The organism is Caldimonas mangrovi (assembly GCF_023721835.1).
In the GTDB taxonomy this organism is placed as follows: domain Bacteria; phylum Pseudomonadota; class Gammaproteobacteria; order Burkholderiales; family Burkholderiaceae_C; genus Caldimonas; species Caldimonas mangrovi.
The window spans coordinates 168,898-225,185 of sequence record NZ_JAMKFE010000006.1 but is presented as its reverse complement, the minus strand read 5'-3'; the positions used below and the strand labels follow the sequence as shown (position 1 = coordinate 225,185).

53 protein-coding genes, 1 tRNA gene, 1 other RNA gene and 1 riboswitch (2 of these 56 only partly in view) are annotated in these 56,288 nt (G+C 65.9%); of the genes, 25 read left to right on the top strand and 30 right to left on the bottom strand.

Features of this window, described 5'->3' with window-relative positions:
- The 16 genes from M8A51_RS12375 to M8A51_RS12300 all read right to left on the bottom strand — a co-directional run.
- A protein-coding gene (locus M8A51_RS12375; RefSeq protein ID WP_251778767.1) for an XrtA/PEP-CTERM system-associated ATPase crosses the window boundary here: on the bottom strand, positions 1–1,731 show its 5' portion. Its footprint begins 402 nt before the window's first position; 1,731 of the gene's 2,133 nt are visible here — the first part of the coding sequence; the start codon lies at positions 1,729–1,731; the stop codon falls past the left edge of the window.
- Positions 1,732–1,738: 7 nt separating this feature from the next.
- Positions 1,739–3,301: a TIGR03016 family PEP-CTERM system-associated outer membrane protein gene (locus M8A51_RS12370; protein WP_251778766.1), complete on the bottom strand. Its 1,563-nt coding sequence runs from the start codon at positions 3,299–3,301 to the stop codon at positions 1,739–1,741.
- Complete coding sequence (locus tag M8A51_RS12365) at positions 3,288–4,229, bottom strand: XrtA-associated tyrosine autokinase (RefSeq protein ID WP_251778765.1); 942 nt, start codon at positions 4,227–4,229, stop codon at positions 3,288–3,290. The genes M8A51_RS12370 and M8A51_RS12365 overlap by 14 nt, the downstream gene beginning before the upstream one ends.
- 14 nt (positions 4,230–4,243) lie before the next feature.
- On the bottom strand, positions 4,244–5,755 hold the full coding sequence (locus tag M8A51_RS12360) for an XrtA system polysaccharide chain length determinant (protein ID WP_251778875.1): 1,512 nt from the start codon (positions 5,753–5,755) through the stop codon (positions 4,244–4,246).
- 236 nt (positions 5,756–5,991) lie between these two features.
- Entirely contained in the window at positions 5,992–6,627 is a 636-nt protein-coding gene (locus M8A51_RS12355) for an XrtA/PEP-CTERM system exopolysaccharide export protein (RefSeq protein WP_251778764.1), read from the bottom strand.
- Positions 6,628–6,689: 62 nt separating this feature from the next.
- Positions 6,690–8,096 carry a TIGR03013 family XrtA/PEP-CTERM system glycosyltransferase gene (locus M8A51_RS12350; RefSeq protein WP_251778763.1) on the bottom strand — a complete coding sequence of 469 codons (1,407 nt, stop codon included), beginning with the start codon at positions 8,094–8,096 and terminating at the stop codon, positions 6,690–6,692.
- A 307-nt stretch (positions 8,097–8,403) separates the two neighbouring features.
- A tRNA-Val gene (locus M8A51_RS12345) sits at positions 8,404–8,478 on the bottom strand.
- Positions 8,479–8,535: 57 nt separating this feature from the next.
- Positions 8,536–9,243 (bottom strand): DNA polymerase III subunit epsilon, encoded by a 708-nt coding sequence (gene dnaQ, locus M8A51_RS12340; protein ID WP_251778762.1) that lies wholly within the window; start codon positions 9,241–9,243, stop codon positions 8,536–8,538.
- A 31-nt stretch (positions 9,244–9,274) separates the two neighbouring features.
- On the bottom strand, positions 9,275–9,613 hold the full coding sequence (fdx, locus tag M8A51_RS12335) for an ISC system 2Fe-2S type ferredoxin (protein ID WP_251778761.1): 339 nt from the start codon (positions 9,611–9,613) through the stop codon (positions 9,275–9,277).
- Positions 9,614–9,642: 29 nt separating this feature from the next.
- Positions 9,643–11,499, bottom strand: coding sequence for a Fe-S protein assembly chaperone HscA (gene hscA, locus M8A51_RS12330; RefSeq protein WP_251778760.1), 1,857 nt, complete (start codon positions 11,497–11,499; stop codon positions 9,643–9,645).
- 24 nt (positions 11,500–11,523) lie between these two features.
- A complete protein-coding gene (gene hscB / locus M8A51_RS12325; protein ID WP_251778874.1) occupies positions 11,524–12,042 on the bottom strand; it encodes a Fe-S protein assembly co-chaperone HscB in 519 nt (172 codons plus the stop codon).
- Between the two features lie 43 nt (positions 12,043–12,085).
- On the bottom strand, positions 12,086–12,409 hold the full coding sequence (iscA, locus tag M8A51_RS12320; protein WP_251778873.1) for an iron-sulfur cluster assembly protein IscA: 324 nt from the start codon (positions 12,407–12,409) through the stop codon (positions 12,086–12,088).
- Positions 12,410–12,426: 17 nt separating this feature from the next.
- On the bottom strand, positions 12,427–12,813 hold the full coding sequence (gene iscU, locus M8A51_RS12315) for a Fe-S cluster assembly scaffold IscU (protein WP_251778759.1): 387 nt from the start codon (positions 12,811–12,813) through the stop codon (positions 12,427–12,429).
- 20 nt (positions 12,814–12,833) lie between these two features.
- A complete protein-coding gene (locus tag M8A51_RS12310; RefSeq protein WP_251778758.1) occupies positions 12,834–14,054 on the bottom strand; it encodes an IscS subfamily cysteine desulfurase in 1,221 nt (406 codons plus the stop codon).
- A gap of 78 nt (positions 14,055–14,132) precedes the next feature.
- Complete coding sequence (iscR, locus tag M8A51_RS12305; RefSeq protein WP_104358133.1) at positions 14,133–14,663, bottom strand: Fe-S cluster assembly transcriptional regulator IscR; 531 nt, start codon at positions 14,661–14,663, stop codon at positions 14,133–14,135.
- 137 nt (positions 14,664–14,800) lie between these two features.
- Positions 14,801–15,313, bottom strand: a complete 513-nt coding sequence (locus M8A51_RS12300) for a low molecular weight protein-tyrosine-phosphatase (protein WP_251778872.1) — start codon at positions 15,311–15,313, stop codon at positions 14,801–14,803.
- Positions 15,314–15,396: 83 nt separating this feature from the next.
- Between M8A51_RS12300 and M8A51_RS12295 the strand changes: the two genes are divergently transcribed.
- Positions 15,397–16,650, top strand: a complete 1,254-nt coding sequence (locus M8A51_RS12295) for an ROK family protein (RefSeq protein ID WP_251778757.1) — start codon at positions 15,397–15,399, stop codon at positions 16,648–16,650.
- Positions 16,651–16,660: 10 nt separating this feature from the next.
- Here M8A51_RS12295 and uvrB read toward each other — a convergent pair whose 3' ends face one another.
- Complete coding sequence (uvrB, locus tag M8A51_RS12290; protein WP_251778756.1) at positions 16,661–18,748, bottom strand: excinuclease ABC subunit UvrB; 2,088 nt, start codon at positions 18,746–18,748, stop codon at positions 16,661–16,663.
- Positions 18,749–18,863: 115 nt separating this feature from the next.
- Between uvrB and M8A51_RS12285 the strand changes: the two genes are divergently transcribed.
- The 4 genes from M8A51_RS12285 (at position 18,864) to nth (ending at position 22,932) form a co-directional block, all read left to right on the top strand.
- The gene (locus M8A51_RS12285) at positions 18,864–20,063 is read left to right on the top strand and encodes an amino acid aminotransferase (RefSeq protein WP_251778755.1); all 1,200 of its coding nucleotides are present in this window, start codon (positions 18,864–18,866) and stop codon (positions 20,061–20,063) included.
- Between the two features lie 236 nt (positions 20,064–20,299).
- Entirely contained in the window at positions 20,300–21,541 is a 1,242-nt protein-coding gene (locus M8A51_RS12280; protein ID WP_251778754.1) for a polyhydroxyalkanoate depolymerase, read from the top strand.
- Positions 21,542–21,603: 62 nt separating this feature from the next.
- Positions 21,604–22,272: an electron transport complex subunit RsxB gene (gene rsxB, locus M8A51_RS12275; RefSeq protein ID WP_251778753.1), complete on the top strand. Its 669-nt coding sequence runs from the start codon at positions 21,604–21,606 to the stop codon at positions 22,270–22,272.
- Positions 22,273–22,290: 18 nt separating this feature from the next.
- Positions 22,291–22,932: an endonuclease III gene (nth, locus tag M8A51_RS12270; protein WP_251778752.1), complete on the top strand. Its 642-nt coding sequence runs from the start codon at positions 22,291–22,293 to the stop codon at positions 22,930–22,932.
- Here the strand turns inward: nth and M8A51_RS12265 are convergent.
- From M8A51_RS12265 to cobU, 4 genes are read right to left on the bottom strand one after another with little or no spacing between them, the layout of a single operon-like run.
- Positions 22,904–23,467 (bottom strand): histidine phosphatase family protein, encoded by a 564-nt coding sequence (locus tag M8A51_RS12265; RefSeq protein WP_251778751.1) that lies wholly within the window; start codon positions 23,465–23,467, stop codon positions 22,904–22,906. The two genes, nth and M8A51_RS12265, sit on opposite strands and share 29 nt — an antisense overlap.
- A complete protein-coding gene (locus tag M8A51_RS12260; RefSeq protein ID WP_251778750.1) occupies positions 23,455–24,252 on the bottom strand; it encodes an adenosylcobinamide-GDP ribazoletransferase in 798 nt (265 codons plus the stop codon). Before M8A51_RS12260 ends, M8A51_RS12265 begins: the two co-directional genes overlap by 13 nt.
- A complete protein-coding gene (gene cobT / locus M8A51_RS12255; RefSeq protein ID WP_251778749.1) occupies positions 24,249–25,340 on the bottom strand; it encodes a nicotinate-nucleotide--dimethylbenzimidazole phosphoribosyltransferase in 1,092 nt (363 codons plus the stop codon). The genes M8A51_RS12260 and cobT overlap by 4 nt, the downstream gene beginning before the upstream one ends.
- On the bottom strand, positions 25,337–25,906 hold the full coding sequence (gene cobU, locus M8A51_RS12250) for a bifunctional adenosylcobinamide kinase/adenosylcobinamide-phosphate guanylyltransferase (RefSeq protein ID WP_251778748.1): 570 nt from the start codon (positions 25,904–25,906) through the stop codon (positions 25,337–25,339). Before cobU ends, cobT begins: the two co-directional genes overlap by 4 nt.
- 67 nt (positions 25,907–25,973) lie before the next feature.
- Positions 25,974–26,196, bottom strand: a riboswitch (cobalamin riboswitch).
- A 37-nt stretch (positions 26,197–26,233) separates the two neighbouring features.
- Here cobU and M8A51_RS12245 point away from each other — a divergent pair.
- From M8A51_RS12245 to M8A51_RS12225, 5 genes are all read left to right on the top strand, one after another.
- Entirely contained in the window at positions 26,234–26,461 is a 228-nt protein-coding gene (locus M8A51_RS12245; RefSeq protein ID WP_251778747.1) for a DUF904 domain-containing protein, read from the top strand.
- Positions 26,458–26,781 carry a cell division protein ZapA gene (locus M8A51_RS12240; protein ID WP_251778746.1) on the top strand — a complete coding sequence of 108 codons (324 nt, stop codon included), beginning with the start codon at positions 26,458–26,460 and terminating at the stop codon, positions 26,779–26,781. The genes M8A51_RS12245 and M8A51_RS12240 overlap by 4 nt, the downstream gene beginning before the upstream one ends.
- 25 nt (positions 26,782–26,806) lie before the next feature.
- A non-coding RNA gene (gene ssrS / locus M8A51_RS12235) (6S RNA) lies at positions 26,807–26,991 on the top strand.
- A 34-nt stretch (positions 26,992–27,025) separates the two neighbouring features.
- Positions 27,026–27,475: an EVE domain-containing protein gene (locus M8A51_RS12230; protein WP_407062227.1), complete on the top strand. Its 450-nt coding sequence runs from the start codon at positions 27,026–27,028 to the stop codon at positions 27,473–27,475.
- A complete protein-coding gene (locus M8A51_RS12225) occupies positions 27,472–28,290 on the top strand; it encodes a sulfite exporter TauE/SafE family protein (protein ID WP_407062226.1) in 819 nt (272 codons plus the stop codon). Before M8A51_RS12230 ends, M8A51_RS12225 begins: the two co-directional genes overlap by 4 nt.
- Here M8A51_RS12225 and M8A51_RS12220 read toward each other — a convergent pair.
- Complete coding sequence (locus tag M8A51_RS12220; protein WP_251778743.1) at positions 28,266–29,309, bottom strand: GGDEF domain-containing protein; 1,044 nt, start codon at positions 29,307–29,309, stop codon at positions 28,266–28,268. The genes M8A51_RS12225 and M8A51_RS12220 overlap by 25 nt on opposite strands.
- A gap of 259 nt (positions 29,310–29,568) precedes the next feature.
- Positions 29,569–30,843, bottom strand: a complete 1,275-nt coding sequence (locus M8A51_RS12215) for a type IV pili methyl-accepting chemotaxis transducer N-terminal domain-containing protein (RefSeq protein WP_251778742.1) — start codon at positions 30,841–30,843, stop codon at positions 29,569–29,571.
- Positions 30,844–31,075: 232 nt separating this feature from the next.
- On the opposite strand from M8A51_RS12215, the gene M8A51_RS12210 reads away from it, so the two are divergent.
- Positions 31,076–32,341, top strand: a complete 1,266-nt coding sequence (locus M8A51_RS12210) for an MFS transporter (RefSeq protein WP_251778741.1) — start codon at positions 31,076–31,078, stop codon at positions 32,339–32,341.
- 55 nt (positions 32,342–32,396) lie between these two features.
- Here the strand turns inward: M8A51_RS12210 and M8A51_RS12205 are convergent, their stop codons facing one another.
- Entirely contained in the window at positions 32,397–34,127 is a 1,731-nt protein-coding gene (locus M8A51_RS12205) for a bifunctional protein-serine/threonine kinase/phosphatase (protein WP_251778740.1), read from the bottom strand.
- A 164-nt stretch (positions 34,128–34,291) separates the two neighbouring features.
- On the opposite strand from M8A51_RS12205, the gene nirB reads away from it, so the two are divergent.
- The 5 genes from nirB (at position 34,292) to cobA (ending at position 41,868) form a co-directional block, all read left to right on the top strand.
- Positions 34,292–36,736: a nitrite reductase large subunit NirB gene (gene nirB / locus M8A51_RS12200; RefSeq protein ID WP_251778739.1), complete on the top strand. Its 2,445-nt coding sequence runs from the start codon at positions 34,292–34,294 to the stop codon at positions 36,734–36,736.
- Positions 36,737–36,774: 38 nt separating this feature from the next.
- Positions 36,775–37,131 (top strand): nitrite reductase small subunit NirD, encoded by a 357-nt coding sequence (nirD, locus tag M8A51_RS12195; protein WP_251778738.1) that lies wholly within the window; start codon positions 36,775–36,777, stop codon positions 37,129–37,131.
- A 23-nt stretch (positions 37,132–37,154) separates the two neighbouring features.
- A complete protein-coding gene (locus M8A51_RS12190) occupies positions 37,155–39,959 on the top strand; it encodes a nitrate reductase (RefSeq protein WP_251778737.1) in 2,805 nt (934 codons plus the stop codon).
- A 174-nt stretch (positions 39,960–40,133) separates the two neighbouring features.
- Complete coding sequence (gene ybiB / locus M8A51_RS12185) at positions 40,134–41,093, top strand: DNA-binding protein YbiB (protein ID WP_251778736.1); 960 nt, start codon at positions 40,134–40,136, stop codon at positions 41,091–41,093.
- Positions 41,077–41,868, top strand: coding sequence for a uroporphyrinogen-III C-methyltransferase (gene cobA / locus M8A51_RS12180; protein WP_251778735.1), 792 nt, complete (start codon positions 41,077–41,079; stop codon positions 41,866–41,868). The genes ybiB and cobA overlap by 17 nt, the downstream gene beginning before the upstream one ends.
- Here the strand turns inward: cobA and rhtB are convergent.
- The gene (gene rhtB, locus M8A51_RS12175; protein WP_251778734.1) at positions 41,849–42,475 is read right to left on the bottom strand and encodes a homoserine/homoserine lactone efflux protein; all 627 of its coding nucleotides are present in this window, start codon (positions 42,473–42,475) and stop codon (positions 41,849–41,851) included. The two genes, cobA and rhtB, sit on opposite strands and share 20 nt — an antisense overlap.
- A gap of 24 nt (positions 42,476–42,499) precedes the next feature.
- Positions 42,500–43,663 carry an MFS transporter gene (locus M8A51_RS12170; RefSeq protein ID WP_251778733.1) on the bottom strand — a complete coding sequence of 388 codons (1,164 nt, stop codon included), beginning with the start codon at positions 43,661–43,663 and terminating at the stop codon, positions 42,500–42,502.
- 149 nt (positions 43,664–43,812) lie between these two features.
- Here M8A51_RS12170 and M8A51_RS12165 point away from each other — a divergent pair, with 149 nt between their 5' ends.
- The 7 genes from M8A51_RS12165 to M8A51_RS12135 all read left to right on the top strand — a co-directional run bounded on the left by M8A51_RS12165 (position 43,813) and on the right by M8A51_RS12135 (position 50,217).
- Positions 43,813–44,937, top strand: a complete 1,125-nt coding sequence (locus M8A51_RS12165; RefSeq protein ID WP_251778732.1) for a sterol desaturase family protein — start codon at positions 43,813–43,815, stop codon at positions 44,935–44,937.
- Positions 44,938–44,972: 35 nt separating this feature from the next.
- A complete protein-coding gene (locus M8A51_RS12160; protein WP_251778731.1) occupies positions 44,973–46,193 on the top strand; it encodes a BaiN/RdsA family NAD(P)/FAD-dependent oxidoreductase in 1,221 nt (406 codons plus the stop codon).
- 143 nt (positions 46,194–46,336) lie between these two features.
- Positions 46,337–46,549 (top strand): 30S ribosomal protein S21, encoded by a 213-nt coding sequence (gene rpsU / locus M8A51_RS12155; protein WP_012346814.1) that lies wholly within the window; start codon positions 46,337–46,339, stop codon positions 46,547–46,549.
- A 205-nt stretch (positions 46,550–46,754) separates the two neighbouring features.
- Positions 46,755–47,210: a GatB/YqeY domain-containing protein gene (locus tag M8A51_RS12150; protein ID WP_251778730.1), complete on the top strand. Its 456-nt coding sequence runs from the start codon at positions 46,755–46,757 to the stop codon at positions 47,208–47,210.
- A gap of 13 nt (positions 47,211–47,223) precedes the next feature.
- A complete protein-coding gene (locus tag M8A51_RS12145; RefSeq protein WP_251778729.1) occupies positions 47,224–47,568 on the top strand; it encodes a TIGR01244 family sulfur transferase in 345 nt (114 codons plus the stop codon).
- A gap of 298 nt (positions 47,569–47,866) precedes the next feature.
- Positions 47,867–48,472 carry a TRAP transporter small permease subunit gene (locus M8A51_RS12140; RefSeq protein WP_251778728.1) on the top strand — a complete coding sequence of 202 codons (606 nt, stop codon included), beginning with the start codon at positions 47,867–47,869 and terminating at the stop codon, positions 48,470–48,472.
- Positions 48,469–50,217, top strand: a complete 1,749-nt coding sequence (locus tag M8A51_RS12135; RefSeq protein WP_251778727.1) for a TRAP transporter large permease — start codon at positions 48,469–48,471, stop codon at positions 50,215–50,217. Before M8A51_RS12140 ends, M8A51_RS12135 begins: the two co-directional genes overlap by 4 nt.
- Positions 50,218–50,382: 165 nt before the next feature.
- Here the strand turns inward: M8A51_RS12135 and M8A51_RS12130 are convergent, their stop codons facing one another.
- From M8A51_RS12130 to pmbA, 3 genes are all read right to left on the bottom strand, one after another.
- Complete coding sequence (locus M8A51_RS12130) at positions 50,383–51,465, bottom strand: TRAP transporter substrate-binding protein (RefSeq protein ID WP_251778726.1); 1,083 nt, start codon at positions 51,463–51,465, stop codon at positions 50,383–50,385.
- A 253-nt stretch (positions 51,466–51,718) separates the two neighbouring features.
- The gene (locus tag M8A51_RS12125) at positions 51,719–52,801 is read right to left on the bottom strand and encodes a TRAP transporter substrate-binding protein (RefSeq protein WP_251778725.1); all 1,083 of its coding nucleotides are present in this window, start codon (positions 52,799–52,801) and stop codon (positions 51,719–51,721) included.
- Positions 52,802–52,970: 169 nt separating this feature from the next.
- Positions 52,971–54,353 (bottom strand): metalloprotease PmbA, encoded by a 1,383-nt coding sequence (gene pmbA / locus M8A51_RS12120; RefSeq protein ID WP_251778724.1) that lies wholly within the window; start codon positions 54,351–54,353, stop codon positions 52,971–52,973.
- 85 nt (positions 54,354–54,438) lie between these two features.
- Between pmbA and yjgA the strand changes: the two genes are divergently transcribed.
- The gene (gene yjgA / locus M8A51_RS12115; RefSeq protein ID WP_251778723.1) at positions 54,439–54,975 is read left to right on the top strand and encodes a ribosome biogenesis factor YjgA; all 537 of its coding nucleotides are present in this window, start codon (positions 54,439–54,441) and stop codon (positions 54,973–54,975) included.
- Positions 54,968–55,567 carry a molybdopterin adenylyltransferase gene (mog, locus tag M8A51_RS12110; protein ID WP_251778722.1) on the top strand — a complete coding sequence of 200 codons (600 nt, stop codon included), beginning with the start codon at positions 54,968–54,970 and terminating at the stop codon, positions 55,565–55,567. The genes yjgA and mog overlap by 8 nt, the downstream gene beginning before the upstream one ends.
- Here mog and cysE read toward each other — a convergent pair.
- Positions 55,560–56,288: the 3' portion of a serine O-acetyltransferase gene (gene cysE / locus M8A51_RS12105; protein ID WP_251778721.1), read on the bottom strand. The gene runs 27 nt beyond the window's last position; 729 of the gene's 756 nt are visible here — the last part of the coding sequence; the start codon falls outside the window, past its right edge; the stop codon is at positions 55,560–55,562. The two genes, mog and cysE, sit on opposite strands and share 8 nt — an antisense overlap.

Here is a 56,288-nt window from a genome sequence, read left to right as displayed (position 1 = left end):
GGCGCCGGCGGCCTTCAACGCTGCAAGCGTGGCGGAATCGGCTGTCCACAACACCGGAATCTCACCCTTGAGGACCGCGAGGATCTGCAGCACCTCGCGCAGCGTCTTCTCGGCCTCCGCCCCGGTGGCGCACCGTATCGTCGCCAGCGCATACCCTTGCGGCTGCTTCAGGCATTCGTCCGGCACTCCGGCACCGGCCAGCGCTTCCTCAGGCGTCAGGGCTCGCTGCAAGGCCGCATGCAGCAGGTTCTCCATGAGGCTGCCGACGCAGTGCACGCGCGTCGAGGCAATACCCTCGCGATACAACGTGTAGTGCGCGGTGAGTTTGCTCGTGTAGAGCACATCGGCCATGCGGTCCAGCAGTACCGCGTTCAGCTCAACGGCCGGTCCGCGCTGTGCGCCGCGCACGCCGGCGTCCATGCGCAGCAAGGGCACGCCACGTTTGAGTGCTACCAGGCTGCAGGCCAGCACGGCATCGGTCGCGCCCAAAGCGAGCACGGCCCGCGGCTGCAGTTCGTCGAGCAGCGCGTCAAAACGCAACTGGGCGGTGGCGGCCTGTTGCGCGTAACCGTCCGAAGCAGCGCCGAGGTGGATCTCGATGCCGGGCAACGGCAACGCGCCGTCGAGTTCCTTGCCGGTGGCCACCGCGTCCTCGGTACCGGGATTGACCGAGACGACCACGGGCAGGTCGCGCTGGTCGCGCAGCACCTGCGCCATCGCACCCGCCTTCAGGTACGCCATCGGCCCGTCGACGAGACACACGAGAGGCGCATGCAGAGGGCCGGCCTGGCCATGGTTGTAGCGAACCACATCCGACGCCGCTGTCACCGCTTCGGGAAGACGTGCCGCGCCGCGCTCGACCGGCTCGGCCGCCTCGCGCTCCCGGGGCCGCGTCATCGGAGGAGCGATGGTCGATTCGCCGACCTCGCCACGCAGTTCACGGGCGGTCTGCTCGACCTGCGTGGCCGAGATGACCTCTTCGCCCCCGAGGAAGCAGGCCAGCAGCAGGCGGTTGCACAGCAGGTTGACCCGCCGCGGAATGCCGCCGGTCCAGCGGTGGATGGCATCGAACGCTTCGGGTTCGAAGTGCGGGACGTCCTTCCAGCCGACACGGCGCATGCGGTGCTCGATGTAGGCGCGAGTCTCCATGTCGTCGAGCGGCCCGAGGTGGCACGACGCGATGACGCGCTGGCGGAACTGCTCCATCGACTTCGACTCGAGCAGCGCCCGCAGCTCGGGTTGACCGACGAGGAAGCTCTGCAGCAATGCCTGCTTGCCGAGCTGGAAATTCGACAGCATGCGCAACTCTTCGATCGCCTCCAGACTGAGGTTCTGCGCCTCGTCGACGATCAGCAACGCACGCCGGTTCTTCGCCGCCAGCGCGGTCAGGAAACCCTCGAGCGTGGCGATCAGATGCGCCTTGCTGGTGCCGAGCGGCGGAATGCCGAACGCGGTAATGATGGAACGCAACAGGTCGCCGGACTCCAGCTGCGTGCTGACCACCTGGGCAGCGACCACTTGCTCCGGGTTCAGCCCCTCCAGCAACGTGCGCACCAGCGTCGTCTTGCCGGCGCCGATCTCGCCGGTGACGACAATGAAGCCCTCGCCCTGATAAACGCCGAACTTGAGATAAGCCAGCGCATTGCTGTGCCCACGGCTGTCGAAGTAGAAGGCCGGGTCAGGGTTGAGCTGGAACGGCGGGCCGCTGAGCCCGAAGTGCGATTCGTACATCTTGGGATCAGAAACGATGGTTCACGGCGGCGAATGCAGCAGATTCCCGAGCCGAGGCGGAGACGTTGGAGTCCAGCAACTGGCGTCTTGCGCCCAAGGTCACGGACGTATCGGGTGACAGTGCATGCTGCAGGCTCAGACGCGCGGACTTCTCGCGGGTGAAGTCGCCGTTCCGGTGGCCCAGGCCTTCCACGCGAGACGCGCGCAAGGCCAGGCTCAGCGAGGTCTGGAGTGTGAGTCGGCGCGTCAGGTCGATCGACACTCCGAGTTGTTCATTGTCGGATGCGAAGCTCGCGTCGGGGCCCAGCGGATCGTCGGAGCGGGCCAACTGGCGGTACCGCCGTGCGTGCACGGCCAGCGCGAGCGTCGTTCGACGACCGAGCAGTGCGACGCTCAGGCTGGTCCCCTGCTGCAGCTGCGCATAGTCGGCGAAAACCTCCACCGGGCCGCTGAGGGTCTCGGGTAAACCGAGATCGTTGATGATGGTGCGCACCAACGCTTCACGCGCCACGGGGTCCGGATAGCGGGTGGTCAGGATGGCGTCCAGCAGCTCAGACGTCGTACCACCGCCTGGCGACAGGATTTGCGAACTCGGTTGGGCCGTCGGCTCGCGGAACGAGCGCAGGTTGATCGAGAGAAACGGAGTGCGGTGAGTGAACTGGGCGGTCCAGCCCGTGCCGAAGAAGCGGTGCTCTACCGCGGCGCTCAAGTCGGTCCGCTCGGTCGGCTGCCAGCTGGCACGCACGCCATACAGCGTATCGGTATGCCTGCGCAGCGCGAACTCGCTGCGTTCTCTGCCGGCAATGACGCCGAGCACGAGTTGCGGATCTACCGCATAGTTCGCCACCGCGCGCAACGTGTCGAGCGTCAGGACCGACTCGGCGTCGCCGGCGTAGCGCGTGTCCTGCCGCAGGTACTCGATGTTGCCGCCGAAAGGCAGCGGTTGCTGCTCCAGACGCACGGTCTGCTGCTGTTCGTAGGCATCCCGCCGAGGGTCATCTGCCGACTGACGGCCGTTTCGGCGTGTCCAGGCGTGGTCGCTGCGAGCCGTGAAGGACAGTTCCGGAGCAAACCGGTGCTCGACGTACGGCGACAGCTTCAGTCGGCGCGTCGTGATCTGGTTGAACGAGGAGGCGCCGTCCGGACGCGCGGCGTACGGATTCGAGGCAGTCTGGTCGACTGCCGCCGACGCATCGAGGTAAACCCAGCGCTCGACCAGCGTGGATTGCATGCCGAGCAACGCCTGCGGCAAGACGCGATCCGGCTGCGTGCCGCGCAGATAGCGCAGTGCACTGGCACCGACCTCGCCCTGCACGCTGACGCGGCCGCCGCGCGTGTTCAGACGCAGACGCGGCTCGACGCTCAGCAGGGTGTCGCCGCGCGACTCTCGAGCATCGGTGTACCCGCTGTTGTCGGTGGCGGTCAGCGTCGCGGTGATTTCCGCTTCCGCGAGCGAGGCCGGTTGTTGCAACTGCTGAGCATGGACGACCGACAACGACGCTGCGGCAGCCAGACAGGCCAGCGGTTTCAGCGAGCGAAGCGGCGACGACCGAGCTTCAGTAGTAGCCATAGCGGTTGGCCCCAGAGGAATCGCGGGACTTGTTCAGCACCGACATCACGACCGGGCAGCTCTCCACTGTCGCAAAGGCTTTTTCCACCGTGTTGCGTGAAGTGTGGTCGGCCTCGACGACCATGACGACCTGGCCAGCACGTGCCGCAAGCACCCTCGACTCGGTGGTCGGCAACAGCGGGGGCGCATCGAACACGATGATGCGATCCGAATACTTGCTCGCCAGTTCGTCGAGCAGGCGCTCCATCGCCGCGCTTGCCAGCAGCTCCGTGGAATTGCCGCACGGCGTGCCGGCCGGCAGCAGTGTCAACTTGGGAACATTGGTCTTCAGCAGAACGTCCGACAGATCGAGCGACGCGTCGTTCAGCACATCGAGCAGCCCCTTGGCCGGCTCGACCACGCCCAGCCGCTGCATCAGAGAAGGCCGAACGACGTCGGCGTCGACCAGCAGCACCGTCTTGTCCACTTCCATCGCGATGCTCAGCGCAAGATTGACGGCCGTGAAGGTCTTGCCCTCGCCCGGCATCGCGCTGGTCACGAGGATCAGGTTGGCTCGCTCGACCGGAGCCGCCGAGTCGCCTTGCACGTTCTTGATCAGCGGCCGCTTGATGACGCGAAACTCGTCCGCCAGCTCGGTGCGAGGCTGCCCGGGCACCAGGAATCCGGCTTGCCCGAGCGCCCCCAGTGCAAGCTCGATCGAACGCGAACGGCGCTCGATGTCCTCCTGGGACCGCACCACCGGCACCCCGCCGGGATCACCGGAGGCAGCAGGCACGGCACGCAGCGAGACGCCCTGGCCGCCCTTCTGCCCGCTCTCCACCAGCGTATCGAACTCCTGCCGGCTGAGTCCTGCGGCCGCCCAGGGCACTTCCACACCTGCCCGCTGGAGCTCTTCCAGCCGCTTGGCCGCCTGCTCGATGATGCTCATCGGTGCTTCCCTTCTTACAGGCGACCCTGGATGGCCACCCAGGCCAGCCATGCCGCGTTCGCCGCGAGGAACAATCCGAAAGCTCCGGTAAAACCAAGCCAGGCACGCCGTTCCTGCACACGCATGGAAGTGCTCAGGACCATGGATATCGTGCCGAGCACCGGTCGGCCGGTCAGCTCGCGCAGAGAGCGTTCGTTGTCGAACGACGGACTCAGCTGCGACAGCCCGAAAGCCGCCGCGATGCCGCAGCCGACGGCCGCCAGCACCGCCAGCACGGCAAGCACCTTGCGGTTCGGGAATACCGGGGTCGGCGACACACTGGCCGGCTCGACGAGACGGAAATCGGCCAACTGCGAAGTCTGATCGATCTTGACGCCGAGCGAAGCTGCTTCCCGCCGTGCCACCAGTTGCTCGTAGTTCTTGCGTATGACGTCGTAGTCGCGATTCAGCTGCGCCAGCTCTGCCTCGACCTGGGGTATGCGGGTGGCAAGCGCGCGGATCTGGTCGAGCCGCGCCTGCTGTGCCTGCAGCCGAGTACGCAACGAAGCCACGTTGGCCTCCGCCTCGGCAAGCGACATACGAATACGCTGAAATACCGGATTGGTCGCCGCGCCCCGCCCTTTGCCGTCCCCCCGCATCGAGGCCTCGCGGCGCTTCTGTTCTTCGATCTGGGCGATCGTGCGACGCGTCGCGACGACGTCCGGGTGTTCGTCGGTATAGCGACGCAGCAACTCGTCGAGCTGGCGCTTCTGCGCCTGCAGACGTGCATCGATCTCTGAAATCGGCAGCATGCCGTTGGTCGGCAGGGACTCCGGTGGCAGTTGTGGTTCCTCGGACGACAGTTCGCGCCGCAAGGCATCGCGCGACTGCTCCGCCGCACTCAACTCGATGCGCAGCCGCCCCACTTGATCGGACAACTCGGAGATGCGAGCGAAATAGTCCTGGTTGGAGACACCTGATACACCAAAATTGCGCAGCTTGAAGTCCTTCAGGCGATTCTCGGACTCCACCAGCTTCTGCTCGTACTCCGCGATCTGCTCGTCGATGAAGCGACCGGCCTCGCGAGAATCACGCGTCTTGCTTCCGATGCTCGACTCCATGAACAGGTTCACGAGGCCTTCCACCAGACGGCGCGCGCGCTTCGGGTCCGTGTCGCGATAGCTGATGGTGTAGAGGTTGCCGCCGCCGCTCGGCGTCACCTTGATCTTGTCCATCAGCTTCATCAGCGCCTTCTCGCGCTCGCGAGGGTCGGCCGGCGACAACGCGATTTCGGGCATGTCCATCAGCCGCTCGACGTTGGGCCGAGACACCAGCGTACGAGCCAGCATCCGGACTTGCTGATCGATATCCGGCTGAAAGGCCAGCCCGGCCATCAGCGGCTTCAGCACCGACTGAGTGTCGACGTACACGCGCGAAGTGGCTTCGTAGCGATCTTCCATCAGGGCCACGCCGACCGCTCCGAGCAGCGCGACGACGCAAGCCGCGGCCAGTCCGGCCCAGCGGCGACGCCAGACGCCTCGCAGCATCGTCCTGATCTGGCGTATCACCTCAGTCGTTTCCATCCGAGTTCCGCCGGTTCAGGCGGCCTGTTGTTCACACCGATGTTTTGTCGATCGACTCCTGCAAGCGCCGAGCGCAGCAACCACAGGCGGCTGCCCGCTACAAACACAACGGGACCGGCACGCCGGTCCCCTGCAGGAGACGGCCCGCACCGCGACGTCCGACATCGCGATCGCGGGTTCTGCCTTTGCCGTCTGCTATATCAGAACCAGCTCTGCGGCACGATGATGATGTCGCCCGGCTTCACGCCAACGTTGGCGGAGATGTCGCCCCGCTTGAGCAGGTCCTTGAGCCGCACGCTGTACTGCTTGCCGCCTTCGGCGCCACGCACGAGCACGGCTGCGTTGCCGTCTGCAAAGTCGGTCAACCCTCCGGACTGGATCATCACGTCGAGGATGGTCATGTTCTGGCGGTACGGAACGGCCTGCGGTCGTGCAGCCTCGCCGACGATGCGGATCTGCTCCGAGAAGGTGCCCTGGAACCCGCTGACGACGATGGTCACCACCGGGTCGCGAATGTACTTCGAGAGCACCTTCTCGAGTTCGCGGGCCAAATCCACCGGGTTGCGCCCTGCGGCCATGACATCCTCGACCAGCGGCGTCGAGATCCGCCCATCGGGACGCACCGAGACGGTGGACGAAAGCTCCGGGTTGCGCCACACCACCACGTTCAACGTGTCGAGCGCACCAATCTTGTAGCGATGGTCGGGCGTGTCAGCGACAGTCGGTGCCGGCGGGTAGCTGCCGATGCTGCCGCAGCCGGAGATCAGAACGGTCAGGGCAGCAGTTGCTGCCCCGAAGCCGCTCCGCATGCGGGCGAAAGAAATTTTCTGATCCATGAGCAACCTTTCCAAAACCGTACATGGCGCGCCGCGACTTCGTCCGCCGCGCCCCGGCACAGTCAGCGAGAACCCTCGCGGAACAGCACGACGCTGACGGTCTCGATCAACACCAGCACATCCAGGAACAGCGAGTTGTTCTTGACGTAGTACAGGTCGTACTGGTGCTTCCTGCGCGCATCTTCCACCGAAGCGCCGTAGCTGTAGCGGACTTGCGCCCAACCCGTCACGCCGGGCTTGACGCTGTGGCGCAGATCGTAGAACGGAATCTGTTCTTTCAACTGCTTGACGAAGCTCGGGCGCTCGGGCCGCGGGCCCACCATGCTCATCTCCCCGCGCAGCACGCTCAGCAGTTGCGGCAATTCATCGATCCGTGTCTTGCGGATGAAGGCACCGACACGTGTGACACGCGCGTCGTTCTGCGTGGCCCAGCGAGCGACACCGTCCTTTTCCGCATCGACGGTCATGCTGCGGAATTTCAGGCACATGAAGCTGCGGCCACCAAGGCCCACGCGCTCTTGCCGGTAGATGATCGGCCCGGGACTGTCGAGGCGGATCACCAATGCCGTCAGCAGCATGATCGGCGACGACAGCACCAGCAGAGCCGCCGACGTGACGACATCGAATGCACGCTTGGCCGCCTTGCGTGCAGGCCCCTGCACGAAACCCTGGCTGTAGATCAGCCAGCTCGCCTTGAGGCTGTCGATCGGCACTTCGGCGCGGGCGCGCTCGTAGAAGCCGGCCAAGTCGAGGATGGGGGTTCCCGCGATGCGACAGGCGAGCAGTTGGTCCATCGGCAACCCCCCGCCACGTTGCTCCCGTGCCGCGACGATGATCTCGTCGATGCCATGCTCCGCGACGAGTTCCTCGATCGAACGCTCACGCGAGAACACGCGTTGGTCCGGGCGCATGCCTTCCGCGCTTTCCGACGTCGGATAAAACCCGACGACGTGCCGCTCGATCCGACGCAGCGTCGCCAGATCACGTGCGACGCCCTGTGCGTCGGCACCCGTGCCGACGATCAGCACACGCGGCACACCCACCGCCTTCTGCACCATGAAGACCGCCACCCGGACGACCACGAGGCCCGTCAGCAGGTACAGCATTGCCACCCCAACCACGTAGCCCCCGGGACTGCCGCCTGCAACCGACTCGAGCAGCAGATAGGTGACGTAGGCCCCCACCACGATGGCCAGCAGCGCGCGCTGGATGATGGTGCCGAGGCCCATCGGCTTGGCACCACTACGGTACAGGCCGACGAACGAGTAAAGCAACAGCATCACGGCGGCAAAGCCGCCGGCCAGCCACATCATGCCGGACTGCATTGCCAACCCACCTTCTTCGCCAGGCACCATGCGCAGTGCCGACGCAATGAACATTGCCGCCAGAAAGCACAGCAAGCTGTCTGCGAACAGCTCAAGCAACGTGGAAAGGGCAACGTGATGATGAAAAAGCCGGAACACCCTCATCGTGTCCTCCCTCAGGGGCTGGGTAGCGTTTTTTCACCCTGGTAAACAGGTGAAACCAATGCAACCGATTCTGCACATCCTTCCGTGACGAACAATCCTGCGAATGGGTGTAGCGCCCCCCTTAGGTGAGGGGTTCTCCGTGCTTGCAGAGCAGAAACTTGATGCTCCGGGCTGCCACGCCGACAAAAAGAAACCAGGGTAGCTTGCTTACACCCGCGGCCGGTCCGCGTGATAAGCAGGTGAGCATCGCCGGGTTGACGCAAAAAAAGAAGCCCGCAGTCGCTTTCGACTGCGGGCTTCTCTGTCCTGGTGGGTGGTACAGGGATTGAACCTGTGACCCCTGCCGTGTGAAGGCAGTGCTCTACCGCTGAGCTAACCACCCGAATCTGGCTTCCCGAACCTTGCTGCTCTTTCGGGCCCCAATTCAGGGAAACCGAGATTATGCCACAGCTTCTTGCCAGATTGTCTTGCCGCCGGAAGACTTGTCGATCGCCTTGAGCACCGCGTCGTGGGCCTCTCTCTCGGCTTCGCTGGCCCGCAACACCACCAGGCGGAACTGTGTCAGATCGATCTTCTCGACGACGATCTCCTGGGTGGTGTCTTCCTGCTCCTCGATGACCAGCGACTCCTGGCCGCGGGTCATCTGGATGTACACCTCCGCAAGCAGCCCGGCGTCCAGCAAGGCGCCGTGCAACGCTCGATTCGAGTTGTCGACCTCCAACCGCTTGCACAAGGCATCCAGCGAGTTCGACTTGCCCGGGAACATCTCGCGGGCCATCAGCAGGCTGTCGACCACCGCTCCCACCTGCGTCGCGAATTTCGGCCGACCCAGCCGCCTCAGTTCGGCGTCGAGGAAACCGACGTCGAAGCTCGCGTTGTGGATGACGATCTCGGCGCCCGAGAGATACTCCATCAACTCGTCGACGACAGCGGCGAACAACGGCTTGTCAGCGAGAAACTCGTCGGTCAGGCCGTGGATCTTGACCGCGTCCTCGCTGTTGGCGCGCTCGGGGTTGAGGTAGAAGTGCTTGTTGTTGCCGGTCAGTCGCCGGTCAACCATTTCAACGCAACCGATCTCGATGATGCGGTCGCCGGACTCGGGGCTCAGGCCCGTGGTTTCGGTGTCGAGGAATATCTGTCGGGACATGCCGCGATTATGGAGCGGCAGTTCGCACGGGTCAGTGCTTTTCCTTGGCGTGATTGATCGAGTACTTCGGAATGTCGATCGTCACGTCCTTCTGCGCCAGGATGGCCTGACACGACAGCCGCGACTGCGGCTCCAGCCCCCACGCGCGATCGAGCAAGTCCTCTTCGCTCTCGTCCGGCTCGTTCAATGACTCGTAGCCCTCTCGCACCACCACATGGCAGGTGGTGCAGGCACAACTCATTTCGCAGGCGTGCTCGATCTCCACGTCGTGGTCGAGCAGCGCTTCACAGATCGACGTGCCGGCCGGCGCTTCGATCTCCTTGCCCTCGGGGCAGTACTCACTGTGAGGCAGGATCTTGATGATGGGCATGTGGTGCTCTTGTGTGCGACGCTCGGCGTTCAGACCTCTTCGACGCTGCGTCCGGTCAGCGCTTGGCGGATGCTGCGGTTCATGCGTTCGGCGGCGAACGCTTCGGTGCCCTTCGCAAGCCGCTCGACAGCAGCCTCGATCGCACCGTGATCGTCCTGCGCAGCCAGCGCGCCGAGTTGTTCCATCAGTGCATCGACCTGCCTGCGCTCATCGAGCGTAAGCAGATCACCATCACGGTCGAGCGCAGCGTGCGTCGCCAGCAGCAGTCGGTCGGCCTCCACACGCGCCTCGCGCAGCGCACGGGACTTCATGTCGCTCTCGGCAGTCGAGAAGCCCTCTTGCAGCATGCGCGCGATCTGTTCGTCGCTCAGGCCGTAGCTCGGCTTGACGGCCACTGATGCTTCGACCCCGGAGGCCTCTTCGCGCGCCGACACGTTGAGCAGCCCGTCGGCGTCCACCTGGAAGGTCACGCGGATGCGCGCTGCACCTGCGGCCATCGGCGGGATGCCGCGCAACTCGAAGCGTGCCAGCGAACGGCAGTCGGACACCAGTTCACGCTCCCCTTGCACCACGTGGATCGCCATCGCCGTCTGGCCGTCCTTGTAGGTCGTGAAGTCCTGCGCGCGTGCGGTCGGGATCGTGCTGTTGCGCGGCACGATGCGCTCGACGAGCCCGCCCATGGTCTCCAGGCCCAGCGACAGCGGGATCACGTCGAGCAGCAGCAACTCGCCGTTCTCGTGGTTGCCGGCCAGCGCATTGGCCTGCACTGCGGCACCGAGCGCCACCACTTCGTCGGGGTTCAGATTGGTCAGGGGCTCACGCGAGAAGAACTCGCCGACGGCTTCGCGCACGCGTGGCATGCGGGTCGAGCCCCCGACCATCACGACGCCTTGCACTTCGTCTCGGCCGACCTTCGCGTCGCGCAGCACCTTGCGCACCGAGACCAGCGTACGCTCCACGAGCGGCGCCGTGAGTTCGTCGAAACGCCGACGCGTGACTTCGAGATCGATCTCGCGCCGGTCGATGGTGCAGCGCAGGCGCACCGCGTCCGCCGACGACAGCGCCTCCTTGGCGGCACGTGCGGCGACCAGTACGGCGCGCTTGTCCTGCGGGCTGCGCGCCTGCACGTCGGCCTGCTCCAGCACCCACTGCGCCAGCATGCCGTCGAAGTCATCGCCGCCAAGCGCTGAATCCCCGCCGGTCGCCACCACCTCGAACACGCCCTTCGTCAGACGCAGCAGCGAAATGTCGAAGGTGCCGCCCCCAAGGTCATAGACCGCATACAAGCCTTCGGACCCGTTCTCGAGCCCGTAGGCGATCGCTGCGGCGGTGGGCTCGTTGATCAGGCGCAGCACGTCAAGACCGGCCAGCCTGGCGGCATCCTTGGTCGCTTGACGCTGTGCATCGTCGAAGTAGGCCGGTACGGTGATGACGGCGCCGAACAGGTCGTCGTTGAAGGTGTCCTCTGCGCGGTAGCGCAGCGTCGCGAGTATCTCCGCCGACACCTCCACCGGAGACTTCGGCCCTTCGCGGGTTTCGATCTGCAGCATGCCGGGCGCGTCGATGAAACGATAGGGCAGGCGTTCGCGGCCCTGTACATCAACCACGGCACGTCCCATGAAGCGCTTCACCGAAACGACCGTGTTCTCGGGATCGTTCGCCTGTTCGGCCAACGCGTCGAAACCGATCTGGCGACGCCCTTCGCCGAGATACCGCACGGCCGACGGCAGGATGACCCGGCCGCGATCGTCCGGCAGGCATTCGGCCACGCCGTTGCGAATGGCGGCAACCAATGAATGCGTCGTGCCGAGGTCGATACCGACCGCGATGCGCCGCTGATGCGGATCGGGCGACTGCCCGGGCTCCGAAATCTGTAGCAAAACCATGATATGAACGTCAACAGACCTTGGTCATTGTCCCAGGGCGTCGAGCCGTCGATCGACGTCTTCGGCAAAGCGCTCCACGAACATGAGGGCTCTCACCTGCTGCGCGGCAGCGGCAAAGTCCCCGCGTACGTCAAGGCATTCCCGCAGGGTGTCCAGCATCTGCCGGTGCCGGGAACGTACCTCCTCGGCCAACGCATCGAGTTCGCCCTCGCCCTGCGCCTCGTCGAGCGTCTCGCGCCAGGCCATCTGCTGCATCAAGAAGTCGGCCGGCATGGCGGTGTTGCTCTCCGCCTGTATCGGCGCACCGCGCAACTGGCACAGATAGCTGGCCCGCTTGAGCGGATCCTTCAAGCGCTGATACGCCTCGTTGACGCGGACGGCCCACTGCATGGCCACGCGTTGCGCCGCAGCGCCTTGAGAAGCGAATCGATCGGGGTGAACGCGAGCCTGCAGCGCCTTCCAGCGCTCGTCGAGCAACGCGCGCTCGACATCGAAGCGTTCCGGCACGTCGAACAACTCGAAGTCATTGAGATCGAGCTTGATCCCGCCGGTCACGGCAAGCCCCGAGCCGGGTGTGCCACGCCCGTCAGATCCGGAACGACTCGCCGCATCCGCAGCGGTCCTTCTCGTTCGGATTGTTGAAGCGGAATCCTTCGTTCAAGCCTTCGCGCACGAAATCCAACTCGGTGCCCTCAAGATAAGGCAAGCTCTTCGGGTCGATCAGCACCTTCACGCCGTGGCCCTCGAACACATGGTCCTCGGGCGCCACGTCGTCGGCATATTCGAGCTTGTAGGCCAGACCGGAGCAGCCGGTCGTTTTCACGCCCAGGCGCACCCCGACACCCCGGCCGCGCTTGGCCAGGTAACGCGTCACGTGCCGTGCTGCTGCTTCGGTCAATGTCACCGCCATGGCGTCCAACCCACCCATCAATGCGCTTTCTTGGCCTTGTAGTCCTGCACGGCTGCCTTGATCGCATCTTCGGCCAGGATCGAGCAGTGAATCTTCACGGGCGGCAACGCCAGTTCCTCGGCAATGTGCGTGTTCTTGATCGTCACCGCCTCTTCCAGCGTCTTGCCCTTGACCCATTCGGTCACCAGCGAACTCGAGGCAATCGCCGAGCCGCAGCCGTAGGTCTTGAAACGCGCGTCCTCGATGACACCGGTCACCGGGTTCACTTTGATCTGCAGCTTCATGACGTCACCGCAGGCGGGCGCGCCGACCATGCCGGTTCCGATGGTCTCGTCGCCCTTTTCGAATGAACCCACATTGCGGGGGTTCTCATAGTGGTCGATCACCTTGTCGCTGTATGCCATGTCACTCTCCTACTGCTTGATCAGTGCGCGGTCCATTGGATGGTGCTGAGATCGATGCCGTCCTTGTACATCTCCCACAGCGGCGACAGTTCGCGCAGCTTGGAGACGCGGTCTTTCAGCGTGCTGACGGCATAGTCGATCTCTTCCTCGGTCGTGAAGCGGCCGATCGTCATGCGCAGGGACGAATGCGCCAACTCGTCGCTGCGGCCGAGTGCCCGCAGCACGTAGCTGGGCTCCAGGCTGGCCGAGGTGCAGGCCGAGCCGGAAGACACCGCAATGCCCTTGATGCCCATGATCAGCGATTCGCCTTCGACAAAGTTGAACGACGCGTTGACGTTGTGCGGCACCCGGCGCTCCAGGTGCCCGTTGATGAAGACCTGCTCTATGTCCTTCAGTCCGTTCAGCAGGCGCTGCTGGAGCATGCGAATGCGTTCGGCCTCGGTGCCCATCTCCTCGCGCGCGATGCGGAAGGCCTCGCCCATGCCCACGATCTGGTGCGTCGGCAAGGTGCCCGAACGCATGCCGCGCTCATGGCCGCCACCGTGCATCTGGGCCTCGAGACGCACGCGAGGCTTGCGCCGCACGTATAGTGCACCAATGCCCTTGGGGCCGTAGGTCTTGTGCGAGGCCAGGCTCATCAGGTCGACCAGCAGCTTCGAGAGGTCAAACTCGACTTTCCCGGTGGCCTGCGCCGCATCGACGTGGAAGATGATGCCGCGCTCACGGCAAAGTGCGCCGATGGCGGGAATGTCCTGAACCACGCCGATCTCGTTGTTGACGAACATCACCGAAGCCAGGATCGTGTCCGGGCGCAACGCGGCCTTGAAACGCTCCAGATCGAGCAGGCCGTCTTCCTGGACATCGAGATAGGTCACCTCGAAACCCTGACGCTCCAGTTCGCGGCAGGTGTCGAGCACGGCCTTGTGCTCGGTCTTGACCGTGACGAGATGCTTGCCCTTGCTCTTGTAGAAATGCGCTGCGCCCTTCAATGCCAAGTTGTTCGACTCGGTCGCGCCGGACGTCCAGACGATCTCGCGCGGATCCGCGCCAATCAATTGCGCCACCTGCTCGCGCGCCTTCTCGACAGCGGCTTCCGCCTCCCACCCCCACGCATGGCTACGCGAGGCAGGATTGCCGAAGTGTTCTCGCAGCCAGGGAATCATGGCATCGACCACGCGCGGGTCGACCGGCGTGGTGGCGCCGTAATCCATGTAGATCGGGAAGTGGGGAGTCATGTCCATGATGCTTGCGTCAGGAGCCTTGCAGGCCCCGGCTGGCAAAAAAACGGTAAAAGACGCGCAGCGGCCCGCACTCGGGCCTTATTTCGAGAACGCGTTGCCCAGCGCGAACACCGAATTGGGTGCGTTGACCTTGATCGGCTTGACCACCGGCTGGCTCGAGATGGCCCGCTTGACTGGCTGCTCCTCGATAGAAATGCCACGGGCAAGTTGGTCCTCCACCAGCTTCTTCAGCGTGATCGAGTCGAGATACTCGATCATTTTTGCGTTCAGGCTGGCCCAGAGGTCGTGCGTCATGCAGCGGCCCTGGTCGCTCATGCAGTTTTCCTTGCCGCCGCAACCGGTCGCGTCGATCGGCTCGTCGACCGCCACAATGATGTCTGCTACGGTGATTTCCTCCGCCTTGCGGCCGAGCGAGTAGCCGCCGCCGGGACCACGGGTGCTCTCCACCAACTCATGACGACGCAACTTGCCGAACAGCTGTTCGAGATAGGAAAGGGAGATCTGCTGCCGCTGGCTGATGGCGGCCAGCGCCACCGGGCCCTGATGCTCGCGCAGCGCGAGATCGATCATGGCGGTGACGGCGAAACGGCCCTTGGTGGTGAGACGCATGGCAAGCTCCTTAAAGCTTTCAGCTGCGCGCTGAAGTGTTGAACCCAAAACAGCTTGTGGCCCGGGTAAACCCTCGGTTGTTTCCGACTGATTTACTCGAATTTTACCTGAAGCCTACTCTTTTGGTCAAGTTTTGCTCAGGAAGTTCCTGAGACCAGCACGCCGCGTTCCATCAGGTGGGCCAGCAAGCCGGCACACGCATCCTCCAGGTAGTCGAGCACTGTCTCGAACCCTTGCGGAGCCCCGTAGTACGGGTCTGGCACGACGTCGTTGTCATGCCGGGTCGCAAACTCCATCAGTCGCCGCAACTTGTGCCGATGCTCGGGCGGGCATTCGGCGTCCAACGCGGACAGGTTGACCCAGTCCATCACGAGCAGCAGGTCGAAACGCTCGAAGTCCGCGGCCGAGACCTGACGAGCGCGCAGCCGGCAGAGGTCGTAGCCGCGCTTGGCGGCATGGCGCTGGGCTCGATGGTCGGGCGGCTCACCGGTGTGATAACCGTGCGTACCGGCGGAGTCGATCAGCACTTGATTCTGCAGGCCGGCCTGCTCGACGAGACGCCGGAACACACCTTCGGCGGTCGGGGATCGGCAAATATTCCCCATGCAGACGAAAAGAACGGAGGCAACGGAGGACTGCTTCGACAACATCATGACCGCCAGTCTAGGGCCGTGACCATGTGCTCGCCGGCGCAGCGTCGGCATAATTCGGCGCTTTCGACAGCGGCGCAACCATGTCCATCACCGGCGACCACAGGTTACTGAAGCGACTGAACCGCATGGCTCTGGTGCGTCAGGTGCGGCAGGCGCCAGGCAGTTCAAGGGCCGATCTGGCCCATTCGACCGGTTTGACGAAATCCACCGTCAGCCTGCTTTCGCAGGAGCTCATCGACGAGGGCTGGCTGGTCGAACTGGATCTCGATCCCACGATCGCGCGCGGCAGCGGACGCCCCCCCACACCGCTGACACTTGACGAGCACCGCCTGGCCTTCATCGGTGTCGACATCGGGCTTGGAGCCGCCACGGCCGTCGCCACCAACCTGGTCGGCATGGTGTTGATGGAAAACAGCACGCCGATCGATTCGGCCGACCCCGCTTCGGCCTGCCGCCAAGTCGCCGGCCTGATCGAAGCGTTGCTGCGCGAGCCGGAATTGCGCAAACGCACGACGATCGGCATCGGCGTCGGCGTGCCGGGTGCGGTGGACGACCGCACCGGCGTATTGCGCTTTGCGCCCAATATCGGCTGGAAGGAACTGCCGTTGCGCGACCTGTTGCGTACGGCGCTCGCCGACGGCCCGGCCGGCAGCCTGCCGGTGTACGTGCAGAACGATGCAGACGTCGGTGCACTCGGCGAGTTTGAGTTCGTCGACCGGCCGGTGGATGAACCGCTGGTCTTCCTGGTACTGGGTACAGGCGTCGGCGCGGGCATCGTCGTCAACGATCGCCTGCTGACCGGCTTCGGCGGCTTCGCCGGTGAGATCGGTCACACCATACTTGATGCACGCGGGCCGCGCTGCAGTTGCGGCCGCAACGGCTGCACCGAAGCCTTTGTCGGACTCGGCGCCATTGTCGAAAGCGTGCTCGGTCCGGGCAAGGCGCGCCACGCGCAGGATTCGCAAGCCTTGCTGCGCAGCCTGCCGGCCGCGGCGTTCGATCCAATGCGCGTGGCGCAGGATGCGGCCTTGAAGGCTGCCTTCGACCGCGCCGGCGCCTACGTCGGCCAGTTGATGCAGAACCTGTGGGCAGCCTTCGACCCGGCGACCATCGTGCTCGGCGGCCCCAGTTGCGAGTTCGGCGAATCGCTGCTCGCGCCAGCCCGGACGGAACTGGCCCGCTATGGCGAAGCGGCCGGCCTGAGGCCACCCGTCGTGAAGGTGGCGCGCTTCGGGCGGCTGGCCCAGGCGGTGGGCGCAGCAGCGGCGGTGATCCACTATCAGGTGCGCCCGTTGACCGAATCGCTGCTCGGCCAGACCGCCGAGACAGGCTGACGGTCGCACATTACCGCAGCGGCACGACGTTGTCGGAGCCGCCGGCGCCGAAGGCCTGCTCCTTCAGCAATGCCAGTTGATCGCGCACGCGGGCGGCCTTCTCGAACTCGAGGTTGCGTGCATGCTCGAGCATCTGCTTCTCGAGCTGCTTGATACGCTTGCCCAGGTCCTTCTCGGACATCGCTTCGACCTTGGCGGCCTCCTCGGCCGCCTTGAGGCCGGCGCGCGATTCCTGCCCCGAGAACACGCCGTCGATGAGCTCCTTGACCTGCTTCTTGACGCTGCGCGGCGTGATGCCCTGCGCTGCGTTGTGCACGAGCTGCTTGGCACGGCGGCGCTCGGTCTCGTCAATCGCGCGGCGCATCGAGTCGGTGATCTTGTCGGCGTAAAGGATGGCCTTCCCGTTGACATTGCGCGCCGCGCGGCCGATCGTCTGGATCAACGAACGCTCTGAACGCAGGAAGCCTTCCTTGTCGGCATCGAGGATCGCCACCAGCGAGACTTCGGGAATGTCCAGTCCCTCGCGCAGCAGGTTGATCCCGACCAGCACGTCGAACGTGCCGAGGCGCAAGTCGCGCAGGATCTCCACCCGCTCGACGGTGTCGATGTCGGAGTGCAGGTAGCGCACCTTGACCCCGTTGTCGGCCAGGTAGTCGGTCAGCTGCTCGGCCATGCGCTTGGTCAACGTCGTGATCAGCACGCGTTCATTGACCTCGAGGCGCTCGCGGATCTCCTGCAGCACGTCGTCGACCTGGTGTGTCGCCGGCCGCACCTCGACGGTCGGGTCGACGAGGCCCGTGGGCCGTACCACCTGCTCGACGACCTGGCCGGTGGTGCGCTTCTCGTAGTCGGCGGGCGTGGCCGAGACATAGACCACCTGACGCATCTTGCGCTCAAACTCCTCAAACTTCAGTGGACGGTTGTCCAGTGCGCTCGGGAGTCGAAAGCCGTACTCGACCAGCGTCGTCTTGCGCGCACGGTCACCGTTGTACATGCCGCCGAGCTGGCCGATCAGCACGTGGCTTTCGTCGAGGAACATCAGCGCATCGGGCGGCAGGTAGTCGACCAATGTCGGCGGCGGCTCGCCTGGCGCAGCGCCGGACAGGTGTCGGGTGTAGTTCTCGATGCCCTTGCAGTGGCCGACCTCCTGAAGCATCTCCAGATCGAAGCGACTGCGCTGCTCGAGTCGCTGCGCCTCGACCAGCTTGCCGGCCTTGACCAGTTCGTCGAGCCGTGTGCGCAACTCTTCCTTGATGCCGTCGATCGCGCGCAGCACCTGCTCGCGCGGCGTCACATAGTGGCTGGACGGATAGACCACGAACCGCGGCACCTTCTGGCGAATGCGACCTGTCAGCGGATCGAGCAGCGCCAGCGACTCGATCTCGTCGTCGAACAGCTCGATGCGCAGCGCGAGTTCGGAGTGTTCGGCGGGGAACACGTCAATCGTGTCGCCGCGCACACGGAAGGTGCCGCGGCCGAAATCGATCTCGTTGCGCGTGTACTGCATGCGGATCAGCTGCGCGATCAGATCGCGCTGGCCCACCTTGTCGCCCACGCGCGCAATCAGGCGCATCTGGGTGTAGTCCTCGGGCTTGCCGATGCCGTAGATCGCGCTCACCGTGGCGACGATGACGACGTCGCGCCGCTCCAGCAAACTCTTGGTCGCGGACAGCCGCATCTGCTCGATGTGCTCGTTGATCGAGCTGTCCTTCTCGATGAACAGATCGCGCTGCGGCACGTAGGCTTCGGGCTGGTAGTAGTCGTAGTAGCTGACAAAGTACTCGACGGCGTTGCGCGGAAAGAACTCGCGGAACTCGCTGTACAGCTGCGCTGCCAGCGTCTTGTTCGGCGCGAACACGATGGCCGGCCGGCCGAGCCGGGCAATGACATTGGCCATTGTGAAGGTCTTGCCCGAGCCGGTCACCCCCAGCAGCGTCTGGAAGCTCAGCCCGTCTTGCACACCCTCGACCAGCTGATCGATGGCCGTGGGCTGGTCACCGGCCGGCAGATACGGCTGGTACAGCTGGAAAGGCGAATCGGGGAAGCGGACGAAGCGGTTTTCGTCGAGCGCGGTGACTTCGGTGAGAACTTCCGACATGAGGATAGAGGCAACAGCCTAAAATGCGGGTTATCCCTTGCCTCCGGGCGGCGGGGGAAGCCGACTAGATTAGCCCAACTACCCGTGCCACTCCACTGACAAGGACTGACTCCACATGGCCTCGCTCTTCGCCGCTGTCGAAATGGCCCCGCGCGACCCGATCCTGGGTCTCAACGAACAATTCAACGCCGACCCGAACCCGAACAAGGTGAACCTGGGCGTCGGCGTGTACTACGACGACAACGGCAAACTGCCTTTGCTGAAATGCGTCGCTGCCGCCGAGAAGCAGATGCTCGAGGCGCCGAAAGCCCGTGGCTATCTGCCGATCGACGGCATCGCGGCGTACGACAAGGCCGTGCAGGGACTTGTATTTGGGGCCGACAGCGGGGCTGTCAAGGCCGGCCGCATCGCCACTGTGCAAGGGCTGGGCGGCACCGGTGGGCTGAAGGTCGGTGCCGACTTCCTGAAGAAGGTCGATCCGAACGCGAAAGTGCTGATCAGCGATCCGAGCTGGGAGAACCACCGTGCGTTGTTCGAGGCGGCTGGTTTTCCCGTCGCGACGTATCCGTACTATGACGCGGCCAAGCGCGGGATCGACTTCGAAGGCATGCTGGCAGCGCTCGAGGCAGCGTCCGCCCGCACCATCGTCGTGCTGCACGCCTGCTGCCACAACCCGACTGGTTACGACCTGACGCTCGAGCAATGGAAACAGGTCATCGAGACGGTCAAGACGCGCAACCTGGTGCCCTTCCTCGACATGGCGTACCAGGGCTTCGGCGAAGGCATTGCCGAAGACGGCGCAGTGATCGGCCTGTTCATGGACGCCGGACTCGACATCTTCGTGTCGACCTCGTTCTCGAAAAGCTTCTCGCTGTATGGCGAGCGCGTCGGCGCCCTCAGCGTGGTGGCCGCGAGCAAGGAAGAGGCCGAGCGGGTCCTGAGCCAGCTCAAGCGCGTGATCCGCACCAACTACTCCAACCCGCCGATCCACGGCGCGCAGGTGGTCGCCACCGTGCTGACGACCCCCGAATTGCGCAAGCAGTGGGAGCAGGAACTGGCCGAGATGCGCGTGCGCATCAAGCAGATGCGCACCACGCTGGTCGAGAAACTCCAGGCGGCGGGCATCCGGCAGGACATGAGCTTCATCACCCAGCAGAAAGGCATGTTCAGCTACTCGGGCCTCACCAAGGAGCAGATGCAGCGGCTGCGCAGCGAGTTCGGCGTCTACGGTGTCGACTCCGGCCGCATTTGCGTGGCGGCACTGAACAGCAAGAACATCGACTACGTGGTCGACGCAGTGGCCAAGGTTTCGTGAGCAGGCTGCGGAAGATTTCACGAAAAAAAGGGGCGCAGGCCCCTTTTTTCATTCCTGAACTGCGGCGCATCTGCAGATAAATGTCCGGGTTCTCGGGGTTACTCCGCGGTTCGCAGCAAGCAAACAAGCGGTCACCCTCCGTAGAATGGTGCATCGCAGCAACGGGACCGGGTCGCGCATGCAACTTGCAACGACTGTCGGACCCGTCGAGCCGCCGATCTGAAAGGGAACGATCGATGCTGTACCAACTGTACGAAACCCAGCGTGCTCTGCTGAGCCCCTTTGCCGAGTTCGCGAGTGCCTCGGCCAAGCTCTACAGCCACCCGATGTCGCCCTTCACGCATACGATCGGCGCTGACCGCGTCGCGGCGGGCTTCGACCTGATGCACCGGCTGTCGAAGGAGTACGAGAAGCCCGCCTTCGACATCACGTCGGTGCAGGTGAACGGCGTCGATGTCGCCGTGCAGGAGCAAGTGGCCGTCAGCAAGCCGTTCTGCCGATTGCTGCGCTTCAAGCGCTTCACTGACGAAGCGAAACTGCTGCCGAAGATGAAGGCGCAGCCGACCGTGCTGGTGGTGGCGCCCCTGTCCGGACACCATGCGACGCTGCTGCGCGATACGGTGCGCATGCTGTTGCGTGACCACAAGGTCTACATCACCGACTGGGTGGACGCCCGCATGGTGCCGCTTGACGCCGGCCCGTTCCACCTGGACGACTACGTCGGTTACGTCGAGGAGTTCATCCGTCACATCGGCCCGCATGTCCATGTGATATCGGTGTGCCAACCCACCGTGCCGGTGTTCGCCGCGATCTCGCTGATGGCCAGCCGCGGCGAGGCAACGCCGCGCACCATGACGATGATGGGCGGCCCCATCGATGCCCGCAAGAGCCCGACCGCCGTCAACAACCTGGCGATGAACAAGAGCTACGAGTGGTTCGAGAACAACGTGATCTACCGCGTGCCGCCGAACTACCCCGGCGCCGGCCGGCGCGTCTACCCGGGCTTCCTGCAGCATACGGGCTTCGTCGCGATGAACCCGGACCGCCATCTCAGTTCGCACTACGACTACTTCCTGGACCTGGTGCGCGGCGATGACGACAGCGCCGATTCGCACCGCAAGTTCTACGACGAGTACAACGCCGTGCTCGACATGCCGGCCGAGTACTACCTCGACACCATCAAGACCGTGTTTCAGGATTTCGCACTCGTCAACGGCACCTGGCGCGTGCGCGGCGAGCTGGTGCGCCCGCAGGACATCAAGACCACCGCACTGCTGACGGTGGAAGGCGAGCTCGACGACATCTCCGGCGCCGGCCAGACGCGGGTGGCCCACGACCTGTGCACCGGCATCCCAAAGAAGGAGCAGCCGCACTACATGGTCGAAGGTGCGGGCCACTACGGCATCTTCTCGGGGCGTCGCTGGCGCGAGAAGGTCTACCCGGTCGTACGCGACTTCATCGCCCGCCACGAGAAGTGAGCCGCCCGCCGCGGTACATTGGCGCCCTTGCGGCGCCTTTGTCGTTTTCCGACACTCGAAAGATGTCCCGTCCCGTTCCCTGTGCCGATGCGATCGACGCGCTGCTGCCCCAAACGCAGTGCACGCGCTGTGGCTACCCGGACTGCCGCAGCTATGCCGAGGCGATTGCACGCGGCGAGTCGGAGATCAACCGCTGCCCGCCCGGCGGAGCCGAGGGCGTGGTGCGGCTTGCCGGGCTGACCGGCCGCCCTGCACTGCCGCTCGATCCGGCCTGCGGCCGCGAAGGGGCGCGCCAACTGGCCGTGATCGACGAGGACTGGTGCATCGGCTGTACTTTGTGCATCAAGGCCTGTCCGGTCGATGCGATCGTCGGCGCCAACAAGCAGATGCACACGGTGATCGACCCGCTGTGCACCGGCTGCGAGCTGTGCATCCCGGTGTGCCCGGTCGACTGCATCTCGCTGGTGGACGCAACCCCGGGCCGCAGCGGCTGGCAGGCCTGGAGCCGGCCCGAAGCCGACGAGGCACGCCAGCGCTACGCCTGGCACCGCCTGCGCGTCGAGCGCGACAAGCAGGAAAACGACGAACGGCTGGCCGCCAAGGCGCAACGCAAGCTGGAGAATCTGGCCGTCGAATCGAAGCTGACCGACCCGGAACAGCTCGACCGCAAGCGCACCGTGATCGAGGCAGCGATGGCGCGTGCACGCGAGCGCAGCCGCAAACCCGGCTGACCGCTACACTGCGCGCCCATGCGCGCGCAAGACATCGAACCATTCTTCGCCACCCTGAAGGCGGCGAACCCGCAGCCCAACACCGAGCTCGAGTACACCAGCGTGTTCGAGTTGCTGACGGCCGTGCTGCTGTCGGCCCAGGCCACCGACGTGGGCGTCAACAAGGCCACGCGCAAGCTCTTTCCAGTCGCGAACTCCCCCCGCAAGCTGCTCGAACTGGGGCACGACCGGTTGTGCGAGTACATCAAGACGATCGGGTTGTACCGCAGCAAGGCCAAGCACTTGATGGAGACCTGCCGCATCCTCGTCGAGCGGCATGGCGGCGAGGTACCGCGCACGCGCGAAGAACTCGAAGCGCTGCCCGGTGTCGGCCGGAAAACGGCCAACGTCGTGCTCAACGTCGCCTTCGGCGAGCCGACGATGGCAGTGGACACGCACATCTTCCGCGTCGGCAACCGTACCGGCCTCGCGCCTGGCAAGAACCCGCTGCAGGTGGAACTGGCGCTGCTGCGGCGCGTGCCGGCCGACTACCTCGTCGATGCGCATCACTGGTTGATCTTGCACGGGCGCTACGTGTGCGTCGCGCGCAAACCGCTGTGCTGGAAGTGTCAGGTGGCGCGCTACTGCGACTTCAAGCCAAAGACGCCGCCCCCGGCCTGAGCCGCCACGACTCGCCATAGCGGGGCGGCACCGGCCACTGCGCAGCGTCGTGTGGCGGTTCCCCGTGTTCGCAAAGGAGCCGGGCAGCCTGCATCCATCCGGCATGTCCAACGATCAGCAGCGGTGCGCTCAATGGACCTTGCGCCTCGAGAAACGCCTGGCAGCGAGACGACAACGCCGTGAGGCTCTCGCCTCCGCCGGGCGCATGAGCCGTGAAGTCTTCGCACCAGGCCTGCACGGCAGCGGCGCCGATATCGTCCCAGACTGCGCCATCCCAGGCGCCGAAGTCGAGTTCGTTCAGGCGGGCGTCGCGGTGGTGGCGCCACCCCCAAGCCGCGAGCATCTCGCCGACGGCCGTGCAGCGGCACAGTGTCGAGGTCCACACTTCACGTGGCCAGCGCTGTCGTCGTGCTTCCCGCCGCACCGCATGCGCCAGGCGCTTGGCCTTGCGGCGGTCGACGGATACGTCGGTGCGGCCTATGCAGCGGCCTGCGATGCCTGCCGGACGCGGGTGACGCCAGATCACCAAGTCCATTGACAGCCCGCCACGATGCCGAGGTACATGGTCAACTCGCACAGTTGCTGGGTGGCGCCCAGGCAGTCCCCGGTGTAGCCGCCGAGCCGGCGGTTGAACCAGCGGGCGCACCACCCGGTCGTCGCGCCCCCCGCCGCGACCGCGAGTGCCAATGCCGACAGAGGCAGCACGAAGGCTGATGCCAGCCCTGCGGCGGCGGCCCACGCGAGCGCCACCAGCCAGCCGCCGCCAGAAAGGTGCTGCGCAAGCGGCTTGGCCTTGGCGTGCTCGGCGTCGCCCGCGTAGCGCAAGCGCCAGATCAGTCCTACCGCCGCAGCGCGCGACGCGGTGTGCCCGAGCAGCAGCGCAGCGGCCCCGACCCAGGCGGGCATCGAAGCCAACGCCGACCATTTCAGGCCGAGCATCAGCACCAGCCCGATCGCCCCATAAGCCCCAATGCGCGAGTCTTTCATGATCTGCAGCGCGCGCTCCCGGTCCGGGGAACCGCCCAGCCCGTCGCAGACATCCGCCCAGCCGTCCTCGTGGAAGCCGCCGGTCAGTAGCAGGGTCGCTGCAAGGCACAGCCCGGCAGCGATGGCGGCCGGAAAAACAAGTGATGCCACGAGCAACACCGCAGCAGCCCCTGTGCCGACCATTGCCCCGACGAGCGGAAAGTGCCGTGCGCTGGCCTGCAGCCAGGCATCGCGATAGCCGACACGACGCACCACCGCGGCGGGCAGCGGCACCCGCGTCAGGAACTGCCACGCGATCGCGACCAGCCTGAGTTCGTGACTGAGCGCGCTCATGCTGCACGCTGGGCGCTGGGCGCCTGCCCCGCAGAAAGGGAAGTCGCCGTTCGGTCCGACACGCCGGCAGATTCAAAGCTCGCCATTTCGGCGAGCAGCAGCACGCTCGAGGCCACCAGTGGCCACACGAGAGCCGCTCCTGAGCCCTCACCGAGACGCATGCGCAGGTCCACGAGCGGCTCGACTTCGAGGTGCTCGAGCAACCGGGTGTGTCCGGCCTCGCCGGAGCGATGAGAGAACACACAATAGTCGAGCACGGCCGGCGCCAGGGCATGCGCGACCAGTACGGCCGCACCGGTAATGAAGCCGTCGACCAGCACGACCCGATGCTCGTGCGCTGCCTGCAAGACCGCGCCCACCATCATCGCGATTTCGAAGCCGCCGAAGGCCGCGAGCGCATCCAGTGGATCGCTCGCTTCGTCGTGCAGGCGCATCGCCTGCTGCAGCACCGCGAGCTTGTGCGCCAAGCCAGCGTCGTCGAGGCCGGTACCGCGGCCGGTGCACTGCTCCAGCGGCACGCCGGCAAGCCGCGACAGCAGCATCGACGCGCTGGACGTGTTGCCGATACCCATCTCGCCCACTAGGAGCACGTTGCCCGGCAGTGATCGGGCGACTTCGACGCCCGCGGTCAGCGCTGCATGGCATTGGTCTCGCGACATCGCCGGCGCCTGGCTTGCATCCTGCGTGCCGTGCGAGATCTTGCACAGCCTCAGGGCCTCCCGCGGCTCGAAGTCGTGCCGCACGCCGGCGTCGACCACGGTGAGTGCGATGCCGTGCTGCCTCGCCAGCACGCTGACCGCCGCACCGCCAGTCAGAAAGTTTTCGACCATCTGCCACGTCACGTCGCTGGGGAAGGCCGACACGCCACGCGCTGCGATGCCATGATCGCCGGCGAACACGACCAGTTGCGGCGCCTGCAACTGCGGCGCTTCGCTGCGCTGGATCAGCCCGATCTGCAGTGCCAGCGCCTCCAGGCGTCCCAGCGCGCCGAGCGGCTTGGTCTTGCGGTCGAGCCGGTGCTGCAGCCGGGCGGCACGCACGACATCGTGCGCCGGTTCGACAGAAGGAGCCGTCCACGTCGGGTTCATGATTGGCTTCCCGAAGCGGGCTTCACGGCCATCGGCAGACCCGCCACCATCAAAGTCACCCGCTCGGCCTGTGCCGCCACACGTTGATGCAGCCGACCGAGCGCATCGACGACTCCGCGTGTCTCGCGCCCGAGCGGTGTCACGCCCCACCCGATCTCGTTGGAGACGAGCAGCACCGGCGCGTCCGCCTGGCGCAGCGCCTCCAGGAGTGCGTCGCTGGCAACCTGCGCGTCCTGCTCGGTGCAGCCCGGCGGCGGACAAAGCATCTGCGTGATCCACAGGGTCAGGCAATCGATCAGGACACAGGCCCCGGGCCGTGCGTGCTCACGCACGGCAGCGGCCAGCGCGTCCGCTCGCAACGGCGGCTCGATCGTCTGCCACGCCGGCGGGCGCTCGCGCCGATGGCGCTCGATACGTTCGCTCATCTCGGCATCGCCGCGCCATGCGGTGGCGAGGTAGACCACCTGGGCGCCTCGTCGTTGCTGGATCTCGCGCGCCAGGCGTTCGGCATGGCGGCTCTTGCCGGAGCGCTCGGCTCCGAGGATCAGGTGCATTTGCGCTGTCATGCGCTCTCCGGTGCAGGCGCCGGCATCAGCGTCCCCGCAGCTGCTCGGCCAGAACGGGTGCGAACTGCGTCACGCCCACGTGTTGGCCGGTCTCCGGGCTGGCGAAACCCGATGCCGCCTTCCCGGATGCCTGCGTTCCAGTGGCCGATGGCACGGGTCGGGAGCATCGTCCCTTCCGCTTACCGTTGCGGGGGCAGCGCAGGTTGGAGCATGCGCTCTCCCTGCTTCCCGTTTCCTCGCCTGCACGACTTCACGGCATGAGGGCGAGCACCAACGGCGGAATTGTAAAAGCGCGTTCTACAATGCCCGCAGAGGAAGGCCTTCCCCATGTCACAGATCGACGAACTCGCGGAACGCGTGGAACGCCTGCTGGTGCGCTACGAAGAACTGCAACGCACCAACGCCCTGCTCGAGCAGCAACTGGCCGGCATGACGGCCGAGCGCGACAGCCTGCGTTCGCGATTGAGTGCCGCGCGCGCGCGCATCGACGCACTGCTCGAACGACTGCCCGAAACCATCAGCGCGCCGGATGGCGGTCAGAAGGACGCAGGATGAAGCAGATCGAAGTGACCATCATGGGCCAGAGCTACATCCTCGGCTGCACCGAGGGTGGCGAAGCTGCGCTGCTCGAAGCGGTGAACCACGTCGATCGTGAAATGTGCTCGATCCGCGATGCCGGCAAAGTGAAGGCGCGCGAACGCATTGCGGTGCTCGCAGCGCTGAACATCGCTTACGAACTCGCCGAACGGCCGGCGGCGCCGCGCGCTGCGCAAGCACGCGCGGACCATGCCGAGGAAGGCGCGGCAAGCACAGATCTCGCCACCCTGATCCATCGTATCGACGAAGCCCTAGGGCAAGACGGGCAACTGCTGTGAAGCGGCAAGCACGGGCGTAGAATGATTTTGTCCGTCGCGTTCGCGGGAGTTTTATATTTCCTTGAACCGATGCTCCTGTGAGCAAGGGCTTGGAACATTGTCTTGCTGGTGCGATCGTCTCGCGTCAGATGAACCCGAAGCTTGACTGACCTCGCCCACCTGAATCCCCTGGGTTCAGGAATGCGGCTCTCGGCTCGTGGCGGACACCCTTATCTTGCGCATGCCCTCCCCCCAGTACTGGTTGATGAAGAGCGAGCCCGACGAGTGCTCGATCGACGACCTCTCGCATGCCCCCGGGCACACCGTGCCGTGGACCGGCGTGCGCAACTACCAGGCACGCAACTTCATGCGCGACGCGATGCGCATCGGCGACGGGGTCCTGTTCTACCACTCCTCCTGCCCCGAGCCGGGCATCGCAGGGATCGCCGAAGTGGCGTCCACTGCGTACCCTGACGCAACTCAGTTCAACCCGGACAGCACGTATTTCGACGCGAAGTCGACGCGAGAATCTCCGCGTTGGTTGCATGTGGATGTCAAGCTGGTACGCAAGACGCGATTGCTCAGTTTGAAGGAAATGCGCGAAGCACCTGGCTTGGCAAGCATGGTGGTGTTGCGGCCCGGCAACCGTCTGTCGATCACGCCCGTCGCCCCCGACGAATGGCGGGAAGTTCTGCGGTTGTTGGAGTCTGCTTGAATCTCGAATGGTTGTTCTTTGCCGAGCTGCTGTTGCTCGGTTCGTGCACCGGCTTTCTGGCCGGCTTGCTGGGCATCGGCGGCGGCATGTTGATGGTGCCGTTCTTGACGCTGATCCTGTCGCACCGCGGCGTGCCTGACGGGCTGGCAGTGAAGATGGCCATCGCCACCTCGATGGCGACGATCCTGTTCACGTCGATTTCCAGCGTGCGCGCCCACCACAAGCGAGGTGCCGTGAAGTGGGGCTTGGTGCGCGGGCTGGCCCCGGGCATCGTGATCGGCGGGCTGATCGCCGGCGCCGGTGTGTTCGCATTGCTGAAGGGGGCCTGGCTGGCACTCGTGTTCGCGCTGTTCGTCGGCTTCTCGGCGACACAGATGCTGCTCGACAAGAAACCGGCGCCGTCTCGACAGATCCCGGGCCCCCTGGGCCAGACGGCCGCCGGCAGCGGCATCGGATTTGTCTCGGGACTGGTCGGCGCCGGCGGCGGATTCGTCTCGGTGCCGTTCATGACCTGGTGCAACGTGTCCATGCACAACGCCGTCGCAACGAGCGCCGCACTCGGGTTTCCGATCGCCTTGGCAAACACGGTCGGCTATCTCGTCGGAGGCTGGTCGCTGCCGCAGGTGCTGCCGGGCGCGCTTGGCTACCTCTACCTGCCGGCACTCGGCGTCATTGCGGCGGCCAGCGTGCTGTTTGCCCCTCTCGGCGCGAAGGCGGCTCATGCCATGAACGTGAGGCAGCTCAAGCGTGCCTTTGCCGGCATGCTCTACCTGCTGGCCGCCTACATGCTCTACAAGGGATTGGCGGCGGCCTGACCGAAGGCGATCGCTGCCGGCATCACGCAGTTGCTGCCGCGGCGACGGGCCTCCAACAGCGCGGCTTCGGCGGCATCGAGCAGGACCTGACGCTCCTGAGTGGTATGCGGAAAGCTGGCGACACCCATCGACACCGTGAAGCGCAGTTCTTCGCCCTCGAGCATCACGATCTGCGCCTCGCACTGGCGACGCACGCTTTCCATGCGTGAATGCGCCGTCGCCAGGCCGACGCCCGACAGCACCACCGCGAAGCGGTCTTCGCCGAGGCGGCACGGTGCGTCCATCGCGCGCGTGTTGCCCCGCAGCAGCCGGCCCAACGCCTGCAGCACACGCTCGCCGGCCGGCTGGCCGTGCCGGGCCACCAACTGTGCGTAGTCGTCGACCTGCACCGAAACGAGCGCGAATTCCCGGTGCTCGCGCATCGACAAGTCGACCTCGCGCCGCAGTTGTTCCTCGAAATGATTGCGGTTGTAGACGCCCGTGAGCGGGTCGCGCACCGACTGGTCTTTCAGTTCCTGGCGCAGTTCCTCGTTCTGCCGTTGCTGCATTTCAAGCTGCTCGAGCGCGTGCCGTAGCTGCGCCTGCGTGCGGCGCAGCTCGGACGGATCGGTCCATGTGCCGCAGATGTAGCCGCCGGGAACCGGGGTGCGCACCGCCAGGAGCTCCAGCACAGCGCCCGACGCGTCCGGGATGCGATCGTCGCGGCGAACGGCGCGCCCCTGAGCGAGCGCAGCTTGATCGGCAGTGCGCAGGATCGCGGCGTATTCGGGCGAAAGCAGTTCGTCGTCGGTCCGTCCGAGCACCTGCTCGGCCTCGCGACCGAGCAGCCGGGCGGCAGCAGGATTGACGAAAACATAACGCCCCTGGGCGTCTTTGACATAAATGCCGACCGGGGCATGCTCGGAGGCACCGAGCAAGGCGTCGAGGAGTGCCGCGCCGGGCATCGTCGACGTGCGATCTGCCGCGTCGCCTGCGGGCGCGGGGCTCCCTGGCGGGACAGGGTTTTGCGGCTGTTCCATGTTGCTATGCCTTCCGGGGGCACTCGGTGCCTCCGGTGTGCGTGTCTTGGCTGGCTCCGCCAGTGACGGCGAAGACGAGGTCATTGTCCACCCAAGCCACTCGCCCTGCGTGGCGATTTTCACGGATGCCATCAGATTCGCGGCATACCGCACACCGCAGCGCCCCCGCGAGCAGGGGGGCCGACGGGACAGCGTGCGGACGTTCGGGTTTCGAGCATCCGGCGCGGCCGGCCGGCTTGTCCGATTCGACCGTCCCCCGTCAGCCAGTGAGCATCTGCATGCTGCGTTCGTAGCGCTCGGTCAGACGCTCGAAGGCATCGAGCAGCTCTTCGCTGGCACGCGCCAGCAGCAGCCTTCCCGAGGCCTCGTCGGCGCGCTGCAGACCACCGAGCAATTGTTGCCATGCCACGCCGGCCAGCTCCAGCGAGCGGCGGATGTCGGCAGAACTCAACGGTGCCTGGTTCAGGTACGCGAGCGAGCGCTCGAACTCCTGCACCGTCGCCGCGGCGCTCGCCTGCGCGGCCTGCCCTGTGGCCCCGGTCAGCAGCCCTCCCAGCAGAGCCTGCTTGGCAAGCCGTTGCGACAGCATGCGCTGGCGGCCGCATACGTTGATCACGTGCAACGTGTTGAGCAATCCTGCGCCTTCGAGACTCGTGGTCAGCTGCTCGGCACCGCTCAGCAGGTTGTCGGCCAGTTCGTCGAGGCGGCCAAGGCGGGAGATATCGCTGCCCTCACGCAGGCCTTCCTTCAGGGGCTCCCACACGCCCTGCACGGTATCGAGCAGGTCACCGAAGGTCGGTTTCGACAGCGATCGCCCCAGCTGGACCAGGTTGGCATCGACCCGCTCCACCGATTGCGACAGCAGTGCAGCGGAACCGGCCGGCTCAGCGCCGGCACACAGCAGCGCCTGCAGCTTGACGATGCGCTGCGACAGCATGCGCAACTGCCCGGCGCGATTGACGGCTTCCGCGTAGTGGGCCGCGTCGATGACCTGCCGCGAGACCTGCCCGACGCGCTGGTTGTCGCGCATCGAGACCTTGCGCAGCAGGCGAAAGGCTTCGTCCTCGGACATCTGCGTCGCACGCATCAGGATGCCCTTGGCGCGGTCGACGAGCTTGCGCTCTTCGAAGCGGTGGGTCACGTCCTCCAGCGAACTGCGCAAGCGCTGCTCGTGCCTGAATCGCGCTTGCGCGACGTGCAGCACCGAGCGCAACCGTTGCACTGAATAGCCGTTGACGACATGCGCGTGCACGCCGGCTTCGATGGCCCGGCCGATGCGCTCGACGTCCGGGTCGGCGGTGAATGCCACGACCGGCAACGGGGCTGTCGAACCGAGAGCTTGGAGCGCCTGCAGCGCGGCGGCGTCGAGGGTGTCGTCCCACCAGACGAGCACATCCGGTGCATGCCGGACGACGTCCCGCACCACATTGCGGCGATCGGTCGCACCAAGCACGTGAATGCCGACCGACGTGAGGTCGGCGGCGAGGCTCGATGTGCCGGCGATATCGGCCGATGCGACGAGAACGGAGATCATCTGGGAAGGGGGCTTTCTGGCTGGATCACGGGGCGCGGACAGGCACGAGGCCGCAAGCATAGAGCACGTCGCGCGCCCGCGGCCCGGAAGTTTTGGCATGGACGTTGCTTTGAAAGCCGCCGGGTGTGACGCTGCACCCCGACCGTGCCACCTGCACCGCCGGTCATGCGTACGACGTCGTGCGCAGCCATGTGCGTCCTCCCCGGATCGCCCGGGTCGAACACGTGTCTCCATGGCAGGCTTCAAGACTTTCCTCAGATCCGGACACTGGCCCACGCTGCTGGCGTCCTTCCTCTATTTCGACTTCTGCTTTGCGATCTGGGTGCTCAACGGAGCGATGGGCCCTTTCATCGGCGAGAGCTTCGACCTGACGCCGGCGCAGAAGGGGTTCATGGTGTCAGTGCCCATCCTCGCCGGAGCGCTGATGCGCTTCCCGCTCGGCGTGCTGGCGCAGTACATCGGGCGCAAGAACGCGGCGATGGTCGAGATGGGCCTGATCGTCGTCGCGCTCGCCTACGGCTACTTCTTCGTCGACAGCTACGACGGCGTGCTGGCGATGGGCGTGCTGCTGGGCATCGCCGGCGCCAGCTTCGGGGTTGCGCTGTCGCTGGGCTCGGGCTGGTTCCCGCCGCGCTACAAGGGTCTCGCGATGGGCCTGGCCGGCGCCGGCAACTCGGGCACCGTGCTGGCCGTGCTATTTGCACCGCCGCTGGCGACCGCCTACGGCTGGCAGACGGTCTACGGCCTTGCCGCCTTCACGATGCTGCTGCCGATGGCCGTGATGTGGCTGTGCGCCAAAGAGCCGCCCGACCGCGAACACCAGACCTTCCGAGAACACATTTCCTGCTTGTTCGAGAAGGACGGCTGGGCCTTCAGCCTCATCTACGTCGTCACCTTCGGTGGCTTCATCGGGCTGTCGAGCTTTCTGCCGACGTATTTCTATGACCAGTTCAAGGTCACCAAGATCGAGGCAGGGCAACTGACCATGCTCGCGACCTTGATGGGGTCGGCAGTGCGCGTCGTCGGCGGCTACATCTCCGATCGCATCGGGGGCGTGCACACGCTGACCGCCGTGCTGCTGATGGTGGCGGCCTCGCTGGTGTTGTGTGGCATGGCCGGTACCTCCGTGGTGGTGACCACTCTGCTGTTCATGCTGTGCTTTGCGGCGCTGGGTGCCGGCAACGGAGCATTGTTCCAGCTGGTGCCGTTGCGCTGGCCGCTCGCCACCGCGGTGGCCGGCTCGATGATCGGCGAGGTCGGCGCGCTCGGCGGCGGCTTCATCCCCAACGCGATGGGTCTGTCCAAGCAGTACAGCGGCACCTATCTGTGGGGCTTCGTCTCGTTTGCGCTGGTGGCCCTGCTGATGCTGCTGATGCTGCGCATCGTGCAGATCCGCTGGACCCGCACCTGGGCTGAAAAGGGCGGGCGGGCCCGCGCCACGCCGGCTGCTGCACCGCAAGATTTCGGACGCGCCGAACTGCGCGCAACCCCGAAGTGAGGCAGCGAGGACGACAGCGATGCACACGCGCCCCCGCTGGTCCGGCTCTCGTTCCCTACCGCGGCAGGAACAGCAGCCACACGACCAGCAGCAGGTTGAACAATGCGGAGATCGCGAACGCGATCATCCACAGCGCGGCCGGATCGCGCGTGGCCAGCGGTGTGCTGCCGGGCGCCGCGAGCGGGCGCGATGCACCGCGTTCGAGCGCCAGCGCGAACTCCTCTGCCGTCTCGAAGCGCTGCGCCTCGTCACGCGCCACCGCCTTCAGGACCACGTGATCGAGCCAGATCGGCACGTCGGGCCGCAGTCGAGACGGTGCTTTCGGGTCGCGGCGAAAGCGCGCCAGCTGATACGGTTCGACCTCCCCGTACGGCAGGTGACCGGTCAACCAGCGGTAGAGCGTGACGCCCAGGCCATAGAGGTCGCTGCCCGCATCGGCCGCTCGAGGATCCCGATCGCCGGGACCACCCCATTGCTCGGGATTCATGTAGCTCGGCGTGCCGGCATGCAGCTGCCGCTGGGTCGCGGGCTCGCGGCCCGACAGCGCAACGCCAAGGTCCAGCAGGCGCCATTGCCCGTCGTCGCCCAGGTGCAGGTTGGCCGGCTTGACGTCGCGGTGGACCACGCCCTGCCGGTGCAACCGCCCCAAGGCCTTGCAGACCGTGAGCGCGCCCTCGACCACGTCGCCGATGTCGAAGCGCCGGCCGTGACCCAGCCAATGCTCCAGCGTGTGCCCGCTGTGCCAGTCGAACACGGCATAGAAGGCGCTCGCGTGCTCGACCTCACGCGCACGGACCAAGCCCCGCGAATCGCGTTCGGTGATGCGTTGGCTCAGCCAGGCTTCGTGCGCCAGCATGGCGCGCTCCTCGGGGTCGCTCGCGCGGGCCTCGTGCAGCGTCTTGAGTGCGACCAGTTCGCCGGTGGCCGCCTCGCGCGCCTGGTACAAGCGGTGCACGCCGTTGTCGTCGACCAGGGCCGTGACGGTGTAGCCATCGAGCACGTCGCCCACGCGCAGCCGCATCGGCGCGGGCAATTGGCGGCCGCGCAGCAACGCGTCCTCGAGCCGGCTGGCTGCGAGGCCGCGGACGCGGATCACGACCGCGGTCGCGTTGTCGCGTCCCCCTGCGGCCAGCGCCTCGCGCACCAGCGAGGCACTCGCGGCGTCGGCAGAGCCCTCGGCGGCCAGCGCGGCCAGTCGACGTCGTTTCAGCACGCCATGCACGCCGTCACTGGTCAGCACGAAGCTGTCGCCGGGCTGCAGCTCGCCCTGCACGTAGTCGAGCCGCACACCGTCGTCGAGGCCCAGCGCACGCGTCAGGCGGCTGCGCATGTCGGGCTGCTCGAAGCAATGATCCTGCGTGAGCTGGATGCAGTCGCCGTCGCGCAGCAGCCAGGCTCGCGTGTCGCCCACGTGCGCGACGGTGTAGCTGTGCCCCTGCAGCACCAGGGCTGTCAGTGTGCACATCGCGGCAGCACCTTCGGCGCCCGCACCCTGGCGTCTGCGGTTGTGGTCGGCCAGCCATGCGTTGTGCGCGCTGATCAGGCGATCGAGCGCAACGGTGATGTCCCAGGTCTCCGGTGTTGCGTAGTAGTCGCGCACCAGGCTCAGTACCGCAGTTTGCGCCGCCTCGCGGCCGCGCCCGCCCATCGACACGCCGTCGGCCACCGCAGCGATCAGGCCGTGCGCCGCATCCTGGTGCGCAGGCTGCACCACGCCGGAGAAATCCTCGTTCTCTTCACGCGGTCCACGCTCGCTGCAGCGGCCGATATCGACATCAAAGCTCATGGATCTCGCGCCACCCGCGCGTCGACGGTTCGTGTGCGCGGCATTGTCGACTCAATCGGCCGTTGTGCAAGAACTTTCCAACCTGGTGCATGGCGTGCCGCGCGTGCACAAAGCTGGCACCTGCCTTGCTTTGAACGAGCGGCCCAAGTCCCGGAGTACAGCGTATGAAAAAGATGAAGCTTGTGATGGTGGGCAACGGCATGGCCGGTGTGCGCACGCTCGAGGAACTGCTGAAGATCGCGCCTGACCTCTACGACATCACCGTTTTCGGTGCCGAGCCGCACCCCAACTACAACCGCATCCTGCTGTCGCCGGTACTGGCCGGCGAGCAGACGCTCGAAGAAATCGTGTTGAACCCGCTCGAGTGGTACGAGCAGCACGGCATCACGCTGCATCTGGGCAAGAAGGTGGTCGACATCGACCGCAAGCGCCGCATCGTCAAGGCCGAAGACGGCACGATGGCCGGGTACGACCGCCTGCTGCTGGCCACCGGCTCCAACCCGTTTGTGCTGCCGGTGCCGGGCAAGGACCTCGACGGCGTGATCGCGTACCGCGACATCCAGGACACCAACACGATGATCGAGGCCGCAAAGACTTACAAGCACGCGGTCGTGATCGGGGGCGGACTGCTCGGTCTCGAAGCGGCGAACGGGCTGATGCTGCGTGGCATGCAGGTCAGCGTGGTGCACATCGCCCCCTGGCTGATGGAGCGCCAGCTGGACGACGTGGCCGGCAAACTGCTGCAGAAATCGCTCGAGGAGCGCGGCCTGAAGTTCCTGATCGGCGCGCAGACGCAGGCACTGGTCGGTGACAAGGACGGCGGCAAGGCCGGCCGCGTGATGGCCGTGCAGTTCAAGGACGGCACGGAAGTGCCGGCCGACCTGGTGGTGATGGCCGCCGGCATCAGGCCGAACACCGAGCTCGCCGAAAAGATCGGCATCTACTGCAACCGGGGCATCGTCGTCACCGACACCATGCAGACCGTCACCGACGCACGCGTGTACTCCGTGGGCGAATGCGCGGCGCACCGTGGCGTCGCCTATGGCCTCGTGGCCCCCTTGTTCGAGCAGGGCAAGGTCTGTGCAACTCACCTGGCCGAATTCGGCATCGGCCGCTATACCGGCTCGCAGGTTTCGACCAAGTTGAAGGTCACCGGCATCGACCTGTTCTCGGCCGGCAACTTCATGGGCGGAGAAGGCACCGAGGAAATCGTGATGAGCGATCCCTACGGCGGCGTCTACAAGAAGCTGGTGATCAAGGACGATCAACTGGTCGGCGCCTGCCTGTATGGCGACACCGTCGATGGCTCCTGGTACTTCAAGCTGCTGCGCGAAGGCCGCAAGCTCTCGGATATCCGCGACAAGCTGATGTTCGGCGAGTCCAACATCGGCGACACCGGGCACGAAGGACACAACAAGGCGGCCGCGATGGCCGACAGCGACGAGGTGTGCGGCTGCAACGGCGTCACCAAGGGCACCATCTGCAAGACCATCAAGGACAAGGGCCTGTTCACGCTCGACGAGGTGCGCAAGCACACCAAGGCCAGTGCCTCGTGCGGCTCGTGCACCGGGCTGGTCGAGCAGTTGATCATGTTCACCGCCGGCGGCGATTATTCCGCCACGCCCAAGAAGAAGGCCCTGTGCGGCTGCACCGACCACAGTCACGAGGACGTGCGCCGCGCCGTCCGCGACCACAAGCTGCTCACCATCGACAGCGTCTATCGGTTCCTGGAATGGCGCACGCCGAACGGCTGCTCGAGCTGCCGCCCGGCCGTCAACTACTACTTGATCAGCACGTGGCCGAAGCAGGCGCAGGACGATCCGCAGTCGCGCTTCATCAACGAACGCTCGCACGCCAACATCCAGAAGGACGGCACCTACTCCGTGGTGCCGCGCATGTGGGGCGGAGAGACCACCGCTGACGAATTGCGTCGCATCGCCGACGTGGTCGACAAGTACCGGATCCCCACCGTCAAGGTGACCGGCGGCCAGCGCATCGACCTGCTGGGCGTGAGAAAGGAAGACCTGGTCAATGTGTGGAAGGACATCGGCATGCCGTCCGGCCACGCGTATGCGAAGGCGCTGCGCACGGTGAAGACCTGCGTCGGCAGCGAATGGTGTCGCTTCGGCACGCAGGACAGCACGCAAATGGGCAAGGACCTGGAGCGCGCACTGTGGCGCATGTATGCGCCACACAAGGTCAAGCTGGCGGTCAGCGGCTGCCCGCGCAACTGCGCCGAGGCCGGCATCAAGGACGTCGGCGTCATCGGCGTCGACTCCGGGTGGGAGATCTATGTCGCCGGCAACGGCGGCATCAAGACCGAAGTGGCGCACTTCTTCTGCAAGCTGAAGACCGCCGCCGAAGTGCTGGAGTACAGCGGCGCGTTTTTGCAGTTGTACCGCGAAGAAGGCTGGTATCTGGAGCGCACGGTCCACTACGTCAACCGGGTCGGCCTTGACTACGTGAAAAGGAAGATCCTCGAAGACCACGAAGGCCGCAAGGCGCTGTGGGAGCGGCTGCAGTTCTCGCTCGACGGGGAGCCCGATCCGTGGTTCGAGTTCGACAAGGCACACGTCGACGCACGACAGTTCGACCCAATTTCGGCGTAAGGCGGAGCACCGCAGACCGTCGCCCCACGGAGAACCTGATGAGCCAATGGAAACCCGTCTGCCGGGTCGAAGACATCCCGGTGCTCGGCGCTCGCCGCATTGCACGCCATGACGGCTGTGCCGTTGCCGTGTTTCGCAACGACCAGGACAAGGTCTTCGCGCTGCTCGACCGCTGCCCGCACAAGGGCGGGCCGCTGTCGCAGGGCATCGTGTTCGGCGAAAGTGTCGCCTGCCCGTTGCACAACTGGACCATCGGCTTGAACGACGGCTGCGCTCAGGCACCCGACGAGGGTTGCACGCAGAAGTTCAGCATCAGGATCGACGACGGTCAGGTCTGCCTGGATCTAAACGAGTTGAACTCGCTGGCACTCGACGGGAACAAGGCCACTGCATGAACCCCAGCGCCCAGGGAGCCGGAATGACCACCACACTGGTTCGGCAAACGAAGTCCACCTGCTCCTACTGCGGGGTGGGTTGCGGCGTGATCATCGAATCGAAAGGCGACCAGATCACCGGTGTACGTGGCGATCCGGACCACCCGGCGAACTTCGGTCGGCTGTGCACCAAGGGCAGCACGCTGCATCTCACAGCAGCGGCACCCGTCTCCCTGCAGGCGCGGTTGCTGCAGCCGCAACGACGCGCTGAGCGCGGCGCAGCGCCGCAGACCGTCGGCTGGGACACGGCGCTCGACGAAGCGGCTGACCGCTTCGCGGACATCGTGCAGCGCCATGGCCCTGATGCCGTGGGTTTTTATATTTCGGGTCAGTTGCTGACCGAGGACTATTACGTCTTCAACAAACTCGCGAAGGGCCTGATCGGCACCAACAACGTCGACACCAACTCGCGGCTGTGCATGAGCAGCGCAGTGGCCGGCTACAAGCAGACGCTGGGAGCGGATGCGCCGCCGAACTGCTACGACGACGTGGAGCATGCCGAGGTGATCTTCATCGTCGGGTCCAACACGGCCTATGCGCATCCCATCCTGTTCCGCCGCATCGAGGACGCCAGGCGCGCCAATCCGAAGCTCAAGCTGATCGTGGCCGACCCGCGCCGCACCGAGACGGCCGACGTCGCCGACCTGTACCTGCCACTGCTGCCCGGTACCGATGTCGCGCTGTTCCACGGCATGCTGCACCTGCTGATGTGGGACGGACACATCGACCCCGCCTACATCGCCGCGCACACCACCGGCTTCGACGCCTTGAAGTCCACCGTGCGCGACTACACGCCCAAAGAGGCCGCCCGCATCTGCGGCATCGACGAGGCGGCCCTGGTGCAGGCTGCGCAATGGTTCGGGTCCTCGAAATCCACGCTGTCGCTGTACTGCCAGGGGCTGAACCAGAGCAGCAGCGGCACCGCGAAGAATGCGGCACTCGTGAACCTGCACCTTGCCACCGGCCAGATCGGCAAGCCGGGCGCGGGCCCTTTTTCGCTGACCGGCCAGCCCAATGCCATGGGCGGGCGCGAGGTGGGCGGGCTCGCCAACCTGCTCAGTGCCCACCGCGACATGGCCAACCCCGAGCACCGCGCCGAAGTGGCACGGCTGTGGGGGGTGGCTGACGTGCCGGCCACGCCCGGCAAGACCGCGATCGAGATGTTCGACGCGGCCGCGCGCGGCGAGATCAAGGCGTTGTGGATTTCATGCACCAACCCGGCGCAGTCGCTGCCCGACCAACCGACCGTGCGCCGTGCCCTGCAGCGCGCCGAGTTCGTCGTGGTCCAGGAAGCCTTTTCGACCACCGCGACCTGCGCCTACGCCGACCTGCTGCTGCCAGCAACGACGTGGGGCGAGAAGGACGGGACCGTTACCAACAGCGAACGCCGCATTTCGCGCGTGCGCCCCGCGGTCCCGCCGCCGGTGCAGGCGCGGCACGACTGGCAGGCCGTGGTCGGCTTCGCGCGGCGGCTCGAATCCCGCCTGCCGGGGCGGCTGAACGGCCAGGCGACGCTGTTCCCTTACGCCACCCCGGAAGAGATCTGGAACGAACACCGCGAGAGCACGCGCGGGCGTGATCTCGACATCACCGGCATGAGCTACGCCATGCTGGAACGTGCGCCGCAACAATGGCCGCTGCCTCAGGGCGCAACCGCGGGCAAGGCTCGGCTTTATGAAGATGGGCGCTTTCCGACGCCCGACGGCCGTGCGCGTTTCGCCAACGTCGCCTACACACCGGTGGCCGAACCGCGCGAGGCCCGCTACCCGTTCAGCCTGACCACCGGCCGCCTGCGCGACCATTGGCATGGCATGAGCCGCACCGGCACGCTGGGCCGGTTGTTCGGCCATGTGCCCGAACCCGCGGTCGAGATGAACGCACAGGACATGGTGCGCCTCGGGCTGAAGGATGGCGACCTCGTCTATGTGACGTCGCGCCGCGCCGCATTGCTGCTGCCGGCGCAGGCGAGTCAGCAGGTCGCGTCTGCGCAGGCCTTCATCGCGATGCACTGGGGCGAGGAGTATCTGTCCGGCTGCACCAGCACCGGCGAGCGCGTCTACGGCGTCAATGCGCTGACGACGCCCGCGTTCTGCCCGACATCGAAGCAGCCGGAGTTGAAGCACGCAGCGGTCAAGATCCTGAAGGCGGAGCTGCCATGGAGCGTGCTCGGCGCCGCCTGGCTGCCGCAGGACCGGGCCTTGCACGCCCGCGAGCAGTTGCGCTCAATGATGCGGCAGTTCCCGTTCGCGACGTGCGTGCCGTTCGGCCGCGAACCGAGCGAGCGCGGCGTGACCGGCGTGCTGTTCCGCGCGGCCGCGCACGAAGCGCCGTCGCCCGATGTGCTTGCCCGCATCGAAGGCGTGCTCGGCCTCACCGGCACCGACGCCCTGCGTTATGCGGACGCACGCAAAGGGCAGCGCCGTGCGATGCGGCTGGTGCCGAGCGGCAACCGAGAAGCCACGCTCGAAGCCTTCGTGCTGGCCGGCGACATCCGGGCCGAGAGCTGGATCAAGACACTCCTTCAGGACAGCCTGCCCGCGCAGTCCTATGGGCGCCTGCTGCTCGTGCCTGGAGCGAAACCGCCCGTTGCGGTGCAAGCCGCAAGCCGGCAGGTGTGCACCTGCTTCAACGTGCGCGAAACCCAGATCACCACAACGCTGGCGCGATGCAGTGGCAGCGCCGATGCGCGGCTGGCGCAGTTGCAGGAGCAGCTGAAGTGCGGCACCAACTGCGGCTCGTGCCTGCCCGAGTTGAAGCGGCTGGTGCGGGTGCAGCTCGCTGCTGCATGAAGTCAGCAGGGGCTGCGGGGCGCAGCGGAAACGGTCCGTCACGGCTGGCGTGAGAATTGCGGATTGCCCGCGAACAAGCACCGGCCCCAGCGGTCCAAGGAGAGACATGAACCACGCGCTGCCCCGCCCGTCACGCCGCTGCCCGGCATCCCGTCCTGCGCAGGGCCCGTCCCGATGAGCATCGCCAAGTACATCAAGGAGATCGGCCGCGGCAAGGACGGCGCACGCGCCCTCGACCGTGACCAGGCCTACGACCTGATGACACAGGTGCTCGACGGCGAAGTCACCGACCTCGAGATCGGCGCCTTCGCCATCGCGATGCGGATCAAGGGCGAGTCGCTCGACGAACTGGACGGTTTCCTTGCCGCCACCTCCGAGCGCTGCCTGCCCATCGCCTGCGAACGCCCCATGCTGGTGCTGCCGTCGTACAACGGCGCCCGCAAGTTGCCGAACCTGACCCCGCTGCTGGCGCAGTTGCTGGCCCAGGAGGGCGTCCCCGTTTTGGTGCACGGCATGGCGAAGGACCCGGGACGCGTCACCACGGCCGAGATCTTCCACGACCTGGGGTTGCCCGTGGCGCAGGACGCGGCCGGCATCGAGCACGCCTGGCGCCGGCGCGAGCCGGTGTTCATCCGCACCGAACACCTCTGTCCGCCGCTGGCACGGTTGCTGGACGCGCGCTGGGTCATCGGCCTGCGCAACCCGGGGCACACGGTGGCCAAGCTGCTCGACCCCTGCCCGCCCGGCACGGCCTTGCGCGTCGTCAACTACACCCACCCGGAGTACGGCCGCACGTTGACGGACTTCCTGCAGCGCACTCGGGCCAATGCGCTGCTGATGCGGGGCACCGAAGGCGAGCCGGTGGCCGACCCGCGGCGCACGCCGAAGATGGAGCTGTTCCTCGACGGCGTTGCGCAACCGGCACTCAGCGTAGCGGCGCGCGAAGGCGTGCTGACCGAGATGCCGATCCTGCCGCGGGAATGCGATGCGGCAACCACCGCCCTCTACATCCAGGCGGTGGCCAGCGGGGAAAAGCCGGCCCCGGCAGCGCTGCTGCAGCAGGTGGAATGCCTCTTGCAAGCGCTCGCGCGTCTGCCAGCCGCCACTTCCACCCCACATGAACGCACTGCCTGAACCCGCCACGATCCCCCGCGTCGCCCTCGTCGGTGCCGGCCCCGGCGACCCGGATCTGCTGACCATCAAGGCCGTCAAGGCCATTCGCGCCGCCACCGTGCTGCTCGTCGACGATCTGGTCGGCGAGGGCGTGCTGCGTTATGCGCGCCGCAGCGCCCGCATCGTCCATGTCGGCAAGCGCGGCGGCTGCAAGAGCACCCCGCAGGCCTTCATCGAACGGCTGATGGCCACCGAAGCGCTGAAAGGCGAGCGGGTCGTGCGCCTGAAAGGCGGCGACCCCTTCGTCTTCGGCCGCGGCGGCGAGGAGGCCGAGCATCTGCGTGCGGCGGGCGTCGAGGTCGACGTGATCAACGGCATCACGTCCGGCCTGGCTGCCGTTACCGGGCTCGGCGTGCCGTTGACCCATCGCGACCATGCGCACGGCGTGATCTTCGTCACCGGCCACGCGAAGGCCGGCGAGGCACCGCTGGACTGGCCGCAACTCGCGCGCACGGCCGCACAGGGCTACACGCTGGTCGTCTACATGGGGGTGGCGCAGGCCGGGCAGATCGAATCGGGGCTGCTGCAGGGCCTGCCGGCCGAAACGCCGTTGGCGGTGGTGCAGCATGCGAGCCTGCCGCAGCTGCGCCACGTCGTCACCGAGCTCGGGCAACTGCAGACCATGCTCGCACGCGAAGGCATCGGCAGCCCGGCGATCATCATCGTCGGCGATGTGCTGCGCGGCTTGCAGGCGCTGCCGCTGTCGGCACCGGCGCTCAGTGCGGCTGCCGCCTGACGAAAAACAGCGCTGCGCCCATCGCCATCAGCAGGCCGCCGAAGATGCGGTTCTGCCACCGCGCTGCGCCGGCGCCGCGCAGCAGTTGCTGCATGCGCGCTGCGAGCAAGGCGTAGCCGTGCATGACGACCAGATCGACCGCGCAGCTGGTGACGCCCAGGATCAACAACTGCAGCAGCAACGGGCGCGCAGGGTCGATGAACTGCGGCAACACGGCAACCATGAAGACGATGCCTTTCGGATTGGTCGCGTTGGTCAACGTGCCGGTCAGGAAGCGCCTCCGGGCCGACATCGGTGCGACCTGCACTGCACCCGCGGCGGCATCTTTCGAGCGCCATTGCTGCACACCGAGCCACAGCAGATACAACGCACCGGCCACCTTGACCAGGGTGAATGCCGTTTCTGAAGCGAGCAGCAGCGCTCCCAGGCCCGCGCCCGCAATCACCAGCGTGAACAGCAGCCCGAGCTGCAGACCCAGGATGGTGACCGTCGTCGGACGCACGCCGTACGACAGCCCATGGCTCATCGACAGCACCGCCCCTGACCCGGGCGACAGGGCCATCGCCCACGATGCGAAGAAGTATGCCAACCAGACATCCCAAGCCACGAGCGACTCTGCTTTCCTGCGGCGCTACCGGGGCAGCGCGCGCCTCGACAACCCGGCCAGCACGGCCGTGAACAGCACGACGACGAACAGCGCCGCCGTCAACGACGAGCCCTGCGCGAGCACCCCGATCAGCGGCGGCCCCGCCATGAAGCCGAGGTACCCGACCGACGAGACGGCTGCAATACCGTGCGCCGGACTGGTGCCCGGCACATGCGCGGCCGCACTGAACAGCACCGGCACCACGTTGCCCAGACCGACACCGACGAACGCAAAGCCGACCAGCGCGACCCCCGGGTGCCCGACCAGCAGCACCAGTGCCATCGCCGCAGCCGACAGTGCGGCACTCGCGCGCATCAAGGTGGCGGGACTGGTGCGCGAACGCACCCAGTCGCCGGCAAAGCGCGCCAGCGCCATCGCGCCGGAGAAGCTGGCATAGGCCAGCGCCGCTTGGTCCTGCGGGCTGCCGAGCTCGTTCTGCAGGTACAGCACGCTCCAGTCGTACATCGCGCCCTCGGAAATCAAGCCGAGCGCGGCGAGCACGCCCAGCAGCAGCAAGGCGCCGCGCGGCAGGCTGAAGCCGGCGTCCTCGCCCGCCTGCTCGGGCGGCAGCATCTGCAGGCAGGCGGCGCCGATCGCCAGGGCGCCTGCAACGGCCACACCGACGAGGTGGCTCATCGCGTCGACCTGCCAGCCGAGCAGCAGGCTGCCGATGGCTGCCCCGGCCATGCCGCCGAGGCTGAACATCGCGTGGAAGTGGCTCATGATGGGCCGTGCCTGCCGGCGCTCCAGTTCGGACGCCTCGGCGTTGATCGCGACGTCGAAGATGCTGCTTGCGCCGCCGAAGACCGCCAGCGCCGCCAGCAGCCCGGCGTAACCGGGCAGGATGAGCAGCAGGCCCAGCATCGCGGCCGACGCCACCCCGCAAACCAGTGCGACGCCCTTGGCGCCGAAGCGGCCGACCAGCGTGCCGGCGCGCGACAGCCCGAGCAGCGCGCCAATGCCGGCGGCCAGCAGCGCCAGCCCCAGCGCCCCCTCGCCGATCTCGTAGTGCGCCTTGACGGTGGGGATGTGCACGCCCCAGGTCGCGAACAGGAAACCGCTGCAGAAGAAGTGCGTGCGCGTCGCCCAGCGCGCAGCAGGCAAGGACGGCACGTCGCGAGCCGTTGGCTCGCTGGCAGGCATGGACATGGGTGGTGTGCAGGAGACGGCGCGGCGGTCACCGCCGCCGCGCAGCCCCTCATTCTAGGGAGCACCCACCCAAGCTGCCGCGGCGCCCCGGATAATTCCGCGCGGCGCAAGGGGCCGCGCACCGCGGCGCATCCCTGGAGGGAACACGAATGCTAGACAAACTCAACCAGCTCACCGAATCGCACGGCACATTGCGCCGCGGCACCGGCATGACCTCCGGCGTGATCGCCTTGACGCTCGCGATACTCTGCCTGCTCGGCGTGCTCGCCTTCCACTTCCCCGAGTACCTGACGACGCCGCAGCTGCGCAAGTCGTACGACGTCGACGCGATGCGTCTGGTGATGTATTGGGCGATGGTGATCGCCGGCTCGATCGCGTTGTTCAACATCGTCTTCGGCCGTGTGCGCTGGCTGTCATTCTCGGCCTTCACGCTGATCGCGCTGACGCTGGTGCTCGGGGGGCACAAGGTGCCGGTCAACGATTTCCCGGACAACACGCCCTACATCGGCCTCGACTGGTTCATCCTCGACCTGCTCGGCTCGACGCTGATTTTCGTCTTCATCGAAAAGCTGTTCCCGCTGCGGCGCGAGCAGCCGGTGTTCCGGCCCGAATGGCAGACCGATTTCCACCACTTCATCGTCAACCACATGGTGGTCGGCTTCGTGCTGCTGGCGACCAACCTGCTGGTGCACAAGCTGTTCGGCTGGGCCGTCAAGGACGGCGTGCAGGCCTGGGTGCGCGACCTGCCCTTCCCCATCGCACTGTTCGCCATCGTTCTCGTGGCCGACCTGGTCCAGTACTGGACGCACCGGGCGTACCACGAAGTGCCGCTGCTGTGGCGCCTGCACGCGGTGCACCACAGCGTCAAGAGCATGGACTGGATGGCGGGCTCGCGGCAGCACATCCTCGAGTTGCTGCTGACGCGCACGCTGGTGCTGGCGCCGATCTTCGTGCTCGGTTTCTCGAAGGAAGTGATCGACACCTACATCGTGATCGTCGGTTTCCAGGCGGTGTTCAACCACGCCAACGTCAGCGTGCGCCTGGGGCCGTTGCGCTACGTCATCGTCACGCCCAACTTCCACCACTGGCACCATTCGCAGGACGACGAGGCGATCGACAAGAACTACGCGGCGCACTTCGCCTTCCTCGACTACCTGTTCGGCACTGCGGTGACCGCCGACCGCAAATGGCCGAACCAGTACGGCGTGGTGGGCGACTACGTGCCCAACGGCTTCTGGAGGCAGTTCCTCTTCCCGTTCACCTGGAAGGGATGACGGGGCACCGGCGCGGGGCCGGATAATCGCGGTCCATGCACCGGTTCGACGTCGTCATCATCGGGGCCGGCGCGGCCGGCCTGTTCTGCGCCGGGATGGCGGGGCAGCTGGGCTTGAAGGTGTTGCTGCTCGACCATGCCGAGAAAGTCGCCGAGAAGATCCGCATCTCCGGCGGCGGCCGCTGCAACTTCACCAACCGCGACGCCGGTCCCGGCAACTTCCTGTCGCGCAACCCCCACTTCTGCCGCTCGGCCCTGGCGCGCTACACCCCGCAGGACTTCATCGCGCTGGTGCAGCGCCACCGCATCGGCTTCCATGAAAAGCACAAGGGGCAGCTGTTCTGCGACGAGTCGAGCGACGACATCGTCTCGATGCTGCTGCGCGAGTGCGAACAGGGGCGTGTGACGCGCTGGCAACCATGCGCGGTGGCGGCTGTGCGCCGGGTAGAGCACGGCTTCGAGGTCGATACCGCGGCGGGCACCGTGGCCGCCCCGCGGGTCGTGATCGCGACCGGCGGGCTGTCGATTCCCAAGATCGGCGCCACCGACTTCGGCTACCGGCTGGCACGCCAGTTCGGCCATGGCATCGTCGAGACGCGCCCGGCCCTGGTCCCCCTGACCTTCGACGCCGCCGCCTGGGCGCCCTTCTCGGCGCTGGCCGGCGTTTCGGTGGAGGTGGGCATCGAGACCGGGCACGGCAAGCAGCGCGGCGCCTTCGTGGAGGACCTGCTGTTCACGCACCGCGGTTTGAGCGGGCCCGCCGTGCTGCAGATTTCCAGCTATTGGGCGCCGGGCCAGCCGATCCGCGTCAACCTGTCGCCGCGCGCCGAGCTGTCGGAAGCGCTGCGCGCCGCCAAGGCCCGCTCGCGCAAGCAGCTCGGCAACCAGCTCGCCGAACTGCTGCCGGCCCGCTTGGCTGACGCCTGGCTGGCGGCGACCCCCGAACTGGCCGTGCGCGCGGTCGCCGAGGCCAAGGACAAGGAACTCGACACGCTGGCCCAGCGGCTGCAGCGCTGGGAGCTGCTGCCGTCCGGCACCGAGGGCCATCGCAAGGCCGAGGTCACCGCCGGCGGCGTCGACACTCGGGAGCTGAGCTCGCAAAGCCTGGAGAGCACCCGGGTGCCCGGGCTGCACTTCATCGGCGAGGTGGTCGATGTGACGGGCTGGCTGGGCGGTTACAACTTCCAGTGGGCCTGGGCCAGCGCCGCCGCCTGCGCACGGCAGATGGCGGCCGCACGCGACGCCGCGGTGGCCTAGCGCGTTTTGCAGGTGCGCGATTTCCTGTCTATAATCGCGGTCTTTGCTAGCAATTGGCATCTTGTGCCCAGCCCGTACACCTGGGCGAGCCGGACGAACATCGGCCCCAAGACTGCCTTGAATCCGAAGGATCCGATCTCTCAATGACTACCATTCGCGTCAAAGAAAACGAGCCGTTCGACGTGGCCCTGCGCCGCTTCAAGCGCACCATCGAAAAGCTGGGCCTGCTGACCGAGCTGCGGGCGCGCGAGTTCTACGAAAAGCCGACCGCCGAGCGCAAGCGCAAGAAGGCCGCCGCCGTCAAGCGCCACTACAAGCGCGTGCGCAGCATGCAGCTGCCCAAGAAGCTCTACTGAGCTTCGGCGCACGCTGGATCAAAGCCCGCCTGGGGACGCCCACGCGGGCTTTGTTGTTTCCGGCTTGCACGCTGGCGGGCGCTACCATAGCCACCTGCCAAGCAGCGCCTGCCCGCTGCCCGTACGCACCATCGGTTCCACCGGGTGGTGCCGCTTCCCTTCCCGGGGGGCCGACGACCGTAGCAGGTGGGTCACAATCGCCATCATGAGCCTCAAAGAACAGATCACCGAAGACATGAAGAGCGCCATGCGCGCGAAGGACGCCGACCGCCTGTCGACCATTCGCATGCTGATGGCCGCAATGAAGCAAAAAGAGGTGGACGAGCGCGTCGAACTCGACGATGCGGCCGTCATCGGCATCGTCGACAAGCTGATCAAGCAGCGCAAGGACTCGCTGGCGGCCTACACCCAAGCCGGCCGCACCGACCTCGCCGACAAGGAGGCCGCCGAGATCAAGGTGCTCGAAGGCTATTTGCCACAGCGGCTCGGCGCCGACGAGATTGCTGCCGAAGTCGCGCGCATCGTGGCCGAGACGGGCGCCGCCGGGCCGGGCGACATGGGCAAGGTCATGGGCGCCGCAAAGGCCCGCCTGGCGGGCAAGGCCGAGATGGGCCAAGTCTCCGCAGCCGTGAAGCAGGCGCTGAGCCAGAAAGCGCAATGAACGAGGACTTCCAATGAGCCTTCCGATCCAGCAAGTCGCAGCCGACGTGTGCGTCGCGCCGCAACTCGATGCCGCTGCCATGAAGCAGGCCGCCGAGGCCGGCTTCAGGAGCGTCATCAACAACCGTCCCGACCACGAAGGCGGACCGGACCAACCCACGAGCGCTGAGATCGAGGTTGCAGCCCAGGCCGCCGGCCTCGCTTATGCCTACCTGCCAGTGAGCCCGGCCGTGCAAACGCCTGAGGAAATCGCCCGCTTCGCCGAGTTGCTGCACACCCTGCCGAAGCCCGTTCTTGCGTTCTGCCGCTCCGGCGCACGCAGTACCAAGCTCTATCGAGCCGCCACCGGCCAGGGCTGATTCCGGCAGCAGGGTGCGCCATGCGCCCTGCCGACCCTCGAGACGCCCCTCCCTTCAAAAAGGGGCTCGGACTTTCCCTAGGTCCCGGCCTTCGTTCAGCCGCATTTCAGCCGCTCTTACTTACAGTCCGCCGGGCGTCGAAAAGCCAGCGACATCGAGCGCAGGCTTCGACGAGGGAACCCGCTAGGGGAAACACGCGAAAGCGCACAGCGGGGGCTTCCTAGAATGGCCGTTCAGCTTTTTGCAAGCTGACCGTACCGTTGCGCAATTCCTTCGAACGAACCCGACCGGAGAAAACGTGTCTGCTCTTCTCAAACTGTCGAGCGCGATCGACTGGATCAACGAGCACATCGGCAAGTTGATCATGTGGCTGGTGCTGGGCTCTGTGCTCATCAGCGCCGGCAATGCGATCGTGCGCAAGATTTTCGACACCAGCTCGAACTCGCTGCTGGAGATCCAGTGGTATCTCTTCGCCGGCGTGTTCATGCTCGGCGCCGGGTATGTGTTCTTGCGCAACGCACACGTCCGCATCGACTTCATCTCGGCGCGCTTGTCCAAGCGCGCCAACGCCATCATCGACACGATCGGCATCCTCGCGGTCGTGCTCCCGTTCTGCCTGCTGATGATCAATCTCTCCTGGCCGGTGTTTCACAACGCCTACGCCAGCGGGGAGATGTCGCAGAACGCTGGCGGACTGATCCGCTGGCCGGTGTATTTCCTGATGCCGGCCGGCTTCGCACTGCTGCTGCTGCAGGCCGTGTCGGAGTTGATCAAGCGCATCGCCTTCCTGAACGGCACCACCGCTGAACCCTTCAGCCACGTCGAAGAAAAGTCCGAGGCCGAGCAACTGGCCGAAGAGATGGCCCGCGAAGCCACACTGAAACAGACGAGCGCCAAGCAATGATCGAACTCCTGACGCAAAACTTCGTTCCCGTTCTCTTCGTCGGGCTGCTCATCATCCTGCTGTCGGGCATCCCGGTAGCGTTCGGTCTGGCCGCCACCGGCCTGCTGTTCGGCTTCATCGGCATGGAGCTCGGCCTGTTCGGCTCCAACCTGTTCCAGGCCCTGCCGCTGCGGGTCATCGGCATCATGCAGAACGACACGCTGCTGGCCATTCCCTTCTTCACCTTCATGGGGATCATCCTCGAACGCAGCGGCATGGCCGAGGACCTGCTCGAGACCATCGGCCAGGTGTTCGGCCCGGTGCGCGGCGGCCTCGCCATCGCAGTGATCCTGGTCGGCGCGCTGCTGGCAGCGACCACCGGCGTGGTGGCGGCCGCCGTGATCTCGATGGGCCTGATCTCGCTGCCCATCATGCTGCGCTACGGCTACAACCGCACCATCGCGACGGGCACCATCACCGCGTCGGGTACGCTGGCGCAGGCCCTGCCGCCGTCGCTGGTGCTGATCGTGATGGCCGACCAGTTGGGCCGCTCGGTCGGCGACATGTACGCCGGCGCGCTGGTGCCCGGACTGCTGCTGGTGGGCCTGTACCTGGTGTTCGTGATCCTGGTCGCGATCTTCAGGCCCGCGTGGGTGCCGGCACTGCCGATCGAGGCGCGCATCTACCGCGAATCGAACGGCAGCAGCGGCCACGTTTCGCTGCTGGTGCTGCTCGTGCTCTGCGGCGTTGCCGGCTTCGCCTGGTCGCGCGTGCACGATCCGGTCATGCAGGCGCTGCTGGAGCGGCCCAATGCGGCCCCTGGCGACGAAGTGCTGATCATGTCGATGACGGTCGCATCCTTCCTCGCGCTCGGCCTCGCACTGTTGAACAAGGCGCTGAAGCTGCACCTGCTGTCACGCCTGGCGCAGCAGGTGACCTTCGTGCTGATCCCGCCGCTGGTGCTGATCTTCCTGGTGCTCGGCACGATCTTCCTCGGCATCGCAACGCCGACCGAAGGCGGTGCAATGGGGGCGCTCGGCGCCCTCATCATGGCGTCCTCTCGCCGCAAGCTCAGCTTCGCGACGATGAAGCAGGCGTTGGACAACACCGCCAAGCTTTCGTGCTTCGTGATGTTCATCCTGATCGGCTCCACCGTTTTCAGCTTCACCTTCAATGCCGCCGACGGCCATATCTGGGTCGAGCACCTGTTCGAGAAGCTGCCCGGTGGCCAGATCGGCTTCCTGATCGTCGTGAACCTGCTGGTGTTCGTGCTCGGCATGTTCATCGACTTCTTCGAGATCGCATTCATCGTGATCCCGATGCTGGCGCCGGTCGCGGCCAAGATGGACATCGACCTGATCTGGTTCGGCGTGATCATCGCGATGAACCTGCAGACGTCCTTCCTGACGCCGCCGTTCGGCTTCGCGCTGTTCTACCTGCGCAGCGTCGCGCCGAAGTCGGACTACGTGGACCGCATCACCGGCAAGCTGATCCCGGCCGTGAGCACGCCGCAGATCTACAAGGGCTCGATCGCCTTCATCATCATCCAGGTCGTCATGGTTGCGACCATCATCGCTTTCCCGGGCCTGGTGTCGGACAACATCGTCAAGGCCGAGCAACTGAGCGACGAAGAGGTGATGCGGCGGCTGATGATGCCCGGCGGCACCGAAGGCGGCTCGGCCACGGAGCCCGGCCTTCCGACGCCGAGCGAGGAACCGCAGCAGGAAGAGGACCCGCTGCGCGGCTTCGATCCGCCGAAGAACTGAGGACTGCCGGGCGCCATGCGACGTACGGCGCCGGACAAGCAAGAGGGCTCCGCAAGGAGCCCTCTTCGTTTTCGCTACGCGACACGGCGGTCGTTCGTTCCGCGCCGCGCAGACCCGAAAAAAACCCCGCACGCGGCGGGGGTCCTTGGGTCCGACTCTGAGCGGTCAGAGCTTGGCGGACTGCATGTAGCGATCGAACTGCGCTTCGGTGAAACGGAACCAGAGGTTCTGGTCGCGCCGGAAGTTGGCATAGTCGGTGTAGACCTTCTTCCAGTTCGGGTTCTTCGCGGACAGCTCGGAATACAGTGCCATCGCTTCGCGGAAGGCCGCGTCCATCACTTCCTTCGAGAACGGCACGATCTTGGTCTTCGCGGCCACCAGCTGCTTCAGCGCTTCCGGATTGCGGGCATCGTAGCGCGCCTGCATGTCGGTGTGGGCGTAGGCCGCGGCCGACTCGACGATGGCCTTGTACTCTGCCGACAGGCCCTCGTAGGCCTTGGTGTTGACATACAGGTCGAGCTGCGGGCCGCCTTCCCACCAGCCAGGGTAGTGATAGAACGGCGCGACCTTGTAGAAGCCCAGCTTCTGGTCGTCGTACGGGCCCACCCATTCGGCCGCGTCGATCGTGCCCTTCTCCAGCGCCTGATAGATCTCGCCGCCGGGAATGTTCTGCGGCACGCCGCCGAGGCGCTCGATCACCTTGCCGGCGAAGCCGCCGACGCGGAACTTCAGGCCCTTGTAGTCGTCGACGGTCTTGATTTCCTTGCGGAACCAGCCGCCCATCTGCGCGCCGGTGTTGCCCATCGGGAAGCTGATGATGTTGTACTGCGCATAGAACTCGCGCATCAGCTTCAGGCCGTTGCCGTCGTACATCCACGCCGTCATCTGGCGAGAGTTCAGGCCGAAGGGGATCGCGCAGGCGAGTGCGAAGGTCTCGTCCTTGCCGAAAAAGTAGTACGGCGCCGTGTGCGCCATCTCGATGGTGCCGTTCTGCACACCGTCGACAACGCCGAACGGCGGCAGCAGCTCACCCCCGGCATGCACCGAGATCTGGAACTTGCCGCCGGACATTTCCGACACTTTCTTCGAGAAGACTTCTGCGGCACCGTAGATGGTGTCCAGCGCCTTCGGGAAGCTCGAGGCCAGACGCCAGCGGATGCTGGCCTGGGCGTGGACGATGGCGGGCGCAGCACCGGCAGCCAGCACGCCGGCGAGACCCGTGTTGCGTATGAAGGAACGACGTTCCATGTGCTATCTCCTCTCCGAGTATGGAAACAAAAGGATGCGACAAGCGTGCGGCGATTCTAGAAGTGGGTATTCAGCTTGCTGACAGGGGTTTTCCCGCTCGGGAATAAGCCACACGAGAGACGTGAACGTCGCACTGCCACGAGGCATCGATGCCACTTTCAGCTTATTGCAAGCAACGTCGTGCAGGCATGAAAAAGCCCCGCCGAGGCGGGGCCTGATCGCAACCTGGACGCATGCCCCGCAGGGCGCGCGTTCACAGCTTCGCGGCTTGCATGTAGCGATCGAATTGCGCTTCGGTGAAGCGGAACCACAAGTTCTGATCGCGACGGAAGTTGGCGTAGTCGGCATACACCTTCTTCCAGTTCGGGTTCTTGGCAGACAGCTCGTCGTACAGTGCCATCGACTCCTTGAAGGCCGCGTCCATCAATGTCTTCGGGAAGGCCATCAGCTTGACCTTCTGCGCCACCAATTGCTTGAGCGCCTCCGGATTGCGCTGGTCGTACTTGGCCTGCATGTCCACGTGCGCGTAGGCCGATGCCGCCTCGACGATCGCCTTGTACTCCGGCGACAGGCTGTTCCAGGCCTTGTCGTTGATGAAGAACTCGATCTCGGGACCGCCCTCCCACCAGCCGGGGTAGTAGTAGTACGGCGCCACCTTGTAGAAACCCAGCTTCTGGTCGTCGTACGGGCCGACCCACTCGGCCGCGTCGATCGTGCCCTTCTCGAGCGCCTGGTAGATCTCGCCGCCGGGGATGTTCTGCGGCACGCCACCCAGGCGCTCCAGCACCTTGCCCGCAAAACCGCCGATACGGAACTTCAGGCCCTTCATGTCGGCGGCGGTCTTGATCTCCTTGCGGAACCAGCCGGCCATCTGGGCGCCGGAGTTGCCGCCGGGGAAGTTGACCATGTTGTACTGCGCGTAGAACTCGCGCATCAGCTTCATGCCGTTGCCATGGAACATCCACGCCGTCATCTGGCGGGAATTCATGCCGAACGGAATGGCCGCACCGATCGCGAAGGTCTCGTCCTTGCCGAAGAAGTAATACGGCACGGTGTGGGCCATCTCGATGGTGCCGTTCTGCACACCATCGACCACGCCGAACGGCGGCAGCAGTTCACCGCCGGCGTGCACCGAGATCTGGAACTTGCCGCCGGACATGTCCGACACCTTCTTTGCGAACACCTCGGCGCCGCCGTAGATCGTGTCCAGCGCCTTCGGAAAGCTGGAAGCCAGGCGCCAGCGGACATTGGCCTGCGCATGCACGACGGCTGGCGCGGCACCCGCGGCCAGCACGCCGGCGATGCCGGCGCTACGAACAAAGGAACGACGTTCCATCAAGAAACTCCTGTAAGGGGAAAACAAGGAAATAGGAGAACGAGGCCGCGCGATTCTAGGAAGCGGGTCGACGGCCGCCCTACAGGAGGATTCCTCTTGTCGATACTACCTAGTGGCCCCGTTTTCTCAGGTGGTTTTCAGCACCGGGTGGTACTGCTGCCGGGTGCGTTCAGGTTCCAGCAATCTTCATGCGCTCGATCAGCACCGAGCCGGTGGTCTTCGAGCCCAGCGTGTAAGCGTCCGAGCCGATCGCGGCGATGCGCTGGAACATCTCGCGCAGATTGCCGGCGATCGTGATCTCGTGCACCGGGTAGGCGATCTCGCCGCCCTCGACCCAGAAGCCCGCCGCACCACGCGAATAGTCGCCCGTCACGTAGTTGACGCCCTGCCCCATCAGCTCGATCACGAACAGTCCACGCCCGAGCTTTTTCAGCATCGTTTTCAGGTCGTCTTCAGGCTGTGTCAGTTTGCTCGTCAAAAAAAGATTCTGCGAACCGCCGGCATGCCCGGTTGTACGCATACCGAGCTTGCGCGCCGAATAGCTGGACAGGAAATAGCCCTCGACACGTCCGTCCTTCACGACGTGCCTGGCGCGCGTCGTGACGCCCTCGTCGTCGAACGGGGCACTGCCCTTGGCTTTCGGCAGATGCGGGTCTTCGTGAATGTCGACGTGCTCCGGGAAGACGGCCTGACCGAGGCTGTCGACCAGGAAGGTCGCCTTGCGGTAGAGCGCTCCGCCGCTGGTGGCCTGCACGAAGCCGCCGAGCAGCCCGGCTGCGAGCGTCGACTCGTACAGCACCGGGCATTCGCAGGTGGCGATCTTGCGCGACTTCAGGCGCGACAGCGCTCGCTCGGCGGCATAGCGGCCGACGGCTTCTGCCGATGCGAGTTCGGCCGCGTCGCGCATGGAGCTGTACCATGCGTCGCGCTGCATGTCGTTGCCGCGTCCGGCGATCGGGGCCACCGACAGCGAATGGCGCGAACTGGCGTAGCCGCCGCGAAAGCCGCGCGTGTTGCCGGCGAAAAAGTGCGACTGCTGGGCCGACACCCCGGCGCCTTCCGAATTGGTGATGCGCTTGTCGGTTTCGAGCGCCGCGGCCTCGCAGCGCATCGCCAACTCGGCGGCAGCCTGCGCATCGATGGCCCACGGGTAGAAGAGATCGAGGTCGCGCGCCGCATCCTGCGGGGTTGCAAGATCGCCCTCCTCGGGCAGGCCGGCGGCCGGGTCCTCGGCGGTGAATCGCGCGATGTCGTAGGCCGCACGCACGGTCTGCTCGAGTGCCGTGCGCGAGAAATCGGACGTGCTGGCGTTGCCCCGCCGCTGGCCGATGTAGACCGTCACGCCGAGCGACTTGTCTCGGTTGCGCTCGACGTTCTCCAGGTCGCCCTTGCGCACCGAGACCGACAGGCCCGCGCCTTCGGACACCTCGGCGGCCGCGTCGCTGGCGCCCAGCTTGTGCGCAAATGCGAGCGCGTCTTCGACGAGGGTGCGGAACTGGTCCTGCGTATAGGCAAAGCCCTGGACGGGCGCGGAGCGGGAAGGCTGGTGCATGGAGGTCCGTGATGGCGAGCGGAAGTGCGGCTTTATGATACTGGCCCACCTCCTTCTCGCGAGCCAGGCGCTCTCGTTTCCCGCAATGCCTTCCGACCTTCCCGACGATGATCTCGACGCACACGCCGAACTGCCCAGCAAGACGCAGCTCAAGAAGGAAATGCACGAGCTGCAGTCGCTCGGCGAGGCGCTGGTCGAGATGCCGGACGACCGCATCGAGAAGCTCGAGATCCCCGAGTCGCTGCGCGACGCGCTGCGCGAGTACCGGCGCACGCGCTCCCACGAGGGGCGGCGGCGGCAGATGCAGTACATCGGCAAGCTGATGCGCCGGGTCGACCCCGAACCCATCCGCGAGGCGATCGCCGCGCTGCAGCTCGGCCACGCCAAAGGCACGCTGGCGCTGCACCAGGCCGAGCACTGGCGCGCCGAACTGATCGCGAGCGATGACGCCGTCACCCGCTGGATGAGTGAGCACCCGCAGTGCGACGTGCAGCAATTGCGCAGCCTGGTGCGCGCTGCCCGCAAGGACGCAGCCGCAGCGCCGGAGCAGCGTAGCGGCCGGGCCTACCGCGAGCTGTTCCAGTTCATCAAGCCCCTGCTGGAGGAAGCCCCGTATGAGTGACTTCGATCCCGTGCGCATCGGCGTGGTTTCGATCAGTGACCGTGCGTCGAGCGGCGTCTATGAGGACAAGGGTGTGCCGGCCCTGCAGGAGTGGCTGGGCAGGGCCGTGCGCAACCCGGTCAGCTGGGAAACACGCCTGATTCCCGACGAACAGGAACGCATCAGCGCGGCCCTGCGGGGGCTGGTCGATCAGGCCGGCTGTGACCTGGTGCTGACCACCGGCGGCACGGGCCCGGCGCCGCGCGACGTGACACCCGAAGCCACGCTGGCCGTGGCCGACAAGGTGATGCCCGGTTTCGGCGAGCAGATGCGCCAGATCAGTCTGCAATTCGTGCCCACGGCCATCCTGTCGCGCCAGGTCGCGGTGATACGCGGCAAGGCCTTGATCATCAACCTGCCCGGTCAGCCCAAGTCGATCGCGGAAACCCTCGAAGGGCTCAAGGACGCAGATGGCAGGGCCATCGTGCACGGCATCTTCGCCGCCGTGCCCTACTGCATCGACCTGATCGGCGGCCCCTACATCGAGACCGACGAAGCGGTGTGCAAGGCCTTCCGGCCCAAGTCGGCGATCCGGCCGGCCGCCGCTACCTGACGAGCTGGTTGAGTTTCTCAGCGTCGAACTGCTCGGTGGTGTGGGCGTCAGTCGGCACGGTCGCGTTCGACAACCGCTCGATGGCCTGCCACAGCAGCGCGATCTGGTGCTCCTGGCTGGACGCGTTGTCCACCAGCCCGTTGATGGCCTGCGACACCGGGTCGTCGCTCTGGGTGACGCCATAGGCCGAAAAACCCATGCGGGCAGCGGCCTCTTCGCGCAACGCGTCGGCCTCCTTGTGCAGGATGCGAGCCGGGTTGCCCACAGCGGTGGCGCCCGCAGGCACTTCGCGCACGACCACCGCATTGGAGCCGACCCGCGCGCCTTCGCCGACCGTGAAGGCTCCCAGCACCTGCGCATTGGCGCCGACGATGACACCACGCCCCAGCGTCGGGTGCCGCTTGGCTCCCTTGTGCAGCGATGTGCCGCCGAGCGTAACGCCCTGGTAGATGGTGCAGCCGTCGCCGACCTCGGCCGTCTCGCCGATCACCACGCCCATGCCATGGTCGATGAAGACCCGCCGGCCGATGGTGGCGCCCGGGTGGATCTCGATGCCGGTGAAGAACCGGCTCAGGTGCGAGACGAAACGCCCGAGCCAGCGCAAGCCATGGGTCCAGCACCAGTGCGCGCGCCGGTGCAACACCAGGGCATGAAGGCCCGGGTAGCAGGTCAACACCTCCCACTTCGAACGCGCCGCTGGGTCGCGCTCCAGAATGCAGGC

Coding starts and splice junctions, on each gene's coding strand:
- M8A51_RS12370 (WP_251778766.1), bottom strand. CDS start 3,301: ATGGCTACTACTGAAGCTCGGTCGTCGCCGCTTCGCTCGCTGAAACCG.
- M8A51_RS12365 (WP_251778765.1), bottom strand. CDS start 4,229: ATGAGCATCATCGAGCAGGCGGCCAAGCGGCTGGAAGAGCTCCAGCGG.
- M8A51_RS12360 (WP_251778875.1), bottom strand. CDS start 5,755: ATGCTGCGAGGCGTCTGGCGTCGCCGCTGGGCCGGACTGGCCGCGGCT.
- M8A51_RS12355 (WP_251778764.1), bottom strand. CDS start 6,627: ATGGATCAGAAAATTTCTTTCGCCCGCATGCGGAGCGGCTTCGGGGCA.
- M8A51_RS12350 (WP_251778763.1), bottom strand. CDS start 8,096: ATGAGGGTGTTCCGGCTTTTTCATCATCACGTTGCCCTTTCCACGTTG.
- dnaQ (WP_251778762.1), bottom strand. CDS start 9,243: ATGTCCCGACAGATATTCCTCGACACCGAAACCACGGGCCTGAGCCCC.
- fdx (WP_251778761.1), bottom strand. CDS start 9,613: ATGCCCATCATCAAGATCCTGCCTCACAGTGAGTACTGCCCCGAGGGC.
- hscA (WP_251778760.1), bottom strand. CDS start 11,499: ATGGTTTTGCTACAGATTTCGGAGCCCGGGCAGTCGCCCGATCCGCAT.
- iscA (WP_251778873.1), bottom strand. CDS start 12,409: ATGGCGGTGACATTGACCGAAGCAGCAGCACGGCACGTGACGCGTTAC.
- iscU (WP_251778759.1), bottom strand. CDS start 12,813: ATGGCATACAGCGACAAGGTGATCGACCACTATGAGAACCCCCGCAAT.
- M8A51_RS12310 (WP_251778758.1), bottom strand. CDS start 14,054: ATGGACATGACTCCCCACTTCCCGATCTACATGGATTACGGCGCCACC.
- iscR (WP_104358133.1), bottom strand. CDS start 14,663: ATGCGTCTCACCACCAAGGGCCGTTTCGCCGTCACCGCCATGATCGAT.
- M8A51_RS12300 (WP_251778872.1), bottom strand. CDS start 15,313: ATGTTGTCGAAGCAGTCCTCCGTTGCCTCCGTTCTTTTCGTCTGCATG.
- M8A51_RS12295 (WP_251778757.1), top strand. CDS start 15,397: ATGTCCATCACCGGCGACCACAGGTTACTGAAGCGACTGAACCGCATG.
- uvrB (WP_251778756.1), bottom strand. CDS start 18,748: ATGTCGGAAGTTCTCACCGAAGTCACCGCGCTCGACGAAAACCGCTTC.
- M8A51_RS12285 (WP_251778755.1), top strand. CDS start 18,864: ATGGCCTCGCTCTTCGCCGCTGTCGAAATGGCCCCGCGCGACCCGATC.
- M8A51_RS12280 (WP_251778754.1), top strand. CDS start 20,300: ATGCTGTACCAACTGTACGAAACCCAGCGTGCTCTGCTGAGCCCCTTT.
- rsxB (WP_251778753.1), top strand. CDS start 21,604: ATGTCCCGTCCCGTTCCCTGTGCCGATGCGATCGACGCGCTGCTGCCC.
- nth (WP_251778752.1), top strand. CDS start 22,291: ATGCGCGCGCAAGACATCGAACCATTCTTCGCCACCCTGAAGGCGGCG.
- M8A51_RS12265 (WP_251778751.1), bottom strand. CDS start 23,467: ATGGACTTGGTGATCTGGCGTCACCCGCGTCCGGCAGGCATCGCAGGC.
- M8A51_RS12260 (WP_251778750.1), bottom strand. CDS start 24,252: ATGAGCGCGCTCAGTCACGAACTCAGGCTGGTCGCGATCGCGTGGCAG.
- cobT (WP_251778749.1), bottom strand. CDS start 25,340: ATGAACCCGACGTGGACGGCTCCTTCTGTCGAACCGGCGCACGATGTC.
- cobU (WP_251778748.1), bottom strand. CDS start 25,906: ATGACAGCGCAAATGCACCTGATCCTCGGAGCCGAGCGCTCCGGCAAG.
- M8A51_RS12245 (WP_251778747.1), top strand. CDS start 26,234: ATGTCACAGATCGACGAACTCGCGGAACGCGTGGAACGCCTGCTGGTG.
- M8A51_RS12240 (WP_251778746.1), top strand. CDS start 26,458: ATGAAGCAGATCGAAGTGACCATCATGGGCCAGAGCTACATCCTCGGC.
- M8A51_RS12230 (WP_407062227.1), top strand. CDS start 27,026: ATGAAGAGCGAGCCCGACGAGTGCTCGATCGACGACCTCTCGCATGCC.
- M8A51_RS12220 (WP_251778743.1), bottom strand. CDS start 29,309: ATGGAACAGCCGCAAAACCCTGTCCCGCCAGGGAGCCCCGCGCCCGCA.
- M8A51_RS12215 (WP_251778742.1), bottom strand. CDS start 30,843: ATGATCTCCGTTCTCGTCGCATCGGCCGATATCGCCGGCACATCGAGC.
- M8A51_RS12210 (WP_251778741.1), top strand. CDS start 31,076: ATGGCAGGCTTCAAGACTTTCCTCAGATCCGGACACTGGCCCACGCTG.
- M8A51_RS12205 (WP_251778740.1), bottom strand. CDS start 34,127: ATGAGCTTTGATGTCGATATCGGCCGCTGCAGCGAGCGTGGACCGCGT.
- nirB (WP_251778739.1), top strand. CDS start 34,292: ATGAAAAAGATGAAGCTTGTGATGGTGGGCAACGGCATGGCCGGTGTG.
- nirD (WP_251778738.1), top strand. CDS start 36,775: ATGAGCCAATGGAAACCCGTCTGCCGGGTCGAAGACATCCCGGTGCTC.
- M8A51_RS12190 (WP_251778737.1), top strand. CDS start 37,155: ATGACCACCACACTGGTTCGGCAAACGAAGTCCACCTGCTCCTACTGC.
- ybiB (WP_251778736.1), top strand. CDS start 40,134: ATGAGCATCGCCAAGTACATCAAGGAGATCGGCCGCGGCAAGGACGGC.
- cobA (WP_251778735.1), top strand. CDS start 41,077: ATGAACGCACTGCCTGAACCCGCCACGATCCCCCGCGTCGCCCTCGTC.
- M8A51_RS12170 (WP_251778733.1), bottom strand. CDS start 43,663: ATGTCCATGCCTGCCAGCGAGCCAACGGCTCGCGACGTGCCGTCCTTG.
- M8A51_RS12165 (WP_251778732.1), top strand. CDS start 43,813: ATGCTAGACAAACTCAACCAGCTCACCGAATCGCACGGCACATTGCGC.
- M8A51_RS12160 (WP_251778731.1), top strand. CDS start 44,973: ATGCACCGGTTCGACGTCGTCATCATCGGGGCCGGCGCGGCCGGCCTG.
- rpsU (WP_012346814.1), top strand. CDS start 46,337: ATGACTACCATTCGCGTCAAAGAAAACGAGCCGTTCGACGTGGCCCTG.
- M8A51_RS12150 (WP_251778730.1), top strand. CDS start 46,755: ATGAGCCTCAAAGAACAGATCACCGAAGACATGAAGAGCGCCATGCGC.
- M8A51_RS12145 (WP_251778729.1), top strand. CDS start 47,224: ATGAGCCTTCCGATCCAGCAAGTCGCAGCCGACGTGTGCGTCGCGCCG.
- M8A51_RS12135 (WP_251778727.1), top strand. CDS start 48,469: ATGATCGAACTCCTGACGCAAAACTTCGTTCCCGTTCTCTTCGTCGGG.
- M8A51_RS12130 (WP_251778726.1), bottom strand. CDS start 51,465: ATGGAACGTCGTTCCTTCATACGCAACACGGGTCTCGCCGGCGTGCTG.
- M8A51_RS12125 (WP_251778725.1), bottom strand. CDS start 52,801: ATGGAACGTCGTTCCTTTGTTCGTAGCGCCGGCATCGCCGGCGTGCTG.
- pmbA (WP_251778724.1), bottom strand. CDS start 54,353: ATGCACCAGCCTTCCCGCTCCGCGCCCGTCCAGGGCTTTGCCTATACG.
- yjgA (WP_251778723.1), top strand. CDS start 54,439: ATGCCTTCCGACCTTCCCGACGATGATCTCGACGCACACGCCGAACTG.
- mog (WP_251778722.1), top strand. CDS start 54,968: ATGAGTGACTTCGATCCCGTGCGCATCGGCGTGGTTTCGATCAGTGAC.